Genomic DNA, 55,239 nt, shown 5'->3' with positions numbered 1-55,239 from the left:
GTCGCGGGGTCGGTGCGGCCGCCCGTGGCGGGGAAGGATGTGCGGTTCGCCGAGCCCTGTACGGCGGGTCGGGCGGCCGTGAGGGTCACGCCGTTCAGCTCTGCCGAGCCTGTGGACCAGGTCGCGTAACCGCCGGACACGCCACGGGGGGACGTGTCGTCGGCGTTCGCGGGGACCGCGGGGGTGAGTAGCGCGAGTAGGGCGCCGCTGGTGAGGACCGCGGCGCCGGGTCTCTTCAGCATCTTCAGTTCTCCTTGCGGTATGCGTTCCGCTGCTGTGTCGGTCGGCTGCGGCGCCGTCGTGGCTGGTCGCGCAGTTCCCCGCGCCCCTATCGGGGCGCTGCTGAACCGGAGTTAGCTAGTCCGCCGGCGTCGTCGCGCCACGTACCACGTCGCCGTGCCCGCCATGACCAGCCCGGCCGCGGTGATTCCGAGCGGCAGGGCGAGTGAGCCGGTGCTGGCGAGTGGGCCGTCGGCGGTCTCGGCGCCGCCGGTGCTGCTCCCGCCCGTCGTATTCGCGCCGGCCGTCGCGCTCGGTGTCGTCCCGGAAGCCCCCTCCGCTTCCGGCACGCCACCGCTCCCCCCGAAGGTCACCGGTATCCGCACGGTCTGTGACTGGTCCCCGCCCCGCGTGTGGTCGTTGCGGGTGATGACGGCGCAGGTCACGCCGGACTTGGTGCAGTCGGTGTTGGCGTCCTTGGCGCGGACCTTGAGCTGCACGCTGAAGGAGCCGTTGTGGCCGCTGCCCTTGTAGGGCTTGGCCAGGCCCTCGCCGTACGAGGGCGGGTTGGAGGAGATCCACACGGACGCCCCGGACTCGCCGGACATGTCGACGCCGCCGACGCAGGGCGTGGGTGTCTTTCCGGCTCCGTTGTCCACGCAGAAGGCGACGTAGATGCCCTTCTCCGTGTTGTAGCCGGTGCCGGAGACCGTGACCGTCTCGCCCGCCGCGGCGAGGCCGGCGGCCTTGGAGACGGTGAGTTTCTGGTCCTCGGGTCCGGTCGCCGAGTTGCCCGCCGCGGATGCCGGTACGGCGGCCGTGAGCACCAGGGCGACCGAGGCGGCGACCCCGGCGAATCCGACAACTCGTCTGTCATGCAAGCCACTTGTGGACATCAAGTCACACCCCCACCTCGGGTAATTAAGGTAAACCTAACCTAAGCTAATGCTCAACCGTGTGGGGGATACGAGACGTGAGAGGACCGGCGATGCAGCAGTCCGGAAGAAACCCGCGAGCGTGGGCCCTTGCCCCGCTCGCCCTGGCCGTCGCCCTGCTCACCGGCGCCTGCGCGGGGAACTCCGCCGATGTGGGCGGCGCTTCGGACGCGTCTCCGGTCTCCGCGAGCGAGCGGGCCGCCACGGCCGGGAAGCAGCTCGCGAAGAACACGCTCGTTCCGCTTGAAGGCGAGGTGCCCACGCCGGAGTTGCCGGTGACCGTCGAATCCTCCGACGGCCGCAAGGTGACCGTGAAAGACGCGTCGCGGATTCTGCCGCTCAACGGCGGTGTGGCGGAGATCGTGTTCACGCTGGGGCTGGGCGACAAGGTGGTCGGCCGTGACATCACCGCCACCTTCGAGGAAGCCAAGAAGCTGCCGCAGGTCACCAAGGCGCACGATGTGAGTGCGGAGAGCGTGCTGTCGCTCAGGCCGACGGTCGTCCTCGCCGACACCGACACCGGTCCGTCCGAGGCGATCGACCAGATCCGGGACGCGGGGGTCCCGGTGGTCGTCCTCGACCCGGCGACGAAACTGGCCGACGTCACGACCCGTACGACCCGCATCGCCGAGGCGCTCGGCGTCCCCGACGCGGGCAAGGCGCTCAACGACCGTATGAGCGACGAACTCGCCGCCGCCCGCGCCGCCGTCCCCGAGGGCAGCAGGCCCAAGGTCGCCTTCCTCTACATGCGCGGCACCGCGGCCGTCTATCTGATGGGCGGCAAGGGCTCCGGCGCCGACTCGCTGATCGAGGCGGCGGGCGCGGTCGACGCGGGCGTGGAGGCCGGTCTCGACAAGCCGTTCACGCCGCTCACCAGTGAGGCCCTGGTCTCCGCCCGGCCCGATGTGATCCTGATGATGGACAAGGGGCTGGAGTCGGTGGGCGGCGTCAAGGGACTGGAGGAGATCCCGGGGATCGCTCAGACCCCGGCGGGGGCGGCCCGGCGGATCGTGTCCTTGGAGGACGGCGTGCTGCTGAGCTTCGGGCCGCGCACCCCCCTCGTCATCGACATCCTGGTTGACCGGATTCAACGGGGATGAATCCGATCTCACACTGAGGGTGAACCGCTGGTGAAGGTTACGGATTGAACAACCCCTGGTGGCTTTGGGGCGATCGGGTGACGATGGAGGCATGACTCTGGCCCAGCGTGCCCTGGAGCGACTGGAATCCTGGCCCGACCTCACGGCGGTCCAGGCCAGTTGCGGTACCGGGCGCGCACTGCGCTCCCGGCGCTGCGAAATCGTGCACTTCCACTCCGACCACGAAGTGGACCTGCATCTCACCAGCGGTGCCATCAGGCGTTTCGCCGAGGACCTGGAGCGGTCCACGGCGATCCGTGTGGTGCCCGGTTCCCGGTGGGTGACGATTCACCTCGACTGCGAGACCGACGTCGACCTGCTGGCCAGCCTGGTGAGCGTCGCCCTCCAGGCGCACGAGAAGCCGCCCCAGCCCGGCACGCTCCCGCCCGCCGGCTGCAACTTCCACCGCGTCACGGTCCTGCCCAGACAGCACGAACGGGGCTGACGCCTCACGTCATCCGCCACGTCATCCCGTCGTAAGCGCCCGGTGCGAGGCTACGGCGATGGACGACACGACGGACACCACCGCACTCGCCCGCACCCTGCTCGACATCCCCGCGCACCGCACGGCCGCCATCGAGGTCCTCAGCGCGACCGACGGCACCGCCGAACTCACCTGCCCCACCCCGGAGTCCCTCACCAATGTGATCGGCTCCCTCCACTCCAGCGGCCTCATCGCCCTCGCCGACGCGGCGGGCCTGGCCGCGATCATCGCCGAGAGCACGGGCCCCGACGACATGACGGGCGTCGTCCCGCTGGGCACCCGCGCGAGCATGGAGTTCCTGGCCCCGGCGCGCGGGCGCCTGGTCGCCACCTGCCGTCTGACGCGGGAAGCGCGGGATGCCGTACGACCGCTGCTGGCGCGCGAGACCGACCGGGCGCGGCTCTCCACCCGCACGGAGATCACGGACGCGACGGGGGCCGTGGTGTGCCGGGGGACGTTCGACTGGAGTGTGCGGCGCGGGAAATGAGCGGTGTGCCGGTCAGCCGAGGCAGATCACCAGCAGGCACAGCTGCGACGACGAGGGCGAGGTCGGCGCGGGGGTGGAAGGTGTCTGCGACGGTGTCGAGGGCGCGACGGGGGCGGCGGTCGACGCGGAGGCGGACGGGGTGGGCGTCGGCGTCGGCGTGGTCGCCGGGGTGTCCGGGGTGCTCGGCAGCAGGGGCAGGCTCTGGCGCTGCTGCTGCGGGGTCGGCGGGGTGACGACCTTGTGCGACTGCGTGGTCCGCGGTGTGGTGGGGGACTGCTTGCCGGACTGCTGACCGGGGACCTTGGGGGACGCCGGGTCGGAGGCCGGTGCGGTGGGGGTCGGTGAGGCCGGGCTGGTGTCCTGCTCCGGCGTCTCCTCCTCCACCCCGGTCGTCTCCTGGCCCGTACCGCCCATGATCGTGTCGTCCGGGGTCGTGGCCGCCTGTGCCCGGTCGTTGTTGCCGCGCTCCATCGTGGCGAAGCTCAGGCCGCCGCCGACCAGGGCGACGGCGGTCGCGATCATGGCCCGGCGCTGGTGCTTCTTCAGCCGGGCGAGCTGCCGGCGCCGCGCGGCCCGGCCGCTGTGGGGTGCGGGGGCCGCTACGGGGGCGTGGCTGGGGGCCTGGACATCCGTGTCGTCGTCCATGACGGGCTGCCCGGTGCCGGCCCCGTCCATGGCGGGCCCGGTCTCCGGCTCGTCCGGGCGGCGGTACCAGCCGGCCATCGTCATCGGGGCTATGTCCGGGGCGTAGGCGCCGCACCCGGGACAGACCAGGGCGCCGTTGAGGTGCCGGCGACACGTGGTGCAGTAGTCCATCTCTGGTCTTCCTGGGTTGACGGCATCGATTGGCCAGCAACCTAACGAGGCTTTCGAAAGCCTGTGTGCAGCACCTGTGGTGCTCTTGCGCAGATTCCCTGACCTGTGACCGCATGCACCCCGCGTGTGACACGGGGTGCATGCGCTGTCCGTTGTGGGCGGTTACGAGAACAGGAGTCGCCAGGTCAGCGGGCCCGGGTAGCCGTCCGCGTCGCCGCGCAGTTCCTTGCGGGACTTCTGGAAGTCGCGGACGTTGAGACGGTCGGCCTCGCCCCAGGCCTGGCTGGGGCCGACCCGGTAGTGGTCGCCGAAGCCGCGCTTGACGAGCTGCTTGCCCAGCTGCAGGACGTACTTGTTGGAGGCGCCCTCACGGAAGTACTTGCGGCCGGGGTAAGCGGGCACCTTCGGCTTCGCGGGCTTGGACGGCTCGGTCTCCGACGGGGTGTCGTCGTCGAGGTCCAGGTCCGACTTGGCGTGCTTGAGGATGCGGGCGAAGTCGATCGCGCCGGGGTCGCCGTGGTCGTTCTCGGGAACGTGCATGTGCCCGCACACGCCCTTGAACTCGTTCCACTTCGCGCCGGACATCCGCTGGCCGCCGCCGTTGCCGTACGACTTCGGGTAGGCGGGCCACGCCTTCGGGCCGGTCAGTGGGACGCCGTGCTCCTCGTGCATCCAGGCGAGGAAGCGCGCGACGCCGAGCAGCGCCCACTCGGGGGCGTCGGGCCAGAAGATGTGCGACTGGCCGGCGTCCTGCCACTTCTTGTGCGCCTTGGGGTCGCAGGTGCCGACCAGCTCGACCTGGCACACGTTGAGGGTGTTCGTCTCGACGCCGCCGCGCAGGTTCTGCAGGGCTCTGGACGAGGTCTCCACGTCGAAGTGCTGGTACCACCTCAGCTTCTTGGCGGAGAGGTCGGGCACGGCCGTGAGGTTCGGGGCGGAGCCGCCACCGCCGTATCCGGGCAGGTTGCGGGTCTCGGTGGTGTGCAGGACGACGACGTTGACCTCCATCGCGTCGCCGCCGAAGTCGTCCTGGTACCAGTTCGCGCGGCTCGCCCCGGGGTACCGCTGCGGTCCTGTCTTGGTGCTCACTCCGGCCTCCTCCTGGTCACGATGACCAACTGCCCTGAAATCTAAGGGCATTGGTTGTGAGGGCGGAGGAGGCTCAAGCGTCTGTAGCAGGAGTGTTGCGTCAGTCCGTGCCGAGGGCCGTGCGCAGGGTGCTGATCGCCTGACGGATCGCGCCTTCCGCGGCGTTCGTCCCGCGCAGCGCGTTGAGCATCACGAAGTCGTGGATGATGCCTTGGTAGCGGACCGCGGTGACGGGGACGCCCGCCTCACGGAGCTTGTTGGCGTACGCCTCGCCCTCGTCGCGCAGCACGTCCGCCTCGCCGGTGATGACCAGGGCCGGGGGCAGGCCGGTGAGCTGCTCGGTGGAGGCGCGCAGCGGGGACGCGGTGATCTGGGCGCGCTCCGCCTCGTCGGTCGTGTACTGGTCCCAGAACCACTGCATGCCGTCCCGGCGCAGGAAGTAGCCGGTGGCGAACTGGTGGTAGGAGGGCGTGTCGAAGCTCGCGTCCGTCACCGGGTAGAACAGCACCTGCGCCACGAGCGGGACGTCGCCGCGCTGCTTCGCCATCAGGGTCAGCGCGGCGCTCATGTTGCCGCCGACCGAGTCACCGACGACGGCGATCCGGGCCGCGTCCAGGTTCTTGGCGGCGCCTTCGCGGACGATCCACTGGGCGACCGCGTAGTTCTGCTCGATGGCGACCGGGTAGCGGGCCTCGGGGGAGAGGTCGTACTCCGGGAAGACCACGGCGGCGTTCGCGCCCACCGCGAGCTCGCGGACCAGCCGGTCGTGGGTGTGGGCGTTGCCGAAGACCCAGCCGGCGCCGTGGATGTAGATGATCACCGGGAGGGTGCCCTGGGCGCCGGCCGGCTTGACGATGCGTGCCTGGACGCTGCCGGTGGGGCCGCCGGAGACGGTGATCCACTCCTCGTCGACCTCGGGCTTCTCGATCTCACCCGACTGCACCTCGTCGACGGCCTTGCGGCCCTCGGCGGGGTCGAGGTCGAAGAGGTACGGCGGGTTCGCGGTGGCCTCGGTGAAGGCCTGGGCGGCGGGTTCCAGGACGGGGCGGGGGACGGTGCTGCCGGTCATGGCGATCTCCTCGGATCGGGTGCCGTCGTGGATGGCGGCACACCATGAAGGTACTGCGCGATTAAGTCGCGCGCAACTCATTTGGGCCCTATTGAATCGGGTAGACCTGAACGTGTACGGTGAAAGAACAGTTTTGAGACATGGAGGAGGGCGACGTGAGCGCTGCGGCACCGGACGCGCGAGAGGGCTCGCTGCTCCTCGACGACCAGCTCTGTTTCGCACTGTATGCGGCATCTCGGGCGGTCACCACCCGCTATCGCCCGCTTCTGGACGCGCTGGGCCTGACCTATCCGCAGTACCTGGTCATGCTGGTGCTGTGGGAGCAGGACTCCATCTCCGTACGGGACTTGGGAGCCGCCCTCCAGCTGGAGTCCAGCACCCTCTCCCCGCTTCTGAAGCGCCTGGAGGCGAGCGGGCTGCTCCATCGCGAACGCCGCCCCGAGGACGAGCGCTCCGTCGCCATCCGCCTCACCGAAGCGGGCGCCGAACTCCGCGAACGGGCCGCCGCCGTGCCCCTCGCCATCGGCGACGCGATGGGGCTGACCCCGGAACAGGACGCGCAGGCCAAGCAGTTGCTGCGGCTGCTGACGGCGAACGTGACGGAGCGCTGACGGGATTCGTGCCGTACGCGCCCGCTCAGCGTTCCGCGGGCACGGCGACCGGTGTCGGCAGCGTGAGGGTGAATTCCGTGCGGCCGGGTTCGCTGTGTACGTCGATCCGGCCGCCATGGGCCTCGGTGATCGCGGCGGCGATGGCCAGGCCGAGGCCGGAGCCGCCCTGCGCGCCATGGGTCCGTGAGCGGGAGGCGTCGGCGCGGGTGAAGCGTTCGAAGACGGTCGGGAGGATGGCGGGCGGGATGCCGGGGCCGTCGTCGTGCACGCGGATGACGCTGTGGGTGTCCGTGGCCTCCAGGACGACGGTGACCGTCGTGCCCACAGGTGTGTGCACACGCGCGTTGGCCAACAGGTTGGCCAACACCTGTTGCAGCCGGGCCGGGTCGCCGACGACCGTGGCCTCGGACGGCTCGACCCGCAGCGCCAGCCGCCAGTCATGGCCGCCGCCCGTGGCCCGCGCGTCCCACACGGCCGCGCCGACCAGCGGCGCCAGGTTCACCTCCATGACCCCCAGCGGCCGTCCCTCGTCGAGCCGGGCGAGCAGCAGCAGATCCTCCACCAGCTCCGTCATCCGCGCCGACTGCGCGGACACCCGGCGCCAGGCGAGCGCGTGCTCGATCTCCCGCGCTTGTCCGCCGGCCATGTTCATCAGCTCGGCATAGCCCGCGATCGACGCGAGCGGCGTACGGAGTTCATGGCTGGCGTCCGCCAGGAAGCGCCGCATGCGTTCCTCGGTGCGCCGGCGTTCCGCGAGCGAGGACTCCACGTGCTCGATCATGCGGTTGAGGGCGGCGCCGACCTGGCCCGGCTCGGTGCCGGGGTCGGTGTCGGCGGCCGGGACCCGGGTCAGCGCGGACACCTCGCCGCGCTCCAGCGGTGCCCGGGAGACCTCGGCCGCGGTGGCGGCGACCTGGCCGAGGGGCCGCAGCCGGCGTCGTACGACCACCGCCGAGACACCACCCGCGGCCAGGAGGCTGACGACGGCGATGACCGCCTCGACCGCCACGAGACGGTTGATCATCTCGTCCACGGGGTGGGTGGGGAGCCCGGCGAGCACCGGGGTCCCGTCGCCGCCGATCGCGGTCACGCGGTAGGTGCCGAGGCCGGGGAGGGTGCGGGTGTGCAGGGAGCCGTCCGCGGTGATGCCGGCGAGGGCGGCGATCTGCGCGGCGGTGAGGGCCCGCGGGCGGCCGCTCTCGGTCACCACCTCGGCGGCGACGATCGTCCCGTCGGTGAAGCGGGCGGTCACCATCCCGGCGGCCTGTCCGCGTTCGGCGGCGTGGACGACGCGCTGGTCCAGGTCGCCCAGGAGGTACGCGCGTTGGACGAACACCGTGGCCAGGGGCATCACCGTGCAGACCACGGCCAGGGTGACGGAGATGAAAAGGACCAGCCGGGTCCGCAGGGTTCGGCTGCGTCTCATGGCAGATGGGTGAGCGCGGTAGGGACAGCCGACATGTACCGACCTTCCCGCACGGTTCTGTGCCGCGGCTGTGCCGGAGCTGAGTGAATGCCGTGCTCCACAACCGGGCCGCCCCAACAGGCAACCCGCACACCGCATTTACCTGTCTCACAGGTTGTTCACAGTCCTGTCGGGCCCGGGGGTACGAAGGCCGGCGGGGCGTGGACTGTCCAGTCCGATGCCATTGACCGTGGCACTCGCAGACGAGGAATCGATGACCAGTCAGCAACACCGCAAGCGTGTGAAACGCTCGGCACTCGCCGTCTCCGCGGCGCTCGCCGTCGTGGCCGGAGTCGCCGCGACCGCTCCCGGCGCCGGGGCGGCGCCGTCGAGCACACCCGGCAAGCCGAAGCTCAAGCTGATCGCCGCCTCGAACTCCGTGACACTCGAACGCTATGAGTGGGACGGGCAGGCAGGCGTCTTCCTGGATCTGGGGACGTACGTCACCGTCGACAACGCGCCGCTGGAGTTCAAGGTCAAGCGCAAGTCGTACAAGGACCCCGTCGTCGCCCAGCAGATCCTGCGCGACGGCACGAAGACCACGACCAAGACCCTCCCCGCCGGCCTGGTGAAGGACTTCTCCGGGCTGCCCGGCTTCCTGGAGGTGTCCGTCAAGAACACGGCCGGCCAGGAGGTGGCCAAGACCAAGGGCACCTACTGCCCGAACAACGCCTCCGGCCGTATCCGTCCCGACGGCGCGGCGACCAACCACTATCCGGAGAGCTGCCCGACCAACCCGTTCACGCTGGGCTCGGTGTGGGGCGTGGAGAAGGGCTGGGCGTCCAACTCCAGCACCTTCGACTACGACAAGCCGCTGGACCTGCCGGCCGGTCAGTACACGGCGAAGGTGCGGGTGGCGAAGAAGTACCGGGACCTGTTCGGCATCCCCGACAGCCGGCCGACGATCAAGGTGACGGTACGTCAGCAGCAGGGCGACGGGGGCGGCGCGGGACTGACCGCCCACTCCGGCCACTCCGGTCACGCCGGGCAGCAGGCCGCCGGCCAGGCGGGCCACCACGGCCCCGACGCTCCCACCCCGGGCGCCCTCTCGCACGCCCTCGAGGACCGCGGTCTCGCCCACCACTTGGGCGACGGACGCGGCCACACCGACGGCTCCCGTATCGCGCCCGCACTGAAGCCGGCCACCAAGCGGCCCACCGGCCGGGCGAGCGTCCCCGACGTGCCCAAGCCCGACCTGCGTTCCCTGCCCGCCTTCAACATCGCCATCAGCGACGGCGAGGACGGCGACGCACCCGGCAAGGACTACCTCGCCTTCAGCGCCAACGTCTGGAACGCGGGCCCCGCCCCGCTCGTCGTGGACGGCTTCCGCAGCCCCGGCAAGGAGCTGATGGACGCCTACCAGTACTTCTACGACGCCAACGGCAAGCAGGTCGGCTACACCCCCACCGGCACCATGGAGTGGGACCCGCGCGAGGGCCACGAGCACTGGCACTTCACCGACTTCGCCAGCTACCGCCTGCTCAGCGCGGACCAGACGAAGGAGGTCCGCAGCGGCAAGGAGGCGTTCTGCCTGGCCAACACGGACGCCGTCGACTACACGGTGAAGAACGCCAACTGGAAGCCGTACAACACCGATCTGTCGACCGCCTGCGGCCAGGAGAACTCCATCTCCGTCCGGGAGGTCCTCGACGTCGGATCCGGTGACACGTACACCCAGGACATTCCCGGTCAGTCCTTCGACATCACCGACGTGCCGAACGGCACGTACTACATCCAGGTCATCGCCAACCCGGCGAAGCGCCTCAAGGAGACCCACACCACCAACAACGTGGCCGTGCGCAAGGTCGTCCTGGGCGGTACCCCGGGCGCCCGCACGGTGAAGGTGCCGCCGCACCACCTGATCAACGCCGGCTAGTCAAAACGTTGGTCGCCGCACCGGTTCGTGTCAGCGAGCCGGTGCGGTGCCGTTCTGCGTGCGGAGACTGTTCTCATTCGCGTGCGGAGACTGTTCTCAGAGGTCGTTGACGTCGACCAGCCCGTCCTGGATGGCGCGGGCGACCAGGCTCGCCTTGGTCCGCGCGGGGCGGCCGACGTTGGCGTACTTGATCCGCACGCGGTCCAGGTACGAGTTGACCGTCCGGACGGAGAGGCCGAGACGCTGTGCGACCAGCTCCTTCGACTCCGACTGGAACCACTCGATGAGTACGTTCTCCTCGCGCAGGGAGAGCTGGGGGCGGTCGGCGCGGGTGTTCGTGCCCAGCGCGCCGGCCAGCGCGGGCGGCATGTAGGGCCGGTCGTCGGCCGCCGCCAGCGTCGCCTCGACCAGGTGGTCCCGGCCCTCGCTCTTGGTCAGAAAGGTCGCGGCTCCCAGGTCCAGGCAGCTGAGCGCCGTCTGCTCGTCGTCCCGCATCGAGTAGATGACCACCTGTCGCCCGGCGTCGACGAGTCGTCGCAGGCTGCCGAAGGCGGGGCCGCCCTCGCCCAGTTGCAGATCCAGGACGACGACATCGGCCGTGCTGCCCGGCTCGGTCCAGGCTTCCGCCACGGAGCCGCCGGCCGCGACCACGGTGATGGGCCGCCGCGACGCGGCGTACCACGCCTCCACGCCCGAGAGGATCGCGGGATGGTCGTCGACGACGACCACGCTGACCGGTGCGCTGTCACTCATGTCGGCTCAACTCCCCAGGCCGCCGGTCCGGTCTTTTCCAGTCGGCCTCCACCCACACACTCCTGCCGCGCGTCGTTCTGGCCACGCTCACCTTCGCGTCCGTGGCCTCCGGCGTGCCAGGGCCGTCGGTGCAGTCCTCGCCGATCACGCTCACGCGTACCGCGCGGGGTGTCCACACGACGGTGACCCGCGCGGTCGAGCGGGTACGGCCCAGGATCACCGCCACCGGGTCGACCAGCTCCCTGCGTACCTCCACAGGCACCTCACCCGGCCGGCCTCGTACGGCCAGGCTCACCGTCACCCCTTGGTGCTCGGCCACCTCGACGCACGCCCGCACCTCGTTCAGCAACGGGTCGAGGACGGCGTCGCCTTCCGCGAACAGGCGGCGCATACGGGCCGCCTCCACGCCGCACCGCAGCCTGACGTCCTCGTCGTGCGGGCTCAGCACGCCGTGGCCGAGGCCCACGAGCAGCGGCACTGTCGTCGCCATCAGGGTGCGGTAGCGCTCTTTGTGATCACGCTGCATGTCCTCGTGGATGCGTTCCCGGGTGCGCAGTTCTTCCTCCTGTGCGGCGGCGGTGCCCGCTGCCGGCGCCGTGCCGTGGAGCAGGTGCGTCAGCAGTACACCGACGGAGAGCTGGAAGCCGCAGACGGAGATCCCCATGGCGGCCGACTCCACGGCGGCCGGTGCCCCCGACAGGAACACAGCGGTCGCGTTGAGCCCGACATGCGCCCCGAGGAACGCCGCGAACACCCCGACCCGCAGGTCTGCCAGCAGGAACAGCGCGTGCCAGCCGACCAGTCCGAACACCCAGTCCTCGGGCCCTGCCAACCGCTCCGGCGGGAGCGTGAACGCGCCTGTCGCGGAAACCGTCAGCACCGCGCCCAGGCTCCACCAGCGCACCCGCGACGGGATCTGCCTGCCGCGCAGCAGATAGGCGGCCCCGTTCACCGCGACGGCGGCGAGGCAGACGAAGGCCGCTGTCTGTGCCCACGCGGGGCGGTACACGTCCTGGTAGGCCATGAGCTGGCGCAGCGAGACGGTGAACTGCGACACCAGGCTGATGAGCAGCGCGGCCAGTTGGGCCCCGTACAGCAGTTGCCCGCGGATGAGGCGGACGACAGCCGTGTGCTGTGCCTGGGCGCGGGGCGGACGCTGTATGCCCGTCATCTGCGCTCCGTCACCTGCCTGTGGCGCCTGCGCCCTGCCCTGCCAGCGCCACTGAACGAGGGTCCCGGTGTCCGGATGTGAGGTGACGGAAGCGGAGCCCGATACCGCGTGCATCCTGCCGATGATGGAACCGGAGATGCCCCGGCGCCGCGCGGGGACGGACTCCGGGTCGAAGCCCCGTCCCGCGTCGGACAGTTCGACGACGACGGTGCCGTCCTCCTCGGTCCATGCCCTGAGCTCCGCCTCCCGCACCCCGGCATGGCGTGCCACATTGGTGACGGCCTCCCGGACCCCGTTGAACATCGCGAGCCCTGGGCCGGACGGAATGACGAGCGGGCCGTCGATGTGCGTCTTGAGCTGCACCCTGGCCTGTCCCTCACCTTCGGGCACGCAGTCGAGAAGTGCCGCGAGGTCGACGTTCCCCGTCTCGAATCCGGGCACGGCGGACAGGGCCTCCAGATCCTGTCTGGCACGTGGAGGCAGCCACGACCAGTCCCGGCCGTCGCCCTGGGAGACCATCAGCAGCGTCGCGCTCGCCGTGTCGTGCAGGGTCGCCAGGTACTCGCGCTCGGCTGCTCTCCGTGCGGCGGCGACCTCGGCCTCCCGGCGCGACGCCGCCCTGGCCGCTGCCGCCCGGTCCGCCGCCCTGGCCCGCGCCCGGACCATCAGGTAGGCGCCCCTCGACAGGCCCACCTCGACAACCATGCGCACCAGGGGTATCAACTCCGGGCTGTGCGTGGGCGAGGAGAGGACGTCGCCCAGTGCGCAGACGGCGATACCCAACACGGCCAGAGCGGCCCCGGCCGCCGGTCGCGTCCCCCACTCGTGCTGAGAGGTGATGACGCTGATGTCGACGATCGCCTCCACCATCACATCCGCGCCGTCGCCGCCGAGCACCGGCTGAGACAGTCCCGTCAGCACCAGTACGGCCGCGTCCAACGTCCACAGCAGGGCGGCCGGGAGCGGGCGGCGCAGCGCGTAGAGCCGTACACCGCAGGCGAGGAGAGCGGGCACCAGCAGAGACATCGCCGGGACGATCTCCGCCCTGTCCGCCGAGACGACGCCCAGCGCACCGCACAGGCAGACCACGGTGGACCGCAGCCACACTCCGTACCGCTCGAGGGTCCCGATCACCAGGCGCTCGCCGGCCCTGGACCCGTCCATGGGATCAGCGGCTCCAGCCCTGTTCCCCGCGTGTCCCCCGAGCCGCATGGAGCAAGGGTAATTGACCTTGTGGGGCGAACGACCGTCACACTCGGCGACCGGGGCGGGCTACTGTCCCGGTCGTACGGGGGGCGTACGGGGGCTGACACCGGCCGTGGCGGCCGCGCACGACCTCGCTTTCCATCGATGAAAGGTCCGCCATGTCTGCCACCTCTCGCAACCGTGCGCTGACGGCTTCGGCCACAGCCCTCACCGTGGCCGCCTCGACGTTCGCGTTCGTCGCCGCGTCCGCTCCCGCCGCGCAGGCCGCGTCCTGTTCCAGCACCTACCTGAGCTACGGCTCCACCGGCACCTGCGTGAAGCTGCTCCAGAAGAACCTGGGTGGGCTCGCGGTGGACGGCGTGTACGGCTCGGGGACGCGCAGCCGCGTCCGGTCGTTCCAGGACGACGCCAACATCGGCGTCGACGGCAAGGTCGGACCCCAGACCTGGCGGAAGCTGGCGACCTACGGCAAGGCGCTGGGCTGGAAGGCCGGGATCACCGTGTACATGTGCAAGGCGAATTCGACGTCTTTCCGCTTCTCCGTGTGGAACAACTCGGGCGACAACGCCAACTGGAATCTCTACACGGCGCAGAGCTCTTGGCCCATTGAGGGAGATGCGCTCGCGGATGACCGGATCGAAGCCCAGGGCCACGTCTACGCCGACACCTACAACAGCGAGAAGCTCGTGGTCTGGGTCGGCAGGTACGGCAGCGACAACGCCCAGACCACCCGCAGCGTGCGCGACTTCTCGCGCAGCACCCTGCCCGCCTGCGGCTAGCCGCGGGGAGTACACCTGACGGATGACGGCCGCACGGCACCGCAGTACCGGTGCCGGCGGCCGTATTCACCTCTCCGGGCCCAAGGAGCCGCGGCAATACGTTCCTAGCGTGGGGGCACGTTCCTCGTACCCCCTCCGGGAGTTCTCCGTGGCCACGTTCCTCTACCGGCTGGGCCGGTTCTCGTTCCGGCGACGACGGCTCGTCCTGATGCTGTGGATAGCCGTGCTGGCGGCCGTCGGCATCGGGGCCGCCGGTGTCAGCGCCAGTACGTCCGACGCGTTCACCATCCCCGGCACCCAGTCCCAGAAGGCGCTGGACCTGCTGGAGAAGGAGTTTCCGCAGGCGTCGGCTGCCGGGGCCACGGCGAGGGTGGTGTTCGAGGCGCCGGACGGGCAGAAGCTGACGTCCGGGGTGCACAAGACCGAGGTGGAGTCGCTCGTCGGGGACCTCGGGAAGGCCGGGCAGGTGGCGAGCGTCGCCGACCCGTACACCAGCGGCACCGTCAGCAAGGACGGCACGGTCGCCTATGCGCAGGTGACGTACGAGGTCACGGAGGCCGAGGTCACCGACCGGGCCCGTGACGATCTGGAGGAGATCGCCGGGAAGGGCGAGCGGGCGGGTCTCGTGGTCAGCATGGGCGGCAACGCCGTCCAGGAGCAGCCCCACCAGAGCGCGGCCGAGCTGATCGGTATCGCGGTCGCCGCCGTCGTCATGGTCATCACCTTCGGCTCGCTGGTCGCGGCCGGACTGCCGCTGCTGACCGCGTTGTTCGGGGTCGTCGCGGCGATCCTGGGGATCACCGTCGCGAGCGCGTTCATCGACCTGAGCTCCAACACCAGCACGCTGGCGCTGATGCTGGGCCTGGCGGTCGCCATCGACTACGCCCTGTTCATCGTCTCCCGGTACCGGGGGGAGCTGCGGGACGGGCACAAGCCGGAGGAGGCTGCCGGGCGGGCGCTCGGCACGGCCGGTTCGGCGGTGGTGTTCGCGGGGCTGACCGTGGTCATCGCGCTGGCCGGGCTGAGCGTCATCGGCATCAAGGTCCTGTCCGACATCGGTCTCGGCGCCGCCTTCGCGGTCGTCGTCGCCGTGGTCATCGCGCTCACCCTGCTGCCCGCGATGCTCGGCTTCGCCGGTCCCCGCATCGCGACCGGGAAGCTCAAGTCGCGCCGGATGCGGGCGATCGAGAGCGGCGAGCGCGAGCCGATGGGGGTGCGCTGGTCGCGCTTCGTGCTGCGCAACCCGGTCAAGATCCTCGGCGCCTCGGTCGCCGGTCTGCTGCTGCTCGCCATCCCGGCCCTGTCGCTCCAACTCGGCATGCCCGGCGACGAGTCGGCCAGCCCCGGCAGCACCCAGCGCACCGCCTACGACACCGTCACCGACGGCTTCGGCCCCGGCTACAACGGCCCCCTGACCGTCGTGGTCGACGCGCGCGGCAGCGACGACCCCAAGGCCGCCGCGAATGACGCGGTCACCCTCCTCGACGGCCTGCCCGACGTCGCCTCGGTGAGCCCCGCGACGTTCAACCAGGCCGGCGACGTCGCCCTGATCCGCGCCGTCCCGGGCTCCTCCCCCGCCAGCGAGCAGACCGTCGACCTGGTCTCCGAGATCCGCGACCGGGGCCCACAGCTCCAGGACGACACGGGCGCCGAGCTGATGGTCACCGGCACCACCGCCCTCAACATCGACATCTCCGACAAGCTGAACGACGCCCTGATCCCGTACCTGTGCGTGGTCGTCGGTCTGGCGCTGGTCCTGCTGATGCTGGTGTTCCGCTCGATCCTCGTCCCCATCAAGGCCGCCGCCGGCTTCCTGCTCAGCGTCCTCGCCACCCTCGGCGTCGTCGTCGCGGTCTTCCAGTGGGGCTGGCTCGCGGACCTCTTCGGCGTCGAACAGACCGGCCCGATCGTGAGCGTCCTGCCGATCTTCCTGGTCGGCGTGGTGTTCGGCCTCGCGATGGACTACCAGGTCTTCCTGGTGACCCGGATGCGGGAGGAGTACGTCCACGGGGCCGAGGCGAGGGAGGCGGTCGTCGCCGGTTTCCGGCACGGGGCCCGGGTGGTCACGGCCGCCGCGGTCATCATGATCTCCGTGTTCGCCGGGTTCATCCTCAGCGACGAGGCGATGATCAAGTCGATCGGCCTGGGCCTCGCCGCCGCTGTCTTCCTCGACGCCTTCGTGGTCCGGATGACCATCGTCCCGGCGGTCATGGCCCTGCTCGGCCGCCGCGCCTGGTCGCTCCCCGGCCGGCTGGACCGCCTCCTGCCCGACGTGGACGTGGAGGGCGAGAAGCTGCGGCACCTGCTCGACCAGGCCCCGGAGAGCGACCGGGAGCCCGAGCCCGTGCCCACCGGCAGGGGCTGACCGGTCGGCCGTACGATCCGAAGCAGGCGTACGGCCCCCAGCCCCGGCCGTGACCACCCGCCCCGCCCGCCGGTCCCACTCCCCCCGGGGACCGGCGGGCGGCCCCTGTACCGAGAGGGCGTACGACGTGACCGGACCGACCGCCACCGGGCAGCCGGTGGCCTCCGTCCCGCCCGAGGCCTTGCTGGGCGGGGCCGAGCGGCGCTCGGACGTCGCGGTCATGCGTGCGCTCATGCGGGTGGCGGAGGCCGACCGGAACCGTCCTTGGGTCAGGCGCTGGGCGGGTCCGGTGTTCTGCGTGGTGTTCGGTATTCCCGCGCTCCAGGACGCGAGGGACGGCACCGGCATCGGGCCCGGTGTACCGACGTTGCTGGTCCTGATGGCCGCCTTCTGCGTCCCGCTGCTGTGGCGGCAGCAGCGGCCGATCCTGGTCTTCGCCCTCACCTCGGTGGTCTCCTCGGTGTCTCTCACCCTGGACGCCCCCACCGGGTCCGAGGTCGCGCGCGTGCTGGCGCTGCTCAATGTGGGCCGCAGCAGCCGGCCCGTTCAGCTGGCGGTCTGTCTGGCCGTCGCCGTCACGCAGACGTCCGTGGCCACCGTCCTGCGCGACGACGGCCGGGAGATCGGCCTGCAGACTCCTGTGGTGGCGATCATCCAGTCGGCCCTCGTGGCGGCAGTCGCCGCGGCGGGCCTGGTCGGCCGGGTGGTGAACGCGTACATCAGGGCCCTGCACGAACGCGCCCTGCGCCTGGAGGTCGAGCGGGACCAGCGCGCCCGGCTCGCCGCCGCCGCCGAACGCGCCCGCGTCGCCCGCGAGATGCACGACATCCTCGGCCACACCCTCGCCGTCATCGTCGGCCTCGCGAACGGCGCCGCCGGACTGACCGAGGCCAAACCCAAACGGGGCGCCGAGACGCTGCGCATCATCGCCGACAGCGGCCGGGGCGCCCTCGCCGAACTGCGCCGTCTCCTCGCGGTCATCGGCGACGACGAGAAGACCACCGCCGAAGGCACCCCCCTCGCCCCTCAGCCGGGCTTCAACGACCTCACCCCGCTGCTGGAGCGCGTCCGCGCCGCCGGCCCCGCCGTCACCCTGCGCACCGAGGGCCACCGCACCGACCTGCCGCCCAGCCTCCAGCTCGCCGTCTACCGCGTCGTCCAGGAGGCCCTCACCAACACCCTCAAGCACGCGGCGGCCGACACGACCGTCCAGGTCACGATCGCCGCCGACGACACCGCCGTGGACCTCACCGTCGAGGACACCGGACCGTCGCTGCACGCGCGCGTGAGCGACGAGGGCCGGGGCCTGGTCGGCATGCGGGAACGCGCCGCGCTGTACGGCGGCAGTGTCACCGCCGGGCCCAACGACCGCGGCGGCTGGACCGTCCACGCCCGCTTCGAGATCGCGACCACCCTGGCATCCACCTCCACGGAGAAGCGCCCCCTATGACCACCGTCCTCATCGTCGACGACCAGGCCCTGCAGCGGCTCGGCTTCAGCATGCTCCTGGAGCAGCACCCCGACCTGAGCGTGGTCGGCGAGGCCACGCACGGTGCCGAGGCGGTCCGGATGGCCGCCGAACTCCGCCCCGACGTCGTGCTGATGGACGTACGGATGCCCGGTATGGACGGCATCGAGGCCACCCGCCGTATCGTCCAGTCCGGCGGCCGCTCCCGGGTCCTCGTCCTGACCACGTTCGACCTCGACGAGTACGCCTACTCGGCGCTGCGCGCCGGCGCCAGCGGCTTCCTCCTGAAGGACGCCCTGCCCGACGAACTGATCGCCGGCATCCGGGCGGTGGCCGTCGGGGACGCCGTGATCGCGCCCGGTCTGACCCGCAAGCTGATCGACGCCTTCACCGACCGTCTGCCGGGCCGGACCCCCGACCAGGAACGCCGCCTCGCCGCCCTCACCGAACGTGAACGCGAGGTCCTCACCGCGATGGCCACCGGCTGGAGCAACACCGAGATCGCCGAACGCCTCTCGCTCGCCGAGTCCACGGTCAAGTCCCATGTGAGCCGGGTGCTGGCGAAGATCGGGGCACGGGACCGGGTGCAGGCGGTGATCTTCGCCTATGACGCGGGGCTGGTACGGCCCGCGTGAGCGCGGGCGGTCAGCGGAAGGCGGCGGCGTTGCGCTCCGCCCAGCCGGCGTACGTGCCCGGCGCCCGCCCGAGGACCAGTTCGGTGTCCGGGCTGATCCGCAGCTCCGCCGGGTTGGGCTCGCCGAGGATGTCGAGGGTCGTGTCGACGACGGGCTCGGGCATGAACCGCAGCATCTGCGCGCGGGCCTCATCACGGGACTGCTCGATGAACCGCACCGGTTCGCCGAGCGCGGCCCCGATCGCCGCGGCCTGCTGCCTGGGCGTGACGGCAGCGGGCCCGGTCAACTCGTAGACCCGCCCGGCATGTTGACCGCCCGCCCGTAGCGCGAGGGCCGCGACCGCCGCGATGTCGTCCGGGTCGACGACGGGCAGCCCGACGTCGCCGAACGGCGCGGTGACGGTCCGCGTCGTCCGCACCGACTCGGCCCAGGCGTAGGTGTTGGAGGCGAAGCCGCCGGGCCGCAGGACGGCCCACTCCAGCCCGGACTGCCGTACGGCGTCCTCGATGGACCGGGCCACCTCCCCGTGGGAGGCGGAATCCGCCCGGGTCGCCACGCCCTGGGACGACAGCAGCACGATCCGCCGTACGCCGCCCGCCTTGGCGACATCGACGAGGTGCGCGGGGTCGAGCCGATGGGCGCTCGGACCCCCGTTCTGCAGGAACAGCGCGTCGGCGCCGTCGAGAACGGGCCGCAGACTCTCCGCGTCGATGAGGTCCGCCGCCCGGCGCAGCACCCCCTGCGGCAGTTCCGCCTCCCCGACGGAGCGCGAGGTCGCGGTCACCGGCTCACCGGCGCCCACCAGAATCCGTACGAGCGACCGCCCCACATTGCCGGTCGCCCCCGTCACCACGATCATGGTCAACTCCCTTTGTGAACTGCGCATTTGCGCCAACGGGAGGACGCTAACACCGTGGGTATAGTAGGTACCTAGAGGAAAGTGACTACCTCAGAGGGATGTGCCCATGGCCGCCGAAGCGAAGACCCGGACGTCGACCTCCGACCCCGAACTCGCCTGCCCCATCAGCCCGGTCGTGGACATCGTCTTCAGCCGCTGGACCACACCGATCCTCTGGGCCCTCCACACCTACGGCCGGCAGCGCTTCGTCGAACTGGAGCGGCGGATCGCGAAGATCACGCCGAAGGTGCTGACCCAGCGGCTGCGGCAACTGGAGCGCGACGGCCTGGTCGTCCGCACGTACCACCCGGAGGTCCCGCCCCGCGTCGAGTACGAGATCAGCGCCCTCGGCCGCAGCCTCGCCCCCCTCTTCGCCCACCTCGCGGAGTGGGCGTCGGACAACCTGGGGAAGGTCGAAGAGTCCCGGCACGCCTACGACGCCGAGCGGTAGTCGGCCGTCGCGGTGCGGGGTTTGCTTCTGTGATGCAAATTCCTGGGTGCGGGTTCCATTTCCCCGGTGTGACATGGCGCACCCGCTGCGGACCGCTGGCTGGATTGCGCCGGTGAATCGACCTCCTGTATCAATTGGGGGCGCCAAACGGATCTTGAGATTCAGGTCCGGGGCGTTTGCGGTTTCCTGACCCGGAACCGCTTTCCGGTATCTCACGGGGAGACAATCGAATGAACAAGTCCATACGCATGCGCCTGATGTCAGGGGCAGCCGCCGCGGTCGCGGCCGGTGCCCTGGTGCTGACGGCCACGCCGGCCCACGCCACCTCGGCCTCCACTTCGGTCGGCCTCCCGGGCGGCAACAAGGTCACGATCAACGCCTGGCACTGCGGCTTCTACGTCACCGCCTGCGACTGGAAGGCGTCGACCAAGATGTCCGGAACCAACCCCCGCAAGGCCAAGTGGATCCAGAACCGCACGGAGTTGGCGGCTCACGGCTTCAGCGTCTCCATCACCATCTCCAAGAACCCCGAGGCCACGCTCACCATGAAGAGCCGGTCCCTGGGGGAGGTGCGCTGGAGGAACACCAGCGCCAACATCTCCGACACCTACGGCCAGATGAAGCCGGGCGGTACCACCACCTACGTCTCGACCAAGAGCTGCGGCTCGGCGCAGGTGACCAGCGCGATCAAGGTCAGCGAGAAGTGCGCCTACGCGGGCGCTGCCTGATCTTCCCGTAGGCAGGGGTGCCACACCGTCAGGGCCCGGCGGTGTGGCACTTTTCGCTGCGGTCGGCAGGGCTGCTCGGTGACATTTTGAGGGACGACGCACGGGGGCGTTCGGTGAAATTCGGTTCGGTGGCGCGCGGCGGAAAACCGGCGTCCCGGTTGGCCGGGGCGGTCCTGTGTGCCGCTCTCGTCACTTCATGTACAACCACCTCTGATTCTTCCGGTGATTCCCGGCAGCGTGAATCCGCCGCTGCCCGGCAATTCGACCTTTTGGTCAGCAAACAGAACGGCTACTACTACCACCCGTTCCTGCGGAATCAGCCCGCCGGCCCGCAGGCGCAGTCCTATGCCCTGAGGACCCTTTTCGAGCTGGGCGGCGAACCGAAGACGAGTGCGGCTTCGGCGCAGGTCGGCTCGCTGCGCCGCCAAGCCCTGCAGACCTCTCCGCTCTGGGGCCGCGACTGGCTGATCCCGCTGCGGCGGGCCGGTGCCGGTGCCGCGCTGGGAGCGAGCGACGCGGCGGCCGTGCAGAGGCTCCGGGCCGAGGGCGGCTGGTACGTCGACTCCGCCCTCGGTGACGACAGCGAGGCGGCACACCTCGGTGCCACCTGGGCGGCCCTCGAAGTGCTCGACGCGCTCGGGCGCCTGGACGACCTCCCGGCGGCGGACCGGTCCGCGACCGTCGCCTGGCTGCGCTCGCTGGACAGGCCCGGGAAGAAGCCCCGGGCATTCGACGAGAGCAGCGCCCTGGCCCGTTCGCTGTATCTGCTGAAGGAGCCCGTCCCGGCCGGCCTCACCGGGATCCCCGCGCCGCGTACGGACGACTTCGCCGACCTCACGCCGGACGCCAGGGCGACCCGGCTCGACGACACCTACAGCTACACGCTGATCCAACAGGCCGCGGGCAAGCGGCCCGCCGTGGACCGCCGGGTCTGGGAGCCGGTGCTCAGGGACGGTGCCGCGACGCTTCCGTACGAGCAGCTCTACGAACTGGTCCACATACTCAAGGCGGCCGGCTCGCCCAAAACGGTGTTCACGCCGGTGCTCAAGCGGCTCGACGGCGAACGGCTCGACGACGGGACGGTACGCGATCCCGACGCCTACATCGGCAACCCGGACGCCTCCCTCTTCGTACAACGCCTGCGGGCACTGGCCGACTGGTCGCGGGAGGATTCCCGGCTGCTGGCGGCCCTCGACCGCGAGGAGAAGTCCGCCGACGCCGGCCAGGCGGCCGGCGAGCGGCTGAGCCGGGCCGCCCTGCGGAAGGTCACCGCGGGCGGCGGCACTGGCGAGCAGGCACGGCAGTTGTGCGCCGACCCGCGGGTACTGCCCGCCACCGTGACCGAGCAGAACGCCACCCAGTGGCAGCGCACCACCCTCAACTGCGCCGACGCCGGGGTCTCCACGGCCGTACCGGAGATCGGTACCTGGAGCACGGACACCCCGGAGCGGGTCGTCGCGGCGGCCACGGTCGCCGTCGGTCTCGCCGACAGCGGACGGCGCGACGGCATTCCCTCCTGGATCACCGCCGACGCCCTGGAGCAGTGGGCGCGCGACCCGGGCCGGTTCACCTCCGTCTACCACTACGCCCTGGTCGTACGGGCCTACTCCCTGACCGGCGGCGCGCTGGACGCACCGCTGCGCGAGGCCCTGGGACGCGGCATCACGCCGTACCGGGGCTGTCCCGGGCTGCCCGACCTGTTCCAGGTCGGCGGCGGGGACCTGGCCTGCGATCTCAAGACGACCTGGGCCGTGTGGACCCTGGACCGACAACTGCACGGCGCCCTGGGCCGGCTGCCGGCCACAAGGAACGGAAAGTGAGCGAGAGTTCGGTGAACGCACTGCTGCGGGCCGAGGGTGTGGGCAAGTCCTACACCCTGCGCGGAAGGAGGGTCGACGTCCTGCGCGGAGTCGACCTCGCCGTGTCAGGAGGCGAGGTCACGGCCCTGGTCGGGCACTCGGGCTCCGGGAAGACCACGCTCCTGCACATCCTCGGGCTGCTGACCCCGCCGGACAGCGGCCGGGTGTTCGTGGCGGACACGGACGTGACGGGGCTCGGCGACGCTGCGCTGGCGGATCTGCGCCGCAGCCGGCTCGGGTTCGTGTTCCAGTCGTACAACCTGCTGCCGCAGCACTCGGCACTGCGCAATGTCGTCCTGCCGTACGTCGGCCGCCGCGCCGAGGGCGAGGCACGCGCGCGGACGTTGCTGGAGCGGGTCGGGCTCGCGGAACGTGCCGAGCATCTGCCGGGCGAACTCTCCGGAGGCGAGCAGCAGCGGGTGGCGCTGGCGCGGGCGCTGATCAACGATCCGCCCGCCGTGCTGGCTGACGAGCCCACCGGAAACCTCGACTCCGAGAGCGAGGACGTGCTGCTCGGGCTCTTCCGTGAACTGGCCGACGAGGGCCGGGCGGTGCTCCTGGTCACGCACAACCCGGCGGTGTCGGACTTCGCCGATGTGGTGCACCGCCTGGAGGGCGGCGCCTTCACGCAGGACGCGGCCAGGAAGCCGGCGGGCGAGCGGGCCAGGGCCGACACGCGGACGGAGAACGCCGGATGAACGTCTTCAGCCTGGCGCTGGCCAATGTCCGCGCCCTGCGCCGCCGTCTGATCGGTCTCGTCGCACTGGTCTCGGTCGCCGCCGCCGTCTGTCTGGGCGCGCTGGGCATCGCCGACAGCGCCCAGGGCGTCACCGACTCGGGGGTCAAGGAGAGCAGCGCCAATCGCAGCATCACCGTCGACCGCCCCGACTCCCGCCCGGACACACCGCAGTTGACGGACCGTACGGCCGCGCGGCTGGCGAAGCTGCCGCACGTCGAGTCGGTGCAGCACCGCGCGCAGGTGTCGTTCGGGGTGCTGACCGAGGCGGGCGACACCGTCCTGCTGTACGCGACGACCCACCGTCCGGCCCTCTCGCCGCCGGTCACCAAGTCCGTCCGCAAGGACCTCTTCCCGCTGAAGCCGGGCGAGATCGTGGCCCCGGCCGCGTCCCAGGGCGTGGACCTGAGCAGGCTCGTGGGTCGGCAGATCGACATCGAGACCACGCGCTTCGTACGGCAGGGCGAGGGGACCGGAGTCAGCGGCCACGCCCGCCTCGTCGGGGTCTACGACCCGACCTGGCAGCTGGACAACCCGGACGCCGCGTACGCCGCCGACTCCACCGTGGTCAAGTGGGCGGCCCAGCGCTCCGGTGAACCGGAGAAGACCTACCTCTCCACCATCGGCTACGACCAGCTCACCGTGGTCGCGAAGACAAGCGCGGACGTGCCGGACGTGACGAAGTCCGTGCAGCGGCTGGGCTATCCGGCGGTCACCCTGCAGCAGCAGCTCCATGCCCTGCCCGGCGTCCTGGAGATGATCAAGGCGGTCGGCCAGGTACTGCTCGGTGTGCTCGGTGTGCTCGCGTTCGTCGGTGCCGTCACCGTGACCGGTGCGCTGTCGCGGCAGCGGGCGCAGGAGATCGGCATCCTCAAGGCGGTCGGATTCCGTACGCGGTCGGTGCTGATGATGCTGGTCACCGAGATGGCGCTGGTCGGAGCCGTGGCCGCACTGCTCGGCGCGGTGCTCGGCGCCGCGCTCGGTTCAGGTGCCGCGGCACTGCTGCGCGACAGCGCGGAGCTGGCCCCGTACGTCAAGGGCTGGGTGCTGCTGCCGTCGGCGAGCACGCTGCTGCTTCTTCTCGGCCTGACGGTGCTGGTGGTGGCGATCGGTTCGCTGGCCCCGGCGCGCAGGGCCGCGAGGATGTCCCCCACAGATGCAATGAAGGACTGGTGAGCCACCCCCCATGCCACGTTTCACGACACGGCGCTCTCTGTTTCTGTCCGCACTCGCCGCCACGGCCGTGCTGACCACCGCCTGCTCCGGCCCCGGCGGCGTGGATCTGGGCACGGACTGGAAGGGCTCGAAGACCTTTGTGCTCGCCAGGGTCGACGGCCTGGTCACGGTCGTCGGGATCAACCCGGACAAGGCACGGGCCCAGAGCCTCGCGGTCGTCCCCCAGCAGTCCGACGACGACGACTCCGTCAGCCCGCAGATCGTCGAACTCGCCGACGGCCGCCGGCTGCTCACCGTGCCCCGCAAGGGAGACAAGCCGGACCGGCGCTACGAGATCTCCCGCAAGGACCAGGTCCTCGACGGCCTCACCGCCGACGAGCGCCTGCGGCGGCTGCTGCCCGGCAGGACACTGGTCGCCGAGGTGGCGGGGCTGCCGGACGCCAAGTCCGCGCAGCACCCCACCGCGTCCAGCGTGCTGGTCAAGGACCCCGCGAACTGGACCACGAAGCGTGAACTGAAGATCCCCGGCACGATCGAGCTGGCGGCCTCGGACCCGGCGTCGGACCGCATCTGCCTGGCCGGCGGCAACAAGGTCTCGGGCGCCGACCTGACCACCGGCAAGGTGACACCGGTCGCCGTGCCGAGCGGGCTGGACGTCGTCAACCTCGCCTGCCCGTCCGGCCACCCGGTGATCGTGGGCTCGACGTCCACCGGATCCACCAGCTCCGCCGACTCCCCGAAGGCCACGCTGACCCGTACCGCCGCATCGACGACGGTGACGGTGGCGGGTGGCCGCGTCGACGCGGTGACGGCCACCGGATCGTCACTCCTGATCGCGGCGGCGTCGGGCGACGACACCGAGATCCTGGAACTCGATGCCACCACCGGCAAGGAACTCCACCGCGCGCGCGTGAAGGGCGTGGCGGCCTCCCTGGACATCACCGCCACCTCGGCGGGCTGGTTGCTCTACACCGAGAAGTCGGTGACCCGGGTGGACCCGGCCACGGGCCGCACGAAGACCTTCGACCTGCCGGGAACGCTGCTGGACAGCTGAGCGGGGCAGCCGACCGGCCGGCTCCGTCACCAGGCCACCGGCATTTCGTACACCCCGTAGATGAACCCGTCGTGCTTGAAGGGGATGTCGTCGATGTCCGCGGCCAGGCGCAGGGTGGGGATACGGCGGTAGAGCGTGCCGTAGACGACCTGGAGTTCCATGCGGGCGAGGGACTGGCCGAGGCACTGGTGGATGCCGTAGCCGAAGGTGACATGGCGGCGGGCGTCGCGGTCGAGGTCGAGGCGGTCGGGGTCGTCGCCGAAGACGGCGGCGTCCCGGTTGGCGGTCTCGTTGACGACGACGATGCCCTCGCCGGCGCGGATGAGCTGCCCGCCGATCTCGAGGTCCTCCAGCGCCACGCGCCGCGTGCCGCCGTGCGTGATGGTCAGATAGCGCAGCAGCTCCTCCACCGCGCCGGCGACGAACTTCGGGTCGTCGCTCTCGCGCAGGCGGTCCAGCTGGGCGGGGTGTTCCAGCAGGGCGAGCGTGCCCAGCGCGATCATGTTCGCGGTGGTCTCGTGCCCGGCGAACAGCATCAGCACGCCCATCTGCACCGCTTCCTCGCGGGACAGCTCACCGGCCCTGATCCGCCCGGTCAGCCCGGAGAGCAGGTCCTCGCCGGGGGCGTCGAGCTTCTCGCCGACCAGCCCGTCCAGGTACATGTAGAGCCGGATCGCGGCCTCCCGCCGCTCCTCGGCGCTGGAGTCGCGGTTGATGATGACCTTGCTGTCGCGCTGGAAGAAGTCATGGCTTTCGTACGGCACTCCGAGCAGCTCGCAGATCACCAGCGAGGGCACGGGCAGCGCGAACGCCTCGACCAGGTCGGTCGGGTTCGGGCCCGCCAGCATCGCGTCGATCCGCTCGTCCACGATGCGCTGCGCGACCGGCCGCATCGTCTCGATCCGCTTGACGGAGAAGGCGCCGGTGACCATCCGCCGCAGCCGGGCGTGTTCGGGGTCGTCCATGAGGATGAAGCTGAGCGCGGACGCCGTCGCCTCCGCCTGCGCCTCCGACGGCGACAGCCTCGGCATGCCGGGCGTGGTCGGGACGACGCTGACCCTGGGGTCGCTCAGCACGGCCCGGTGCTCGGCGTATCCGGTGACCAGCCACGGGGTGCTGCCGTCCCACAGCCGCACCCGCACGACGGGGCCTTCCTCGCGCCGGGCCGCCATGGCGGGCGCGGGGTCGAAGGGGCAGCCCGGCGCCCTGCTGGTCCCGTACTCCGGAATCGCGTCGATCGTCGACTTGTCCATCGGGGGTCACTCCAACTCATCGGCACATCACGGCACTTGGCCATGGTGATCCGGTGGCGGCGTACGCGGAAGGAGGGAAGTGGCCGGAATGCGCGACAGGCCCGGAGCGGTGCGATCCGGGCCTGTCGGTCTCGCGTGGTCTCAGGAGCAGAGCTCCCCGTCGATCACCTTGTTCCGCGCGTGCTCCGTGGTCAGGTCGGCCGTTCCGTCGCCGGTGGTCGCGAGGACGACGACCCGGCGGCCGTCGGCGGTGGCGCCGTCGCGGGTGGTGTAGCCGGGGAGGTCGCCGCCGTGGCCGTAGTACGAGCCGCCGCAGGACAGCGGGACCTCCATCAGGCCGAGGCCGTAGCGCGCGCCGGCCCAGACCTCGTCCATTTCCGCGGCGCGCACGGTCGTCTTCATCGCCTTCATCTCGGCCGGGCGGAGCAGGTGACCGCCGAGCAGCGCCTGGTAGAAGCGGGTGAGATCGGCCGAGGTGCTGATCATGCCGCCTGCCGCGCTCCCCGCGGACGGGTTGAGCTCGGTGACGTCGATCGTCGGGCCGGAGTCGTCGAAGTCGGAGTAGCCGTGCAGATGGCGGCCGGGGATGTGGGTCTGGGTGGTCGGGGCGAGGGTGTGGCGCAGGTGCATCGGCTTGATGATGCGGCGGGTGACCTCCTGCTGCCAGCTGTGCCCGGTGGCCTTCTCGATGATCATTCCGGCGAGGATGTAACCCGTGTTGGAGTACGACCACTTGGTGCCCGGCGCGAAGTCCGGCCGGTGCTTCATCGCGATCGCGACCAGCTGCTCGTCGGTCCAGGTCGTGTACCGGCCGGCCTCGAAGCCGTCCACGCTGGTGAACGCCGGGAAGTCCGCCGTGTAGTTGAACAGCCCGCTGGTGTGCTGGAGCAGCTGCCGCACGGTGATCCTGCTGCCGTCGTTGCCGTTGCCGGAGACCACGCCCGGCAGCCAGTCCTCGACGGTGTCGTCCAGCGACAGCCGCCCCTCGCCCGCCAGTTGCAGCACCACCGTGGCGACGAACGTCTTGCTCGCGCTGGCGATCCGGAACCGGTCGCCGGGGCGCACGGCCTCGCCGGTGGCCTTGTCGCTGACGCCCGCGGTGGCCGTGCGCTGTATGCCGTGCGGGCCCGTCGAGCGGGCGAGGGCGCCGACGGTCCCCCCGGTCTCCATCACGGCGTTCACCCGGTCCCGCAGCGAGTCGTGCGAGGACTGCGGGGACGTGGCCGTGGCGGATGCCACGGGGATCGTCAGGACGGACGCGGCGATCGCGGCGACCAGGGCGGTGGCGGTGCGCTTCATGCGGGTGCTCCTCGCGGGTTGGTGTCCGCACCGCTCGCTGCGATGCGGACACCAACCTAGGAAGCCGACGGCTTCCGGACGATCCGGCCAACTGGCCTCTGTGCGGTGGGGGTTGCTGCCGTGACGACGTACAGCCTGCTGTACCTCAGCCCTTTCGCTGTACGTCCTCCAGGTACCGCAGCACAGCCGCGACCCGCCGGTCCACCTGGTCCTGCGGCGACAGATCCAGCTTGGCGAAGATGCTCCGGATGTGCTTGTGCACGGCACCGTCGGTGACGACCAGCCGTTCGGCGATGGCGCTGTTGCCGAGCCCCTCCGCCATCAGCGCCAGCACGTCCCGCTCCCGGGGGCTGAGCCGCTCCAGGCGGGTGTCCTCGCGGCTGCGCGTGAACAGCTGGGCGACCACCTCGGGGTCGATGGCGGTGCCGCCCTCCGCCACGCGCCGCAGCGCGTCGAGGAACTCCTCGACCCGGCCGACCCGTTCCTTCAGCAGATAGCCGAGCCCGTCCACTCCGCCGCCCAGCAGATCGCTGGCGAAGCTCTGCTCGACGTAGGCCGACAGGACGAGCACGGCGAGATCGGGCCTGCGCCGCCGCGCCTCGACCGCCGCGACGATCCCCTCGTCGGTGTGCGTCGGCGGCATCCGTACGTCGAGGATGGCGACGTCGGGCTTGTGCTCGTCGATGGCGTCCAGGATGCCGTCGGGGGTTCCGGCGGTGGCGACGACGTCCAGGCCCTCGGCGCGCAGCAGGAGGGCCAGGCCCTCGCGCAGCAACGGGTCGTCCTCGGCGATCACGATCCGCATGAACGCTCCCGCTTCGTCATGTTCCGCATGGCAGTTCCACTTCCAGTGTTGTCGGCCCGCCGGGCGGGCTGGTCACGGCGAGGGTGCCGTCGAGGGCCGCGATCCGGCGGCGGATGCCGGTCAGTCCGGAGCCGCCCTCCTCGTCCGCGCCGCCCCGGCCGTCGTCGGTGATGGTCAGCCGCAGCAGGCCGCCGCGGCTTCGTACGGTGACGGTGGCGTTGTCGGCCTGGCTGTGCTTGGCGATGTTGGTCAGGGCCTCGGCGACCACGAAGTAGGCGGTCGCCTCGACGGACGCGGCGCACCGCGCGGGCGCGTCCACGTCGATCCGGCAGGGCACCGCGCAGGACGCGGCGAGTCCGCTGAGCGCGCCTTCGAGTCCGCGGTCGGCCAGCACCGGCGGCAGGATGCCCCGGGCGACATCGCGGAGTTCGGCGAGGGCCTGTTCGGCGGCGCCCTGGGCGCGTTCGAGGAGTTCCTCGGCGCCGGCCGGGTCGCGGGCCACCATGCGGCGGGCGGCGCCGAGCAGCACGGTGACGGTGACGATCCGGTTCTGCGTGCCGTCGTGCAACGAGCGCTCGATACGGCGCAGTTCGGTGGCGTGGGCGTCCAGCGCGGCGGCCCGGGTGGCGGTGAGCTCGGCGACGCGCAGGGACAGGTCGACGTCGGGCCCGGCGGACAGCAGCCGCCGTCCGGGCGCCGCCTGCAGCCGTGCCATGCCCGGCGTGAGCCCCACGATGATCGCGATCCAGCCAAGACCGAGCAGCGAGACGGAGAGGGCGTCCGCCCAGGTCTGCGCGGGGTCGAACCCCAGCGACGTGCTGTTGGTCTCCTCGGGCATCAGCCGCCAGTACGCCGGGAACAGCGCGTCGCGCACGGCCAGCAGCGGCAGCAGCACGCCGATGAAGCCGAGCAGGAACCCCAGCGTGGCGTGGCGCAGCAGCCAGCGCAGCTCCCGCCGGGTGGTCGCGTCGACGAGGGCGAGCCGCAGCCGGGTCGGCGCCGGATCGGGGCCGATGACCTCGGGTCCCCAGCGGCCGAGCCGTTCGCGTTCGCGGTCGGCCAGCGAGTGCAGGGCGCGCAGCACCTGGGGCGCGATGAGCAGGCCGACGCCGAGCGGAACGGTGACGGTGGCGAACAGCAGGCACAGCAGCACGGCCAGTGCGATCACGGCGGTACCGAGCCCGCCGGCGAGCTGTTCGAGCGCGGCGACGGCACCACTGGCGGCGCGGACGGCGGTCTCCCGGATGCCGGGGCGCGCGGGGGCGGCCTTCTTGCCGTCTGTGGTGGCGGCGGTTTCGGCGTGCACGTCAACGACCCTAGGGGGTCGGCCGGTTCGCCGTCATGCGGAGGAGCACAGAGGTACAGCAGGCTGTACCCCGAACCGGGCGGCCTGCGGGCTCGGAGGCAGGGGGTCACGATCCGTAGCTTCGGTGACGTCAGCGAATCACCGAAGAAACCGAGGAGCAGGCCATGACCACCACCGACCACTACCGCCTCACCACCGACACGGACAGCGCCCGGCCGAGCGCCCTGACCCTCTCCGACCTCGCCAGGGCGACCCTGTGGATAGTGCTGGTGATCAGCGTCGTCGGCAACATGGCCGCCTCCTACAGCGGCGCCGCGACCCACATCCACCTCGCCTGCGGCGCGGTCACCGCGCTCTCAGTGACCGCGCTCGTCGTGCAGCGGCTGCGGGGCCGGCGATGAGAGCGCCCGCCGCGGGAACTCCCCGCACGGTCACGGGCCACGCGCCCGCCATCGCGCTGGCGCACGTCAGCAAGACGTACCCCGGTGGCGTACGAGCCCTGGACGACGTGTCGTTGACAGTCACACGCGGCACCTTCCTCGCCGTGATGGGGCCGTCCGGATCCGGCAAGAGCACGCTGATGCACTGCGCCGCCGGGCTGGACTCCCCGACCGAGGGCAGCATCGCCATCGACGGCCACGAGATCAGCGGCCTGAACGAGACCCGCCGCACCGAACTGCGCCGCGAGCGCATCGGCTTCGTGTTCCAGTCCTACAACCTCGTCCCCTCCCTCTCCATCGCCGACAACATCACCCTGCCGCTGCGCCTGGCGGGCCGCGCCCCCGACAAGGACTGGCTGATGGCGCTGGTGGCGCGCGTCGGACTGGCCGACCGGCTCGGCCACCGGCCCGCCGAACTCTCCGGCGGCCAGCAGCAACGCGCCGCCATCGTCCGGGCGCTGGTCGCCAAGCCCGCCGTGGTGTTCGCCGACGAACCGACCGGCGCGCTGGATCTGCGCACCGCCCACCAGGTGCTGAACCTGCTGCGCGAACTCGTCGACGAACTCCGCCAGACCGTCGTGATGGTCACCCACGACCCGGCCGCCGCCGCCCAGGCGCACCAGGCCCTGGTCATGGCCGACGGCCGCGTGACGGAAACCCTGCACAAGCCGACCGCGCCCGAACTGGCCGCCCGTCTCGTCGCGTTGGGAGAGGCGTAACCCATGTTGCATCTCGCGGTACGCATGGCCGGCCACCGCATCACCGCACTTCTCGCGGTGGCCTGCGCGGTCCTCGGCGGCGCGGCACTCATCACCGGCACCGGCGTCCTCGCCGAGTCCGGCCTGCGCTCCCAGCTCCCCACCGGCCGCCTCGCCGGAGCGGACGTCGTGGTCTCCGCCGACCAGACGTACCACCCGCCCGGCGACCTGCCGATCGCGCTCCCGGAGCGCGGGGCGGTCCCGGCCCGGCTGGTCGACGAGCTGTCCCGACTGCCGGGCGTCACCGAGGCGGTCGGCGACATCGGCTTCCCCGCGGCCGTCGTCGACGCGCGCGGTCAGGTCGTACCGTCCGAGGAACCGCAGACGGCCGGACACGGCTGGTCGTCCAAGGAGTTGTACGAGGACGCGAAGGTCGACGGCACCGCGCCCGCCGGCTCGCGCCAGGTGGCCCTCGACAGCGAGACGGCGCAGGCCGCCGGAGTCCAGGTCGGCGACGAGGTACGGATCGCCGCGGTGGGCCGCGCCGCCGCCGACTACCGTCTCGCCGCGGTCGTCGACGCCCCCGGCGCCGGAATCCTCTTCGCCGATACGACGGCCCGCGGCCTGTCCGGCGGCAGTACCGTCGACCTGGTCGCCCTGCGCACCGAACCCGGTGCCGAGGACGAGGTCGCCGCCGCTGCCCGCGCCGAAGTGCAGGGGACCGGCCTGACCGTGTCCACCGGTGGCGACCGGGGAGACATCGAGTCCCCCGGCGCCGGGGCGGCCCGCTCCCTGCTGATCCTGCTCGCCGGTTCACTGGCCGGCATCGTCCTGCTGATCATCGGCTTCGTCATGGCGAGCGCGCTGGCCGTGGCGGTCGGCGGGCAGCGCCGGGACCTGGCCCTGATGCGGGCCGTGGGCGCGACTCCGAAGCAGATACGGCGACTTGCCGCGACGCAGGCCACGCTCATCGCGGGCGTGGCGATGGTGCCGGGCGTGGCGCTGGGCTATCTGCTGGCCGGGCAGTTCCGCGATCTCCTCGTCGACCGAGGGGTCCTGCCTCAGACCCTGCCGCTCACCCTGAGCCCGATCCCCGCAGCCGCGACGGTCCTGCTCCTCGCCGCCGCCGTCCAGCTGTCCGCCCGGGGCGCCGCCTGGCGCACCTCGCGCATGCCGGCCACCGAGGCGGTCGCCGAGTCCCGCAGCGAACCCCGCAACCCGTCGAAGCTGCGCACCCGCGCCGGCCTTCTCCTGATCGTCGCCGCGACCGCCCTCTCGGTCGTTCCGCTGCTGAGCCGCACGGTCCTCGGCTCCACGGCCACCTCCATCGCCGGGATCATCGGCGCGATCGGGCTGGCGCTGGCGGGCCCCGCCCTGGTCCGTGGCCTCGGCACCGTGGCAGCACGCCGGCTGCGCCCCGGCGTCTCGGCGCCGACCTGGCTGGCCGTGTCGAACATTCGCGGGTACGCCATGCGGCTCGCGGGCGTCGTCAGCGCCCTCGCGATGGCGGTCGTGTTCGTGCTGACGTACACCTTCACGCAGACGACGGTCATGGCGGCCACTGCGGACGACGTCCGCACCGGCACCCTCGCCCAGCAGCGCCTCACCGCACCCGGCCTGGGCGGACTGCCCGCCGACGCGCTGACGGCCGTACGCGACACGGATGGCGTACGAGCCGCTGCCCCCGTCAGTTCCACGACTGTGGTGTGGCCCTACAAGTTGCTGGGTGAGGACGAGGTCGAGTCCGGTACGGCGATGATCCTGACGCCGGACGCGAGGTCGGTGCTCGATCTCGGCGTCCGGGAGGGCAGCCTGGACCGGCTCACCGGTGCCACCGTCGCCGTCAGCAGTGAGGTCGCGCGGACGCGGGGGGCGGAGCTGGGCAGGACGGTGCATCTGGTGCTCGGTGACGGCGTCCCGGTCCTGGCGCGGGTCGTCGCCGTCTACGACCGCGGGCTGGGCTTCGGGCCGGTCGCCCTGTCCCACGATCTCGCGAAGGGGCACACGACCGCCGGGCTCGACCAGAGCGTCCTCGTCCGCACCGACGGCAGTGAGGCGGCCGAGCGCGAACTCGCCGAGGTGGTGGCGTCGCGGCCCGGGCTGGTGCTGGAGCCGACCGACACCGGAGCCGGTGAGGGGCTCAGCGAGGCGCCGCCGGAGGTGTGGATCAACCTGGCCGTCATCGTCGTACTCCTCGGCTACCTGCTGCTGAGCATCGCCAACAAGCTCGTCGCCACGACGGCCCAGCGCCGTAACGAGATCGCCACCCTCCGCCTGAACGGCACCACGCCCCGCCAGATCCTGGCGATGATGCGCCGCGAGGCCGCGGTGATCGGCGCGGCGTCCCTCACCACGGGCGTACTGCTGTCCGTGATCCCCCTGGCCCTGCTCGGCATCGGCTTCCTGAACCGCCCCTGGCCCGCCGGTCCGGCGTGGCTGCTGCCCGCCCTCGCGGTCCTGGTCGTCTGCACGGCCTTCCTCACGGTCGAACTGCCCACCCGGCAGGCACTGCGAACGGCACCGGCGGACGCGCTCTCGGTGCGGGAGTGACAGGTCACCTGGCGGCGGGTGCCTTGATGGGTCGGCTTGATAGGTCGGCCCATCCGCGATGAGCTGGTGGTCACTGTCATCTCATCCGATGGCTCAGGCCCGATACCCCGGAGGGCACACCATGAGGATCCATCTGACCAGCGTCTTCGTCGACGACCAGGAGAAGGGGCTGCGCTTCTACACCGATGTGCTCGGTTTCCGGACGAAGCACGACGTCCCCATGGGCGAGGACCGCTGGCTCACCCTGGTCTCCCCCGAGGACCCCGACGGCACCGAACTCCTCCTCGAGCCCTCCCGCCACCCCGTGGTGAAGGCGTACAAGGAAGGGCTGGCCGCGGAGGGCATCCCGGCCGTCTCGTTCGCCGTCGACGACGTGCCGGCGGAGTTCGAGCGGCTGCGCGGGCTCGGTGTGCGGTTCGCCCAGGAGGCGCTGGACATGGGGCCGGCCGTCACCGCCATCCTCGACGACACCTGCGGCAATCTGATCCAGATCGTGCACACCAAGTAGGCGCCTGGCCCAGTACCCGGACAGGGCGGCGTACGCCGGTGAGGTGCCGGTGTACGCCGCCCTGGGGTGGGACGCGTTGCGGGAGGGCCCGCGTCGTCATGGTGTTACTTCGGGTCCTGGTTGAACTTCGAGGTCGACCAGCGGTGGCCGAGTACGGCGAGGCCCAGGCACCAGGCGATGGCGATCCAGCCGTTGTGGCCGATCTCGGTGCCCAGGAGGAGGCCGCGGAGAGTTTCGATGACAGGGGTGAAGGGCTGATATTCGGCGATGGGCTGGAACCAGCCGGGCATGGACTCGGCGGGGACGAAGGCGGAGGAGATCAGCGGCAGCAGCACCAGGGGCTGGGCGCTGTTGGCGGCGGCCTCGGCATTCGGGCTGACCAGGCCCATGCCGACAGCGATCCAGGTGAGTGCCAGCGCGAAGAGCACGAGCAGTCCGAACGCCGCGAGCCATTCCAGGGCGGTGGCGTCAGTGGACCGGAAGCCGATGGCGACGCCGACGGCGCCGACGAGGACGACGCTGCCGATGGATTGCAGGAGGCTGCCGACGACGTGGCCGAACAGCACCGACCCGCGGTGGATGGCCATGGTGCGGAAGCGGGCGATGATGCCTTCGGTCATGTCGTTGGCGACCGATACGGCGGTGCCGACGACGGTGGAGCCGATCGTCATGATCAGGACGCCGGGGATGACGTAGGCGATGTAGTCGGAGCGGTCGGCGCCGCCGCCGAGGCCGGCGCTGAACGCCTCGCCGAAGATGTAGACGAACAGCAGGAGCAGCATGATCGGCGTGAGCAGCAGGTTCAGGGTGAGCGACGGGTAGCGGCGGGCGTGCAGCAGGTTGCGCCGCAGCATCGTGGAGGAGTCGCGCACGGCGAGGGAGAGGTTGCTCATCGGACAGCCTCCTTGGGCTGGTCGGTGACGGTGGCGCCGCTGCCGGTGAGGGCGAAGAAGACGTCGTCGAGGTCGGGGGTGTGGACGGTGAGTTCGTCGGCCTCGATGCCGGCCAGGTCGAGCCGGTCGAGGAGGGAGCGCAGCTCGCGCTGGCTGCCGTCGCTGGGGATGTGCAGGGACAGTGCCTCGTCGTCCCGGGTGACCTCGCCCAGCGTGGTGGCGGCGGACTGGTAGGCGGCCGGGTCGGTGAAGCGCAGGCGGACGTGTCCGCCGGGGATGAGGCGCTTGAGCTCGTCGGCGCTTCCCTCGGCGGCGATCTTGCCGTCGTTCAGCACCGCGATGCGGTCGGCGAGTTCGTCGGCCTCCTCCAGGTACTGGGTGGTGAGGAAGACCGTGACCCCGTCGGAGACCAGCCCGCGGATGATCTGCCACATGTTGTGGCGGGAGCGGGGGTCGAGGCCGGTGGTCGGCTCGTCCAGGAAGATGATCCGCGGACTGCCGACCAGCGTCATGGCGATGTCGAGCCGCCGCTTCATACCGCCGGAGTAGGTGGAGGCGGGCTTCTTCGCCGCCTCGACCAGGTCGAACCGCTCCAGCAGCTCGGCGGCGACCCGCCGCCCCTCGGATCTGGACAGGTGGTGCAGGTCCGCCATGAGGAGCATGTTCTCCTCACCCGTGATCAGCCCGTCCACGGCCGAGAACTGCCCCGTGACACCGATCGCGCCGCGCACGGCCTGTGGGTCCGCGGCGAGATCGTGGCCCCCGACGCTGATGACACCGGCGTCGGCGCTGATCAGGGTGGAAAGGATCTTGACGGCGGTGGTCTTGCCGGCCCCGTTCGGGCCGAGCAGGGAGAAGACCGATCCTTCCGCCACGTTCAGGTCGATGCCGTCGAGGACGGTCTTGTCGCCGTAGGACTTGCGCAGCCCGTTCGCCGCGATGGCCAGGTTGGTCATGACGTTGCTCCTTTACAGGCTGCGGGCGGTGATGTCGCCGTAGGCGGTGGTGGCGTGGATGGTCAGGCCGGCGGCGGCGCCGTCGGTGTTCTTGAGCGCGTTGCTGACGCGGCCGTAGCCGGTGCCGGCGTCGAGGGAGGCGGAGACTCCCTGAGCGGCGCCGATGGTGATGTCGCCCTGCTGGGTGCTCAGGGTGACGGTGCCGCTCGCGGCCTCGTCGATGCGGATGTCGCCCCGCTGGGTGCGGATCTCGCCGGGGCCGGTGAGGCGGCCCACGGTGATGTCCCCGTCGGCGGCGGCGAGGCGGGCGCTTGCCGCCTCGTCGAGCTTGACCGAGCGGTAGCCGTCCGCGACGACGACATCGCCGAGCCGTCCGACGCCCCGGAACTCGGCGGCGGCCGTCTTCGCCTCGACGTGGGAACCGGCGGGCAGCTGGACGGTCACCTCGACGGCTCCGGAGGGGCCGAGGTACTTGTTCTTCGCGGGTGGCGCCGAGATCCGCAGCAACCCGTCGCCGTAGGTGACCTCGATCTCCTCCGCCGCCTTCACATCGCGGCTCTTGGCGGCGTTCGCGGGCAGCACCTCGACGGTCGTGTCGGCGCGGTCCGCGGCGATGAGCTGGATGCGTCCGGCCGGGATGTCGAAGTGGGCGGAGATCGGGGCGGCGGTGTCGAACTTCTGGATCGTGTGGTGGGCCTTGTACATGGTGTGCTCCTTGGCAGTCGCTGTTTCCGATGACAGAAACGCTACGTTGCATTCAATGATCTGGCAATCAAGTTGTTGCGCGTGATCGGCATCAATGCAGGTGAGAGCCCAGAAATCGTTGCAACGGTCCTGAACGTAACGCAACAAGCTCATCTCTGCTTGTTGCAATGAAATGGAAGTGAACGCTATGGTGGAGGCCACGGACCACGAAGGAGGCAGCGATGCCGGGAGGCAGACTCACCCAGCAGGAACGCCAGCAGATCGCGCTGGGACTGGCCGACGGCCTCGCCTACGCGGAGATCGCCAGGCGCCTGGAGCGCCCGACCTCGACCATCACCCGCGAGGTCATGCGCAACGGCGGCCCCACCGGCTACCGCGCCGACCTCGCCCACCGCGCCACCGAACACCGCGCCCACCGCCGCAAGCAGGCCGCACCCGCGAGTCCCGTGGCGCCCCCGCAGGCCTACGGACGCGACCCGGAGGCGGTGCGCGAGTACGAGGAGGTGTTCACCACCGTCCTTATGGCGTCGGGCACGCCCAAGATGATGGCCCGGGTGATGTCCTGCCTCTGCATCAGCGACTCGGGCAGCCTCACCGCGTCCGAACTGGCCCAGCGCCTCCAAGTCAGCCCGGCGTCCATCTCCAAAGCGGTCGCGTTCCTCGAAAGCCAGGGCCTGGTCCGCCGGGAACGCGACGACCGCCGCCGCGAGCGCTATGTCGTCGACGACGACATCTGGTACCAGTCGATGATGGCCAGCGCCCGGGCCCTCGAGCAGACCGTCCAGACCGCACGGCAGGGCGTCAGCGTCCTCGGCCCCGGCACCCCGGCCGGCGTCCGGTTCGAGAACATCGCCCGCTACCTCGACTTCATAGCCGAGAGCACCGCCCGCGCGGCGGAGCAGGCCCGCGACATCCTGCGGACGAAACCCGAGACGACGGCGGGCGGCACTGACTGAGCCACGTTCAGGTTGCCGTCTCCCTGTCCCACGCCCCCGACAGCCGCCGCGTCACGGCCGAACTCAGCGTCCGTACGCCGGAGGTCGAGCCCGGGTCGATGCCGGTGAGTTCGCGTACGCGGCGGAGGCGGTAGTCGAGGGTGCGGGGGTGGACGTTGAGGGCGGTCGCGGTGGCGCCGCGGTTCATGTCGTGGCGGTAGTACGCGTCGAGGGTGACGAGGAGATCGGGGCCGGAGGCGAGGCGCTGGGCCACCGTGTGGAGCCAGGCGTCGACGAACGGCACGTCCGCGACGGCGAGTTCGACGAAGACGTCCGGCATGGTGTGGGCCCGCAACCGGGCCGATGCCGGTCGCAGCGGGGCCGCCTTGCTGATCCGCCGGGCCCGGTCGAGGGCGTCGGCGAGTTCGGACCGGGGTGCGGTGGCGGTGCCGGCGGCGCAGGGGCGGCCGAGGGCCTCGGCGAAGTCACGTACGAGATCAGTCGCGGGCGCGGGGGACTGCCGTAACTCATCGTCCGCACACGGAGTTACGGTGATCAGCTCACCACCCCGCGTTCCGCCTTCCGGGCACCACACGACCGGTACCCGGTGCGTCTTCACCAGCGCCTCGATCTCGTTGTCCAGGTCACGGTCACCGGCGGGGCGGTCCGGCACCCGGATCACCGTCACCGCGCAGAATTCGGGGACGTCCAGGCCGAGGGCGGGGGCGAGGTCGGTGGCCATGGGGTCGCCGGTCAGCAGTGACCTGGCCAGCAGGGCGACCTGTTCGACGTACGGCAGTCGGCGGCGCAGCACCGTCACGAATCCCTGTCGGTAGGCGACGATGCCGCGGTCGCCCTGCGGGGCGAACCAGGTCATCACCTGCATGAGTTCCTCGACATCGCCGCCGCGTTGGCTCTCGGTCGCCTCGTGGATGTCGCGCAGCATGAGCGCGGTGTGCACGCGCAGCACCCGCTGCCGTGAATCCGAGGACATTCCGGCAGCGGCCCGAACCTCGCCGATGGTCGCGATGTAGCGGAGGTCGTCGGCGGTCAGCTCGCTGTTGCCCGGGGACAGTTCGATCGTCCGGCGCCGGAGCCACACCGAGTACTCCATCGTATCGCCCCTGGCCCGGGGGTCCGTATCCAGAAATCGGAACTCCGGAATCTCGCGTGCGTACGTCTCGACCTCCCGGCGGGCGTTGGTCGACGCCTGCCGGGCCAGTTCAGCGAAGAGGCTCCCCATGGACGGGAGCCTGCCAGCGCAGGTGAGCGGCTCGACAGACGAAATCCGGACGGGATTTATCACTTCGCGTGAATCGAAGACCGTGGTATCGACCCGGCATTTGTCACGGTGTGCAAAGTTCGCTGATCAAGGGGGTGTTGTGGGCAGATCCGGTTGTGGAGCTGCTGTGAAGGCGGCTAAATGGGAGCCGCCATGACGTCGAAATTCGCACTCGCAGAGGCGCTGCGCGCGCAATTTCATTCGATGGCATTCGATCAAACGGGAGGGAAACAGCCATGAAATCAGGAACCAGAAAGAGACTCGCGGCGGCGATCGCGGTCGTGTCCGTCTCCTCGGCGCTCATGCTGGGCCTGCCGGGCAGCGGCTCGGCCGCCGCCACCCCCAGCCTGGTGGCCTTCGGGATCACCGGTGACGGTACCCAGATGGCCATGTTCACCACCGACAAGCCGAACGTGAACAACTGGGTCAGGGACATCGTCGGGCTGAGTGGCGACACGACTCTGATCGGCATCGACTTCCGGGTGCAGAACGGCCTGATGTACGGCGTCGGCAACCAGGGCGGCATCTACACGATCAAGACCCCGCCGGCCACCACGGACGTCGTGATCACCAAAGTCTCCCAGCTCCAGTACACGCTGCACGGCACCAACTTCGGCGTCGACTTCAACCCGGCCGCCGACCGGCTGCGTGTGATCAGCGACACCGGCCAGAACCTGCGGCACAACCTCAACGACAACACGACCATCCAGGACGTGAACCTCACCACCCCGCCGATCGAGGGCACGACCAAGGGCGTCTCCGCCGCCGCCTACACGAACAACGACCTCAACGGGGCCACCGCGACCACGCTGTTCGATGTCAACACGACCACCGACCAGGTCGTCATCCAGTCCCCGGCCAACAACGGCACGCTGGCAGCGACCGGCAGCCTCGGCATCGACGCGCAGATCAACGCGGGCATGGACATCTTCAGCACCCTGTCGGGCGGCAAGACGGTCAGCAACGCCGCCTTCGCCGCTCTCTCCGTCCCCGGTGCCAACAGGCCTTCCCTCTACAGCATCAACATCTTCACCGGCGAGGCCACGCTCGTGGCCGACGCCGCCACGTCCAAGTTCGCCGTCAACCTCACGGACCTGGCCATCTCCCTCACGGGAAGCTGAGCCCGTACGTCAGCGTCCCGCCGGGCAGTTGCCCGGCGGGACGCCCCTGCACGACCGACTGCGCCCGCTGATCACGGCGCCTGTGCGCTGACGGACGCCGCCCCCGTGACCGTCCAGACGGCCATGCCCCACAGGGAGAGCGCGGAGATGAGGCCCACCACAAGGCGAACGGCCGTGTCCGGGCCGTTCGTGAGCCACACCGCCAGGCCCGACGCCCCGGCCGCGCTCAACAGGGCCGCCGGTATGCGCAGTGGGGGCTGCGGTGCCGTGGAGAGGGTGGGCCGTCGGGTCCGCGGTGGGGTAGGTGACGGCGAGTGCGGTGAGGCGTTCGGCCAGGGCGCGGTTCAACGCGGGCTGAGTGGCGATCATCCCGCTCAGCAGGGAGCGCAGGTCACGGCCCTCGGGTGTGAAGGTGGTCATCAGGGCCGTCTGGGCGCGGCTGGCGCACAGGGCGTCGACGGCCCGCCGGACATCAGCTGTCCCACGGGCCGCTCTGCGTGATGACGGGTCAAGGAGTGACCTGAGTGCCCCCGAAGGTCACGACCAGGCGGCCGTCCGAGGTGAAGGACCAGCCGAGGGCGCCGTCGTAGGAGGAGCAGCGGGAGCCGTTCGTGCCGGACCAGAACTGGTTGGAGCTGTCGGCGTTACCGATGATCCGGTCGTTCGTGCCGCTGCTGAAGCGGCATGAGGTGTTGTTCCGGAACACCGAAGTGCCCGCGTCGAAGTTGAAGTTGCGTTCGGTATTGTCGACGCTGACGTTGTTGGAGATCGTCATCGAGCCCGGGTTGCTGTTGTACGTGAACCCGTGCTTGCCGTTGTCGACGGCGAAGCTGCGCCGCACGATGTGGTTGACCGGCACGTCCTCGCCGCCGAGCTTGTAGCCGTTGCGGTCGCCGTTGCCGGCCTGGGAGCCGTCGCTGAGGGTGCCGTTCTCGTAGGAGAGGGAGTCCTCGATGGTCACCGGGCCGATGGGGTCCTCGTCGGCGTAGGTGTAGAGGTCCCAGCCGTCGTCGATGTTGTTGTGCGCGACGGCGTTGCGGAAGACGTTCCCGGTCCCCGAGGTCAGCTTCGCGGCGAAGCCGTCCGCGTCCTCGCCGTCCGAGTCGGCGTTGTCGTGCGACTCGGCGCTGAGGATCAGGTTGTTGGACGGCCACTGGGCGGTCGGCGTGGTGGAGGTCATCCGGCCGAGCTGCAGTCCCGTGTCGCGGTTGAAGCGGGTCACCGTGCGCTCGATGACGTTGTTGCTGCCGCCGACGAAGATGCCGTTGTCCCCGGCCCGTTCGACGATCAGACCCTTGATGTGCCAGTACGACGCGTTGAGCTGGAGCCCGCGGTTCGACGAACTCTCGGTCTGCGCCGAGAAGTTGAGCACCGGCGTCTCGCCCGGGTAGGCGGACAGGGTGGTGCGGGCACTCGCGGAGCCGTTGCTGCCGGCCGGGATGGTGACCGTCGAGGCCTGGTTGTACGTCCCACCGCGCAGGTAGATGGTTCCGCCCGCGGAGATCCGGCTGATCGCCGAGGTGAGCGTCGTGGGCGCGGCCTGCGTTCCGGCCGCGCCGTCGGTGCCGTTCGGGGCGACGTAGAGCGCGCTGCCAACAGGCGGAGTGGTGCCGTCCGTCACGACCTCGACGTAGTCGATGTTCGGCAGGCCGGCCGCGGTGGTCGGGGCCAGCCGGATGGTGTTGCTGCCCGCGTTCACCGGCACGGTCAGCGTCTTGGTGACCCAGGTCGACCAGGCGCCCGTGCCCTCGAACGACGGCGTCTGCACCGTGGACCCGTTGACGACCAGTCCGGCCGGGCGTGCGGCGGTGGTGCCGTTGGCGAAGCGGATGTGCAGGGTCGCCGTGCCCGATGCGGGTGCGGTCACGGTGAACTGGGCAGAGCCGCTCGTGGAGTTGGTGCCGTTGCAGAACCCGCTGCCCGAGTAGCCGGCCCAGTCGGAGTCGACGGTGCCGGTGCAGACCGCCGGGGAACTCTCGGCTTCGTAGCGGGTGGTCGCCGCCTGTGCCGCGGGGGTGGCGGACAGCGCGACGAGTGTCCCGGCCAGCAGGCCGACGGACGCGATGACTGGTCTCACTGGTCTCAGTCGCATCGTTCGTCTCCAAGTCGGTTGGATTCGCGTGCGGTGGGTTTGGTTCACATCCAGATGAGGGAAAGCGCTTTCTCGGAAGCTAGAGGCATGATGTGAGCGCGTCAATGACTTGTACATGATTGCTGTTCACTAACATGAACTGCCGTGCAGGGGCGGCGTTCTCACGGCTTTGCCATCTCTTTACAACCCGACCCGCCCCCGCCTCGTCTCTCCGCTCGACCCGTCACACAGTCCGCCGCATACCGGGCGGGCCGACGAAAGAGAGCGAAACGATGCGTCGAACTGTCCTCAGCGTCCTGGCACTTGCGTGCACCGCCGTACTGGCGGCCACCGGGCCCGCGTTCGCCGACGGGGCGACGACCCCGGCCCCCAAGGCGACCACCGCCCCGAGTCCCGTACCGGACGAGGACGGAAGCCCGAGTCCCGCGCCGGCCGAACCGACGACTGTCGCGCCGACGGAGGACACCCCCAGCCCCGAGCCGACCCTCGCCCCGAGTGATCAGGTCTCCGTCGTCCCCAGCGGCGCCCCCGACACCGGAGTGACGTCGCAGGACTCGGGGCCCGGCGCCGGAATGATCGGCGGCGGTGCTGCCGCGGCGCTGGGGCTGAGTGGCGCGGCGGTCTTCGTCGTACGGCGTCGGCGGGCGACCGGGGCATGACGGAGCTGCTCTCCAGGCGTGGGCCGCTCTCCAGGCGTACGTTCGCGACCGCAGCGGCGGGTGCGCTGACGGCCTCGTTCCTCGCGGGGTGCGGCGGCGGCCACGAGGGCGTGCGGACCGAGCAGGACACGGGAAGCACACCGCGGTCGACGACACCGCGGTCAACGCCCGGTCCCGCCAAGGCGGTCGGCCATTCCGTGCCCGTCCGGCTGCGCATCCCCGGCATCGAGGTCGACACCCCGGTCATCCGGCTGGGGCTGGCGTCGGACGGCACCGTGGAAGTACCGCCGGTCACCGCGCACGACCGGGCGGGCTGGTACGGGCACTCGCCGACGCCGGGTGAGGTCGGCCCGTCGGTGATCCTCGGCCATGTCACGGTCGGTGAGTACGGCGACGGAGTCTTCCGGCATCTCGACCAGCTGCGCCGCGGCGACCGGATCGAGGTGCGCCTGGGGAACGGTACGGAGACGGAGTTCGCCGTCACTGCCGTACGGACGGTCGCCAAGGCGGAGTTCCCGACGGACGACGTCTACGGTGACGTAGGCCGCCCGGAGTTGCGACTGATCACCTGCGGTGGGCCCAAGAGCGGCGACGAGTACCGCGACAACGTGATCGTCTTCGCCGCGCTGAGCAAGAGCTGAGGACTAGTTGAGGACGCGTTGATGTGCTGAGCGCGTGCTGAGCGTGCGCTGAGAACGAGTTGAGCCGCCCCCCACAACCCGCACCACCCTGGAGAGCGTTGAAACGGTCCCGCGACACGGCAGCGTCCGAGCTGTTCGCCGCCCTCTACCCGCGCCTGGCCGGCTGGTGCCGCCGTCTCGTCGACGACGACGAGACGGCGCACGAGATCGCGTCGGAGGCGTTCACCCGGCTGTGGGCCCGCTGGACGAAGGTGGAGGAGCCCCGCGGTTTCCTCTACGTCACGGCCGCGAACCTGGTCCGGGACCACTGGCGCAAGCTGGAGCGCGAGCGCAGGGCCGTGCGCCGGGCCACCCATGAAGTCGCGGTGCGCCCGCACGCCGAACCGGCGGACCCGTCCGTACGGCTGCTCGTGCAGTCCCTGCCGGAACGACTGCGCGTGCCGATCCTGCTGCACTACTACGCTGACATGCCGATCCGGGAGGTGTCCGTGCTGACCGGACGTAAGGAAGGAACCGTCAAGGCCGACCTCCACGCGGCCCGCGAACTGCTCCGCGTCCAACTGAGGAGAAGCCTTGACCACACGCTTTGACGAGGACCCGGAGTTCGCGCCGGACGACCCCCTGGCGGTGATCCTCCGTCCCGCCTCCGAGCACCTCGCTCCGCCCCCCGGCCACTACGAGACGATCCGCCGCACCGCGTCCCGCCGCCGACTGCTCCGCGCCGCCGCCGGAGCGGCCCTGACCTGCGCCGTCGCCACGCTGATCGCCCTGCCGGTCCACCTTTCCACCCCCACCTCTCCTGCCGCCCCCTCGGCTCCGCTCGCACCACCGCCCCCGAGCGGTCGTACGACACCCCCCGCACCGTCGGCGCCCTCCACCACCCCCTCGCCGTCCGACGCGAGCGACAGCCCCACCCGGAACCCCGGCACCGACGTGCCCCTCGCGCCGCCGAGCAACACAACGGTGCCCACACCCGCCTGGCCGTCCGCGGAGGCGCCCGCGACGGAGGCCGCCCCGTCCGAGGGAAGTCCCTGACACGGCGACACGGCCGACATGCGCTGGGGCTGGTTTGCGATGAGTGGCGGGTAATTCCCGCATAAGTTGTGCCTGTTCCGTTCGCACCACTTATCCGCTCTTCCCGTGCACCGAGGCCCCCACATGCCCAGTTCCCGCAAGCCCAGAACGATGCGCCCGTCGCTGCGCCGCGCGCTCGTGATCGTGGCGACCGTCCCCCTCGCCGCGACGATGCTCACCGCTCCGTCAGCCGCCGCCGACCCGGCAGCCGCGCAGCGTTCCACCGCCGAACTCGACCGCGACGAACGGAAGATGGCGCGCAACCTCGACATCCGGGTCCGGGACCGGCGGCTGGGCGGCCGGGTCAGCGGTGTCGTCATCGACGCCGCGTCCGACAGGAGGATCTGGGGTCACCACGCGGCGACCGCGCTGATGCCCGCGTCCAACGTCAAACTCGCCACCGCCGTCGGGGCGTTGACCGTCCTCGGCCCCGACCACCGGTTCACCACCAAGGTCGTCCACGGCAGCGGCACGCTCACCCTCGTCGGCGGCGGCGACCACACCCTGACCACCGGGAACCTCGACGGGCTGGCCAAGGACGCGGTCGCGGGTCTGAAGAGGGCCGGTGTGACGTCGGTGCGGGTCCGCGTCGACGGGCGTCTCTTTCCCAGGCCCACCCGTGCCACCGGCTGGAAGCGCGGCTACTACCCCGGCGAGGTCACGCCGGTACGGGCGCTGGCCGTGGCCGGGCACGACGTCATGGACACCTCGCTCGACGCGGGGCAGGTCTTCGCGCGGCTCCTGGCCCAGCGGGGCGTCACCGTCACCGGTGGCGTCAACCGCGGTGCGGCCGGGGCCCGTGACGTCACCGTCGGGCAGCACCGGTCGGCCAAGCTGTCCAGGATCGTGCGGCGGATGCTCAAGGTGAGCGACAACGACATCGCCGAGTCGCTGCTGAGGATGACCGCGCTCGGCGCCGGACGCCCGGCCACCTTCGAGGGCGGGACGGCGGCCGTACGGACGGTGCTCAGTGGGACGTACGGCGTGTCACTGGCCAACTTCCGGATGTACGACGGCAGTGGGCTGTCCCGGGCCACCCGGATCCCCGCGCAGACCCTGGCCGAGATCCTCGACCTGACCGTCGACCCGCGCCACTCCCGGACGCTGAAGCATGTCGCGGACGGACTGCCGGTCGCCGGGCAGAGGGGCGCCACTCTCGGGCCGGAGTGGGGCCGCTTCGACACCGCGGCCTCGAGGTGCGCCGTCGGAAAGGTCAGGGCCAAGACCGGCACCCTCACCGGGGCCATCGCGCTGAGCGGCATGACGAAGGCTCAGGACGGTCGCTGGAAGGTCTTCTCCTTCGTGGAGAACGGCTCCCCCGCCAACCCGACCGCCACCAAGGACGCCCTCGACGGCCTCGCCGCCACGGTCAACGGCTGTTGGGCCTGAGCGGGGGACCCGCGAACCCACGACCGGCGCCGGACAGTCCTGGCGCCGGTCGGTGGCCACGGTCGCTCAGAGGCCGAACTCCTGGGGGGACAGGCCGAGTACCCCGCACGCCTCGCGCAGGACCTGCTCCTCGGCCGGGGCGATGTAGCCGTCCGCGCCCGCCACCACGAAGCCGGTCTGTACGACGGCCCTGGCCTCGGTCGGCTTCTTCGCGGCCTTGGCGATCTCCTGCATGGCCTCCGCCTTGGCGTGCTGGAAGTTGACCGCGAGCTGGTCGACATGCTTGTTGAACCGCTGCCGCAGCTGGTCGGGCGGGAAGTTCTGCAGCACGTCGTTGCTGACGATCAGCGACTCCACGTGCTGCCGCTCGGCCGGGTCGACCGTCCCGTCGGCGGCGGCGACCAGGGCGCACATGGCCATGCTGGCGTCCCGGTAGGCGCCGCTCTTCAACTCCGTCTTCAGTGACGTGAGCTGGGTCTTGAGCGTGCTCACCAGCTGCGCCTTCGATCCCCCGCCGGACCGCGCACCCGGAGTCCCGTGACCGCCGGGGCCCCGCGACCCCTGCTGCAGCCCCTTGGCCTGGTCCTTGATCCGATCCCACATCGCCATACGTGCCACCTCGGCTTGAGCCCACATCGTTCGGTCGCCCGCACCATTCCCGGGCTTCCTCCTGGCAACGCCTCCCCACGGCCCGAAGTTCCTCCGACACCAGTGGGGCACAAGTGTCTCCTGGTGCAGACCTGCTGCTCTGTGACCCCTGGGAATGTGGCTGATCTGCGGCTGTCGAACGCAGTATCGATCCAGCATATGGGCCTCATATCAGCCACACAGAAGGTGACTGACTGTCCATGTGCCTCGCCGACTGCCCGCCGGGCAATTGCCTGATGGGTGGACGGATGACCGTTTGGGTTGAACTCTGTTCAATCGTGAACGGTTTCTCTCCGTTACCTGCCAGTGTTCAGGCCAAGTTGCGCTCCATAGCGCACAGTTGGCGCGGAATGCAATCTACCGTTTTTCGGCCAACCCTCCATGCTGATCTTGGCTGGGATGGATCGATAAGTAGACAATCTTCTGGGCGGTCGGCCCTTGGGCGAGGAACCACTGCCCGACGAATGACCCCCGGCTCCGCACGGAGCCGGAGGCAGCGTGCTGGAGGGGTTGTGGAACGCTACTTTTTCACCAGCGGGTGGCACGATGACCTGCGACGAACGGTGCGCGAGTTCGCCGAACGAGAAGTTCGCCCCCGGATAGCGGAGATGGAGACTTCGCGAGCGGTGGCACACGACCTGTCCCGGCTCATCGCCCGGCAGGGCTGGATCGGCGTGACCATCGACAAGGTGTACGGCGGTATGGGCGCCGGACATCTGGCCAAGACCATCATCATCGAGGAGCTCGCCCGCGTCAGCGGAGCGATGGGGGCCATGGTGCAGGCCTCCCAGCTGGGCGTCGCCAAGATCATTCACTTCGGCGACGAACTGCAGAAGCGCACCTGGCTGCCGCGTATCGCCGCGGGCGACTGCCTGCCGACGATCGCGGTGACCGAACTGGCGTCGGGCGGCCATGTCCTCGGGATGAGCAGCACCGCCGTCCGTGACGGCGACGACTACATCCTCAACGGACACAAGGTCTTCGTCGGCAACAGCCACGTCGGCGACCTGCACGGAGTGGTCGTACGCACCGGCGAGGGAGCGCAGGGCCTGTCGGCCTTCCTCGTCGAGTCGGACCGCCCCGGCTTCTCGCTCGCCGCACACCAGCCGGCGATGGGCCTGCACGGCTTCAGCTTCGGCAAGCTGATCTTCGACAACCTCCGCATCCCCGCGGCCAACCGGCTCGGCGCGGAGGGCCAGGGCCTGGCCGTCGCCTACTCGTCCAGCATCCTCTACGGACGCCCCAACCTCACCGCCGTATCCCTCGGCATCCACCAGGCCGTCCTGGAGGAGACCACCGCCCTGTGCATCGAGCGGGAGCGCTACGGCGCACCCCTCGGCGCCCTCAACAGCATCAAGCTCAAGCTGGGCCGCATGAAGTCCCGGCTGATGACCGCCCGGCTGGCCGCGTATCACGCCGTGCACCTGCTCGACCAGGGGCTGCCCTGCGACGCGGAGCTGATGAACGCGAAGTTCCTCAACCACGAGTCCGCCGTCGAGTCGGCCAAGGACGCGATGGAGATCCACGGCGCGGCAGGCCTCTTCACGGACCGCCCGATCGAGCGCTACCAACGCGACGCCCACCACATCTACGCCCCCGCCGGCACCTCCGACATCCAGCTCCTGAGACTGGGCGAGGTAGCCCTCGGCACATCCAAGGGCCAGTGGTCAGAACGCTTGTCCCACCTGGTCCGGACGGTAGGGCCGCACTTCAGAGAGGACCAACTGGAGCCGGCAGCGGGCTGAAGCGGCCCCCCGCGCCCCGTTAGGGGCGCGGGGAACTGCGCGACCAGCCACAACGGACCCGCAGACGAAGCGAATCCGGCCGTCCAACGGCGAGACTCGTTCAGATGCCGCCCCGCTCCTCCATCACATGGATCCGCTCGACCAACTGCTGCGCCAGCGACTTGATCGTCGCCAGCCCTTCCCGCCCCCACGGATGCGTATCCGTGTCGACCACGCAGATCGTCCCCAACGCCATCCCGGTCTTCCAGTCGATCAGCGGCGCCCCCATGTAAGAGCGGATGCCGATCTCATCCACGACCCGGTTGCCCGCGAACCGCGGATAGTCGCAGACGTCCTCGAGGACGAGCGCCTTCTTGCGGACCACGACATGCGGGCAGTACCCCTGGTCCCGCGTCATCGTGCGGCCCACCTGCTGCTCCTGCGGCGCCGCCTCCAACTGCACACCGGGCTTCCCGGCGGCGTAGAGACCGGCGAAGTACTGGCGGTTCTCGTCGATGAAGTTGACCATCGAGAACGGCGCACCGGTGACCTGCGCCAGATTGCGCGCGAACTCGTCGAACTCCGGGATGGGGGTGTCCCCGATGCCGAGCTCGCGCAGCCGGGCCACCCGGGCCGGCGCGTCCCGGTCCTCGGGGGTCAGCAGCAGGTGGCTGGTCGGGTCGAACTGGGTCGGCGGGGTGTAGGGAACCGGGGCTGACATGCAGGCTCCATTCGGCCGCGCTGAGGGTGCCTCAGCGCAGCGGGTTGAGTTCCGCGGGCGGAGTGCCGGGAGTCGAGGCGAGCAGATGCTGAACGAGTGCGATCAGTACGCGGGTTGCGGAGTTGCACTGCCGTGCGTCACACATCACGACGGGTATCTCGGGCTTGAGGGCGAGGGCCGCGCGGACTTCCTCGGCCTCGTAGCGATAGCCGTTGTCGAACTCGTTGACGGCGACGATGAAGCCGATGCCGCGCCGTTCGAAGAAGTCGACCGCGGCGAAGCAGTGGTCCAGTCTTCGGGTGTCCGCGAGGACCACCGCGCCCAGGGCCCCGTTGGACAGCTCGTCCCACATGAACCAGAACCGCTCCTGTCCGGGCGTACCGAACAGATACAGCACATGGTCCTGGTCCAGGGCCAGCCGGCCGAAGTCCATCGCCACGGTGGTGGTCGTCTTGTCCTCGACGCCCACCAGGCTGTCCGTGCGCGCGCTGACCTGGGTCAGCAGTTCCTCCGTGCTGAGCGGCTCGATCTCGCTGACCGCGCCGACGAAAGTGGTTTTGCCGACCCCGAAGCCTCCCGCGACGAGGATCTTCAGGGCGGTGGGAAAGGGATCAGATCCGCTTTCGAAGGCCATGCAGCACCGCCTCCAAGGTGTTTCGGTCGGTCGGGGAGGCTGCCTCGACGGGACGCGGCGACCGCATGGCGAGCGCCTGGTGCGTCACGAGGTCGGACAGCAGGACTTTGGTGATGACGGCCGGCAGCCGCAGATGGGCGGCCACCTCGGCGACCGACACGGGCGCGTCGCACAGGGCGAGCACCTGGTCGTAGTCGGGTCCGAGGTAGGCCGGCGGCCGGACGCCGGTGGCGATCACGAGGGTGAGCAGGTCGAAATGGGCCGAGGGCCGGGTGCGGCCGTTGCTGACGGTGTACGGCCGTACCAAGCGGCCGGCCTCGTCATCGAGCCACGACTCGTCATCGGCGTCCGACACGTTCAACGCCCCGCGTCCGGCGAACCGCCGGGCACCTGCTGTCGGGCCGGGGTGGACAGATACGGGCGCACGCTCTTGACCAGCATGGCCATCTCGTAGCCGAGTACGGCCGCGTCGGCGTCCCGCTCGGCCAGCACGGCCAGACAGGCGCCCGAGCCGGCCGCGCAGACGAACAGCAGCGCGGTGTCCAGCTCCACCACCACCTGCCGTACGTCCGCTCCCTGGGCGAACTGCACCCCCGCGCTGCGGGCGAGGGAGTGCAGGCCGGATGCCAGGGCGGCCAGGTGTTCCGCCTCGGTCGATGTCTCGAACCCGTCAAAGGCCTTCGCCAGTCCGTCGGAGGACAGCAGCAGGGCGCTGCGGGTGTAGGGGACCCTCTGGACGAGTCCGGCCAGAAGCCAGTCCAGATTCTTCTGCTGGCCGGCGTACATGTCGCTCACGGTGGCGTTCTTCTCCTTGTCCGAAAACGGAGCCAGTGGTCATCGGGAGCCGTCGGGGTGCGGCTCGTCGGGTTCGTTGTCGGCCAGGTCGATCCCGCGCCGGAACATGGCCATCAGCCCCGGGTCGTGCTCCACCTCCTGGTCGTCGGACCGGCGTGGGGCGGGGCCGTTGCGGAGTTCCGGCACCAGGTGCTCCTGTGCGTGGCGCTGCGGCAGCGGCGGCCGTCCGTCCCGGCCGTCCGAGCCGAGGGAGGGACCGCGGTCGTACGCCTGAGGAGCTGCGGCACCTCGTGGCTGCTGCGGCGGGGTGTATGGCGGCGGCGTGCCCGTTCCCCGGGCCTGCTGCTGCGCCATGGGGTGGGGTGCGGCAGGCGCGGCGGACTGTGCGTGTGCCTGTCCCTGTGCGTGTGCCTGGGCCGGCGGCAGCGGCTGGCGCAGGGCGGGCGGCGGCGTCACGGGCCGGGCGGAGGGTGCCCGGCCGGACTGCTGCTGTGCGCCGGCGATCTGCTGCTGGTGCGGGATCTGCTGTGGCGCGATCTGCTGCTGGTGCGGGATCTGCTGTGGCGCGATCTGCTGCTGGTGCGGGGTCCGCTGCTGGGCGATCTGCTGCTGGTGGGGCGGGACCGGGCGCTGCGCCGGGGCCTGGGCCACCTGCGGCGGTCTCTGCGTCTCGTGGGCCGCGCGCGCGGGCGCGTTCTCGGGCTCGTCGCCGAGCAGACCGGGCGGGATGATCAGGATCGCCTGGATACCGCCGTAGATGTTGCTCTGCAGCCGGACCGCGATGCCGTGGCGGCGGGCCAGCGCGGAGACCACGTACAGGCCGATGCGGCCGTCGGCGAGCAGCTTGCTGAGGTCGATGTGGTCGGGCTCGGCCAGCAGGGCGTTGATCCGCGCCTGCTCCTGCAGCGGCATCCCCAGACCGCGGTCCTCGACCTCGATGGCGAGCCCCGACGTCACCCGCTGGGCGCGCAGCAGGACTTGGGCGTGCGGCTCGGAGAACATCGTGGCGTTCTCGACGAGTTCGGCCAGCAGGTGGATGACGTCGGCGACGGCGTGGCCGCGCACGGTGCCCTCGATCGGCGGCACCAGCTTGACCCGGGAGTAGTGCTCGACCTCGGCGATCGACGAACGCAGCACCTCGGTCAGGGTCACCGGGCGGGTCCACTGGCGGCGGGAGACGGAGCCGCCGAGCACGGCGACGTTCTCCGCGTGGCGGCGGATGCGGGTGGCCAGGTGGTCGACGTGGAAGAGGCCCTTGAGCAGTTCCGGGTCCTCGACCTCGTTCTCCAGCTGGTCGAGCATGTTGATCGCGCGGTGCACGAGGGACTGCAGCCGCCGGGCGAGGTTGACGAAGACCTCGACGCGCTCCTCGCTGTCCTGCGCGCTGGAGCGGGGCAGCTGTGCCGACTGGGCCAGGGCCGTGCAGGCCTGCCAGGTGCCGACGCGGATCTCGTACGCGAGCCGGTCGACCGGGTCGGCGGGCGGCGGGCCGGCCTGCGCGAACGGAGCCTGCTGCTCCAACGGCTCGCCCCGCTCCAGGCGTTGCAGCGTGCCCCGCAGTGCGGCCTGGCCTTCGGCGACGGCGCGGCGCAGCGGCGCGTACTCCCGTGACACGTTCCGGGCCTCGGCTCGCCCGGCGCGTACCGCACCGGCCAGCACTCCGCAGCCGAGCACGGCGCCGGCGGTCAGTACGGACCAGGTGGTGCCGTCCGCGGTGCCGTCCTGGGTGAGCAGTACGAAGACGATCAGCGCGGCGGAGAGGACCGCCATTAGGGCCGCGGGAAGAACGGCGAGACGCACCGTCCTCGAAAGTGTGGCCGAATCACTCGGCGTGTCCTGAGCCGGCGGCTTGGCATGCCTGTTCCGCGCCGAGCCCATGGCACCCGCCCGGTCGGGCTCCGAGCGCACTGCATAGGTCGGGGATTCGGGCATCGGAGTCCTCTCGATCAACCAGCTCGGACACACGGCGCGCAGCGCGAAGTAACCGTCAACTCAGGGTCAGTATTGGACAGTTAATAGGACAGCCACACTACGCCACCCTCCTCACACTGGCGTAATCGCATCACCACGGAAACGGAATCTTGGCCCGCCGAAACGATTCGGCGACGCTCTCGGCAACAATCCGGACACACCGCGTTGACGCGAGGGGTCTTGACGATGGCGAGAAAGGGACGCTGCGGCGTCGGGCGGCGTAAGCGGAATGCGGGGCGGGTGCCTGGGGGGGCCGAGCTTCCGGATCGGGCGCTGGTCTCCGTGCGAGAATGGATGCGCTCTTCATACGGCCCCGGCCTTCGCCCCGCCCTGATTCCTCGAGGTTCCCGTGACCAAGCCCGTCGTCCGCGAGCCGTTGCGTCGCAATTCGCGGGCCAACCGGGCGCGCATCCTGGCCACGGCCCGCCGGGAGCTGGGGCGGAACCCCGACGTCACGCTGGAGGAGCTGGCGCGCGCGGCGGGTGTCGTACGGCGCACTCTGTTCGGGCACTTCCCGGGGCGGGAGGCGTTGCTGGAGGCGCTGGCCGAGGAGGCCTCCGAGGCGCTGCGGAGCGCGCTGTCGGGTGCGCCGCTCACGGCGCCGGAACCGGCCGAGCGCGCGTTCGCCCACCTCGTGTTCTCGATGTGGCCCGTGGGAGACCGCTACCGCCTGCTGCTCTCGCTGGCCCAGCGCGACCTGGGCGCGGAACGCGTGGCAGAAGTTCTGGCACCGGCCCGTGAGCAGGCCACCGGCATCCTGGAGCGGGGCCAGCGGGACGGCGTCTTCCACACGCACCTGCCGGCCGCCGTGCTGAGCGCCGGGCTGGAGGCGATGACCGTCGCCCTGCTCGAGTCGGTCAACACCGGCGACCTGGAGGACGACGGCACCCGCACCGCCACCGCCTCACTCATCGCAGCCGGCGTGCCGCAGGAGCGGGCGCATGCCGTGGTGGAGGCGGTTGCGGCGTCGCGGGGTGTGGGCACGGGGTCCGGGGACGACGACTGAGCGGTCGTATGCGGCATCGGTCGCCGCACGTGCCATTCGCGGCGTGGTTGTCAGAGCAGGCGGCTACTCTCCCCGGCCATGACCACAGCAACCAACCGGTGTGCGATGTCCGATGCCTCCGTCATCGTGGCGCGAGACGCGGACGGCATGGTCGCCGTCCTGACCGCCGAATTCCCCCGGCACGGCGGTGAGTACGTGTTCCTGCCCGGAGGGCGCCGGGAGCGGGGTGAGGCACCGGAGGAGTGCGCGCGGCGGGAGCTGCGTGAGGAAGCCGGTGTCACCGCCCGGATGTGGCGGCCCCTCGGCTCGTACGCGATCATCCTGAACTCCACCGCCCGCATCCACCTCTACCTGGCCGAAGAGCTCACCTTGGGCCCGCAGCAACTCACGCCCGGCGAAGCGGACTTCAAGCTCATGTGGTGGCCGATGACGGACGCGATCCGGGCCGCCACCGAGGGACGTTTCCTGCTTCAGGGCGGCCCACTGGCGCTGCTGCCGGCCCAGCAGGTGACCGTGGCCTGACGCGCCCACGGACGAGATCATGTCGGGTAGAGGCCGGCCCGGAAGGTGAAGGAGACGAGTTGCGCTCGATCACGTGCGCCGACCTTCGTCATGGCCCGCACCGCATGCGTCTTCACGGTGAACGGCGACACGGACATCTGGGCCGCGATCTCGTCGTTGCCGAGACCGCTCGCGACGAGTACGACCACGTCCCGCTCCCTGGGTGTCAGGGCGTCGAAGCGTCGCAGCAGTTCCTGGTCGATCACCGGGGGCGGACTGTCGGTCATGTGGCCGATGAGCGCGGCTGTCGCGGCGGCCGAGAGCGCGCCGCCACCACCGACGACCTCGGTGATTCCGGCGACGAGTTCGGCGGGGCTCACGGTCTTGCTCAGGAAACCGTTGGCGCCCGCGCGAAGGGCGGCGAGAACGATGTCGTCCTGGTCGAACGTGGTCAGCACGATCACCCGCAGCATTTCGGGTGGGTGCTCCAGGCGGATCCGGCGGGTGGCTTCGACACCGTCGATGCCGGGCATCCGGATGTCCATCAGGACCAGGTCGACGGGGTGGTCCCGGAGGAAGGGGGCGACCTGGAGTCCGTCGGAGAGATCACCCGCGACAACGAGACTCGGGTCGAGCCGGAGCATCGCCTTGATGCCGGCCCTGATCTCGTCCTGGTCGTCGACGATCAGAATCCGCGTCGTCATACGGCGGCTCCCAGTGGGCTGAACTCCGCATGGACCCGGAATCGCCCGTCGTCACTGTCGATCGTCAGCCGCCCGCTGGAGGACTCGACGCGTTCCCGCATCCCCACGAGTCCGAGTCCGCTCCCCGAGCCGGAGCCGGAGCCGTGCCGTGAGTGACCGACGCGGTTCTCCACGGTGACGCAGATTCTGCCGTCGCGCTCGCGCACATCCACCGTTGCCGCCCCCTCTCCATGCCGGTACGCATTCGTGAGCGCTTCCTGAACGACCCGGTAGACCGTCACGCCGACGCTGGGCTCCACGAAACCTGCGGGGATGTCGATGGAGGGCCGGACATCGAGGCCGATGCTCTCGAAAGAAGCGACCAGGCCTTCCAGTCCGCTGAGTGCCGGGGTCGGCCGCAGCGCCTCGTCGTCGGAGATGTCGTCTCCGAGGCGGAGGAGCGCGAGGATCCGTTGCGTTT

General features: G+C 70.7%; 56 protein-coding genes (2 of these 56 only partly in view). 29 read left to right on the top strand and 27 right to left on the bottom strand.

All coding sequences use genetic code 11. The features are described 5' to 3' along the window. Window positions 1-242, bottom strand: the 5' portion of a protein-coding gene (locus OG828_RS24455; RefSeq protein ID WP_328502338.1) for an HtaA domain-containing protein. The gene continues 694 nt to the left of window position 1, outside the view; only the first 242 of its 936 coding nucleotides appear in the window; it begins with the start codon at window positions 240-242; its stop codon lies off the left edge, out of view. Between the two features lie 111 nt (window positions 243-353). Next, on the bottom strand, window positions 354-1,100 hold the full coding sequence (locus OG828_RS24450) for a hypothetical protein (protein ID WP_328502337.1): 747 nt from the start codon (window positions 1,098-1,100) through the stop codon (window positions 354-356). 107 nt (window positions 1,101-1,207) lie between these two features. Between OG828_RS24450 and OG828_RS24445 the strand changes: the two genes are divergently transcribed. From OG828_RS24445 to OG828_RS24435, 3 genes are all read left to right on the top strand, one after another. Continuing rightward, complete coding sequence (locus OG828_RS24445) at window positions 1,208-2,254, top strand: heme/hemin ABC transporter substrate-binding protein (RefSeq protein ID WP_328502336.1); 1,047 nt, start codon at window positions 1,208-1,210, stop codon at window positions 2,252-2,254. A 91-nt stretch (window positions 2,255-2,345) separates the two neighbouring features. Next, on the top strand, window positions 2,346-2,738 hold the full coding sequence (locus OG828_RS24440; protein WP_328360672.1) for a luciferase domain-containing protein: 393 nt from the start codon (window positions 2,346-2,348) through the stop codon (window positions 2,736-2,738). A gap of 58 nt (window positions 2,739-2,796) precedes the next feature. Further along, on the top strand, window positions 2,797-3,264 hold the full coding sequence (locus OG828_RS24435) for a DUF4442 domain-containing protein (protein WP_328502335.1): 468 nt from the start codon (window positions 2,797-2,799) through the stop codon (window positions 3,262-3,264). Window positions 3,265-3,276: 12 nt separating this feature from the next. Here the strand turns inward: OG828_RS24435 and OG828_RS24430 are convergent, their stop codons facing one another. The 3 genes from OG828_RS24430 to OG828_RS24420 all read right to left on the bottom strand — a co-directional run bounded on the left by OG828_RS24430 (window position 3,277) and on the right by OG828_RS24420 (window position 6,238). Continuing rightward, window positions 3,277-4,080, bottom strand: coding sequence for an SCO2400 family protein (locus tag OG828_RS24430; RefSeq protein WP_328502334.1), 804 nt, complete (start codon window positions 4,078-4,080; stop codon window positions 3,277-3,279). Between the two features lie 162 nt (window positions 4,081-4,242). Further along, window positions 4,243-5,169, bottom strand: a complete 927-nt coding sequence (locus OG828_RS24425) for a peptidoglycan-binding protein (protein ID WP_328439585.1) — start codon at window positions 5,167-5,169, stop codon at window positions 4,243-4,245. Window positions 5,170-5,269: 100 nt separating this feature from the next. After that, window positions 5,270-6,238, bottom strand: a complete 969-nt coding sequence (locus tag OG828_RS24420) for an alpha/beta hydrolase (protein WP_328502333.1) — start codon at window positions 6,236-6,238, stop codon at window positions 5,270-5,272. Between the two features lie 155 nt (window positions 6,239-6,393). Between OG828_RS24420 and OG828_RS24415 the strand changes: the two genes are divergently transcribed. After that, window positions 6,394-6,849 (top strand): MarR family winged helix-turn-helix transcriptional regulator, encoded by a 456-nt coding sequence (locus tag OG828_RS24415; protein WP_307840868.1) that lies wholly within the window; start codon window positions 6,394-6,396, stop codon window positions 6,847-6,849. A gap of 25 nt (window positions 6,850-6,874) precedes the next feature. On the opposite strand, the gene OG828_RS24410 is transcribed toward OG828_RS24415, so the two are convergent. Beyond that, window positions 6,875-8,275, bottom strand: a complete 1,401-nt coding sequence (locus tag OG828_RS24410; protein WP_328502332.1) for a sensor histidine kinase — start codon at window positions 8,273-8,275, stop codon at window positions 6,875-6,877. 253 nt (window positions 8,276-8,528) lie between these two features. Here OG828_RS24410 and OG828_RS24405 point away from each other — a divergent pair, with 253 nt between their 5' ends. Further along, window positions 8,529-10,190, top strand: a complete 1,662-nt coding sequence (locus OG828_RS24405; RefSeq protein ID WP_328439582.1) for a lysyl oxidase family protein — start codon at window positions 8,529-8,531, stop codon at window positions 10,188-10,190. A 96-nt stretch (window positions 10,191-10,286) separates the two neighbouring features. Here the strand turns inward: OG828_RS24405 and OG828_RS24400 are convergent, their stop codons facing one another. Then, window positions 10,287-10,943: a response regulator transcription factor gene (locus OG828_RS24400; RefSeq protein ID WP_328439581.1), complete on the bottom strand. Its 657-nt coding sequence runs from the start codon at window positions 10,941-10,943 to the stop codon at window positions 10,287-10,289. Then, window positions 10,936-13,278 carry a sensor histidine kinase gene (locus OG828_RS24395; RefSeq protein WP_328502331.1) on the bottom strand — a complete coding sequence of 781 codons (2,343 nt, stop codon included), beginning with the start codon at window positions 13,276-13,278 and terminating at the stop codon, window positions 10,936-10,938. Before OG828_RS24395 ends, OG828_RS24400 begins: the two co-directional genes overlap by 8 nt. 200 nt (window positions 13,279-13,478) lie before the next feature. Between OG828_RS24395 and OG828_RS24390 the strand changes: the two genes are divergently transcribed. From OG828_RS24390 to OG828_RS24375, 4 genes are all read left to right on the top strand, one after another. Continuing rightward, window positions 13,479-14,099: a peptidoglycan-binding domain-containing protein gene (locus OG828_RS24390; protein ID WP_328439579.1), complete on the top strand. Its 621-nt coding sequence runs from the start codon at window positions 13,479-13,481 to the stop codon at window positions 14,097-14,099. Window positions 14,100-14,247: 148 nt separating this feature from the next. Then, window positions 14,248-16,464, top strand: coding sequence for an MMPL family transporter (locus tag OG828_RS24385; protein WP_328504934.1), 2,217 nt, complete (start codon window positions 14,248-14,250; stop codon window positions 16,462-16,464). A 127-nt stretch (window positions 16,465-16,591) separates the two neighbouring features. Beyond that, on the top strand, window positions 16,592-17,914 hold the full coding sequence (locus OG828_RS24380) for a sensor histidine kinase (RefSeq protein ID WP_328502330.1): 1,323 nt from the start codon (window positions 16,592-16,594) through the stop codon (window positions 17,912-17,914). After that, window positions 17,911-18,567: a response regulator transcription factor gene (locus tag OG828_RS24375; protein ID WP_328360647.1), complete on the top strand. Its 657-nt coding sequence runs from the start codon at window positions 17,911-17,913 to the stop codon at window positions 18,565-18,567. The genes OG828_RS24380 and OG828_RS24375 overlap by 4 nt, the downstream gene beginning before the upstream one ends. Window positions 18,568-18,577: 10 nt before the next feature. On the opposite strand, the gene OG828_RS24370 is transcribed toward OG828_RS24375, so the two are convergent. Then, entirely contained in the window at window positions 18,578-19,426 is an 849-nt protein-coding gene (locus OG828_RS24370) for an SDR family oxidoreductase (RefSeq protein ID WP_328502329.1), read from the bottom strand. A gap of 106 nt (window positions 19,427-19,532) precedes the next feature. Between OG828_RS24370 and OG828_RS24365 the strand changes: the two genes are divergently transcribed. From OG828_RS24365 to OG828_RS24340, 6 genes are all read left to right on the top strand, one after another. Next, complete coding sequence (locus OG828_RS24365) at window positions 19,533-19,916, top strand: winged helix-turn-helix transcriptional regulator (RefSeq protein ID WP_328502328.1); 384 nt, start codon at window positions 19,533-19,535, stop codon at window positions 19,914-19,916. Between the two features lie 230 nt (window positions 19,917-20,146). Further along, the gene (locus OG828_RS24360; protein ID WP_246885198.1) at window positions 20,147-20,644 is read left to right on the top strand and encodes a hypothetical protein; all 498 of its coding nucleotides are present in this window, start codon (window positions 20,147-20,149) and stop codon (window positions 20,642-20,644) included. A 269-nt stretch (window positions 20,645-20,913) separates the two neighbouring features. After that, window positions 20,914-22,464 (top strand): hypothetical protein, encoded by a 1,551-nt coding sequence (locus OG828_RS24355; RefSeq protein ID WP_328502327.1) that lies wholly within the window; start codon window positions 20,914-20,916, stop codon window positions 22,462-22,464. After that, the gene (locus tag OG828_RS24350; RefSeq protein ID WP_443060177.1) at window positions 22,461-23,201 is read left to right on the top strand and encodes an ABC transporter ATP-binding protein; all 741 of its coding nucleotides are present in this window, start codon (window positions 22,461-22,463) and stop codon (window positions 23,199-23,201) included. The genes OG828_RS24355 and OG828_RS24350 overlap by 4 nt, the downstream gene beginning before the upstream one ends. Then, window positions 23,198-24,415 carry an ABC transporter permease gene (locus OG828_RS24345; protein WP_328502326.1) on the top strand — a complete coding sequence of 406 codons (1,218 nt, stop codon included), beginning with the start codon at window positions 23,198-23,200 and terminating at the stop codon, window positions 24,413-24,415. The genes OG828_RS24350 and OG828_RS24345 overlap by 4 nt, the downstream gene beginning before the upstream one ends. 10 nt (window positions 24,416-24,425) lie before the next feature. Further along, a complete protein-coding gene (locus OG828_RS24340; RefSeq protein WP_328502325.1) occupies window positions 24,426-25,469 on the top strand; it encodes a hypothetical protein in 1,044 nt (347 codons plus the stop codon). Window positions 25,470-25,495: 26 nt separating this feature from the next. On the opposite strand, the gene OG828_RS24335 is transcribed toward OG828_RS24340, so the two are convergent. The 4 genes from OG828_RS24335 to OG828_RS24320 form a co-directional block, all read right to left on the bottom strand. Next, window positions 25,496-26,722 (bottom strand): cytochrome P450, encoded by a 1,227-nt coding sequence (locus OG828_RS24335; RefSeq protein WP_328502324.1) that lies wholly within the window; start codon window positions 26,720-26,722, stop codon window positions 25,496-25,498. 141 nt (window positions 26,723-26,863) lie between these two features. Further along, window positions 26,864-28,021 carry a serine hydrolase domain-containing protein gene (locus OG828_RS24330; RefSeq protein ID WP_328502323.1) on the bottom strand — a complete coding sequence of 386 codons (1,158 nt, stop codon included), beginning with the start codon at window positions 28,019-28,021 and terminating at the stop codon, window positions 26,864-26,866. Window positions 28,022-28,166: 145 nt separating this feature from the next. Next, entirely contained in the window at window positions 28,167-28,826 is a 660-nt protein-coding gene (locus OG828_RS24325) for a response regulator transcription factor (RefSeq protein ID WP_328360614.1), read from the bottom strand. A gap of 16 nt (window positions 28,827-28,842) precedes the next feature. Continuing rightward, entirely contained in the window at window positions 28,843-30,072 is a 1,230-nt protein-coding gene (locus OG828_RS24320) for a sensor histidine kinase (protein ID WP_328504933.1), read from the bottom strand. Window positions 30,073-30,296: 224 nt separating this feature from the next. Between OG828_RS24320 and OG828_RS24315 the strand changes: the two genes are divergently transcribed. The 4 genes from OG828_RS24315 (at window position 30,297) to OG828_RS24300 (ending at window position 34,328) form a co-directional block, all read left to right on the top strand. Next, entirely contained in the window at window positions 30,297-30,533 is a 237-nt protein-coding gene (locus OG828_RS24315; RefSeq protein ID WP_328502322.1) for a hypothetical protein, read from the top strand. Continuing rightward, a complete protein-coding gene (locus OG828_RS24310) occupies window positions 30,530-31,291 on the top strand; it encodes an ABC transporter ATP-binding protein (protein WP_328360609.1) in 762 nt (253 codons plus the stop codon). Before OG828_RS24315 ends, OG828_RS24310 begins: the two co-directional genes overlap by 4 nt. Before the next feature lie 3 nt (window positions 31,292-31,294). Beyond that, complete coding sequence (locus OG828_RS24305; protein ID WP_328502321.1) at window positions 31,295-33,820, top strand: FtsX-like permease family protein; 2,526 nt, start codon at window positions 31,295-31,297, stop codon at window positions 33,818-33,820. A gap of 121 nt (window positions 33,821-33,941) precedes the next feature. Next, window positions 33,942-34,328, top strand: coding sequence for a VOC family protein (locus OG828_RS24300; protein WP_328502320.1), 387 nt, complete (start codon window positions 33,942-33,944; stop codon window positions 34,326-34,328). 104 nt (window positions 34,329-34,432) lie between these two features. Here the strand turns inward: OG828_RS24300 and OG828_RS24295 are convergent, their stop codons facing one another. From OG828_RS24295 to OG828_RS24285, 3 genes are read right to left on the bottom strand one after another with little or no spacing between them, the layout of a single operon-like run. Continuing rightward, on the bottom strand, window positions 34,433-35,221 hold the full coding sequence (locus OG828_RS24295; RefSeq protein ID WP_328439570.1) for an ABC transporter permease: 789 nt from the start codon (window positions 35,219-35,221) through the stop codon (window positions 34,433-34,435). Beyond that, on the bottom strand, window positions 35,218-36,177 hold the full coding sequence (locus OG828_RS24290; RefSeq protein ID WP_328502319.1) for an ATP-binding cassette domain-containing protein: 960 nt from the start codon (window positions 36,175-36,177) through the stop codon (window positions 35,218-35,220). Before OG828_RS24290 ends, OG828_RS24295 begins: the two co-directional genes overlap by 4 nt. 12 nt (window positions 36,178-36,189) lie before the next feature. Beyond that, window positions 36,190-36,861, bottom strand: coding sequence for a DUF4097 family beta strand repeat-containing protein (locus OG828_RS24285; RefSeq protein WP_328504932.1), 672 nt, complete (start codon window positions 36,859-36,861; stop codon window positions 36,190-36,192). Window positions 36,862-37,103: 242 nt separating this feature from the next. Between OG828_RS24285 and OG828_RS24280 the strand changes: the two genes are divergently transcribed. Next, window positions 37,104-37,838, top strand: a complete 735-nt coding sequence (locus OG828_RS24280; RefSeq protein WP_328360594.1) for a GbsR/MarR family transcriptional regulator — start codon at window positions 37,104-37,106, stop codon at window positions 37,836-37,838. Window positions 37,839-37,845: 7 nt separating this feature from the next. Here the strand turns inward: OG828_RS24280 and OG828_RS24275 are convergent, their stop codons facing one another. After that, window positions 37,846-39,060, bottom strand: a complete 1,215-nt coding sequence (locus OG828_RS24275) for a PucR family transcriptional regulator (protein ID WP_328502318.1) — start codon at window positions 39,058-39,060, stop codon at window positions 37,846-37,848. 275 nt (window positions 39,061-39,335) lie between these two features. Here OG828_RS24275 and OG828_RS24270 point away from each other — a divergent pair, with 275 nt between their 5' ends. Then, complete coding sequence (locus OG828_RS24270; protein WP_328502317.1) at window positions 39,336-40,220, top strand: DUF4394 domain-containing protein; 885 nt, start codon at window positions 39,336-39,338, stop codon at window positions 40,218-40,220. A 71-nt stretch (window positions 40,221-40,291) separates the two neighbouring features. Here the strand turns inward: OG828_RS24270 and OG828_RS24265 are convergent, their stop codons facing one another. Together OG828_RS24265 and OG828_RS24260 are read right to left on the bottom strand one after the other, a co-directional pair. Further along, the gene (locus OG828_RS24265) at window positions 40,292-40,450 is read right to left on the bottom strand and encodes a hypothetical protein (RefSeq protein WP_328502316.1); all 159 of its coding nucleotides are present in this window, start codon (window positions 40,448-40,450) and stop codon (window positions 40,292-40,294) included. Between the two features lie 278 nt (window positions 40,451-40,728). Then, window positions 40,729-42,312 carry a carbohydrate-binding protein gene (locus OG828_RS24260; protein ID WP_328502315.1) on the bottom strand — a complete coding sequence of 528 codons (1,584 nt, stop codon included), beginning with the start codon at window positions 42,310-42,312 and terminating at the stop codon, window positions 40,729-40,731. Window positions 42,313-42,584: 272 nt separating this feature from the next. On the opposite strand from OG828_RS24260, the gene OG828_RS24255 reads away from it, so the two are divergent. From OG828_RS24255 to dacB, 5 genes are all read left to right on the top strand, one after another. Beyond that, a complete protein-coding gene (locus OG828_RS24255) occupies window positions 42,585-42,971 on the top strand; it encodes a sortase-dependent protein (RefSeq protein ID WP_328502314.1) in 387 nt (128 codons plus the stop codon). Next, window positions 42,968-43,612 carry a class F sortase gene (locus OG828_RS24250; RefSeq protein WP_328502313.1) on the top strand — a complete coding sequence of 215 codons (645 nt, stop codon included), beginning with the start codon at window positions 42,968-42,970 and terminating at the stop codon, window positions 43,610-43,612. The genes OG828_RS24255 and OG828_RS24250 overlap by 4 nt, the downstream gene beginning before the upstream one ends. 98 nt (window positions 43,613-43,710) lie before the next feature. Further along, on the top strand, window positions 43,711-44,202 hold the full coding sequence (locus tag OG828_RS24245; protein WP_210573067.1) for an RNA polymerase sigma factor: 492 nt from the start codon (window positions 43,711-43,713) through the stop codon (window positions 44,200-44,202). Continuing rightward, window positions 44,186-44,647, top strand: a complete 462-nt coding sequence (locus tag OG828_RS24240) for a hypothetical protein (RefSeq protein WP_328502312.1) — start codon at window positions 44,186-44,188, stop codon at window positions 44,645-44,647. The genes OG828_RS24245 and OG828_RS24240 overlap by 17 nt, the downstream gene beginning before the upstream one ends. A 123-nt stretch (window positions 44,648-44,770) precedes the next feature. After that, window positions 44,771-46,075 carry a D-alanyl-D-alanine carboxypeptidase/D-alanyl-D-alanine endopeptidase gene (gene dacB / locus OG828_RS24235; protein WP_328502311.1) on the top strand — a complete coding sequence of 435 codons (1,305 nt, stop codon included), beginning with the start codon at window positions 44,771-44,773 and terminating at the stop codon, window positions 46,073-46,075. Between the two features lie 66 nt (window positions 46,076-46,141). Here the strand turns inward: dacB and OG828_RS24230 are convergent, their stop codons facing one another. Further along, window positions 46,142-46,684 carry a tellurite resistance TerB family protein gene (locus OG828_RS24230; RefSeq protein ID WP_328360563.1) on the bottom strand — a complete coding sequence of 181 codons (543 nt, stop codon included), beginning with the start codon at window positions 46,682-46,684 and terminating at the stop codon, window positions 46,142-46,144. Window positions 46,685-47,187: 503 nt separating this feature from the next. Here OG828_RS24230 and OG828_RS24225 point away from each other — a divergent pair. After that, window positions 47,188-48,468 carry an acyl-CoA dehydrogenase family protein gene (locus OG828_RS24225; protein WP_328360560.1) on the top strand — a complete coding sequence of 427 codons (1,281 nt, stop codon included), beginning with the start codon at window positions 47,188-47,190 and terminating at the stop codon, window positions 48,466-48,468. 100 nt (window positions 48,469-48,568) lie between these two features. Here OG828_RS24225 and OG828_RS24220 read toward each other — a convergent pair whose 3' ends face one another. Genes OG828_RS24220 through OG828_RS24200 form a run of 5 tightly spaced genes read right to left on the bottom strand, consistent with a single transcriptional unit; the run spans window position 48,569 to window position 52,397 of the window. Continuing rightward, the gene (locus OG828_RS24220) at window positions 48,569-49,168 is read right to left on the bottom strand and encodes a GAF domain-containing protein (protein WP_328360557.1); all 600 of its coding nucleotides are present in this window, start codon (window positions 49,166-49,168) and stop codon (window positions 48,569-48,571) included. 31 nt (window positions 49,169-49,199) lie between these two features. Then, window positions 49,200-49,802, bottom strand: a complete 603-nt coding sequence (locus OG828_RS24215; RefSeq protein ID WP_328360554.1) for a GTP-binding protein — start codon at window positions 49,800-49,802, stop codon at window positions 49,200-49,202. Next, the gene (locus OG828_RS24210; RefSeq protein ID WP_328360551.1) at window positions 49,780-50,163 is read right to left on the bottom strand and encodes a DUF742 domain-containing protein; all 384 of its coding nucleotides are present in this window, start codon (window positions 50,161-50,163) and stop codon (window positions 49,780-49,782) included. Before OG828_RS24210 ends, OG828_RS24215 begins: the two co-directional genes overlap by 23 nt. Continuing rightward, on the bottom strand, window positions 50,160-50,588 hold the full coding sequence (locus tag OG828_RS24205) for a roadblock/LC7 domain-containing protein (RefSeq protein ID WP_210573774.1): 429 nt from the start codon (window positions 50,586-50,588) through the stop codon (window positions 50,160-50,162). The genes OG828_RS24210 and OG828_RS24205 overlap by 4 nt, the downstream gene beginning before the upstream one ends. Before the next feature lie 48 nt (window positions 50,589-50,636). Then, the gene (locus OG828_RS24200) at window positions 50,637-52,397 is read right to left on the bottom strand and encodes a sensor histidine kinase (RefSeq protein ID WP_328502310.1); all 1,761 of its coding nucleotides are present in this window, start codon (window positions 52,395-52,397) and stop codon (window positions 50,637-50,639) included. 520 nt (window positions 52,398-52,917) lie between these two features. Between OG828_RS24200 and OG828_RS24195 the strand changes: the two genes are divergently transcribed. Both OG828_RS24195 and OG828_RS24190 read left to right on the top strand, forming a co-directional pair. Then, on the top strand, window positions 52,918-53,574 hold the full coding sequence (locus OG828_RS24195; RefSeq protein ID WP_328360545.1) for a TetR/AcrR family transcriptional regulator: 657 nt from the start codon (window positions 52,918-52,920) through the stop codon (window positions 53,572-53,574). Window positions 53,575-53,652: 78 nt separating this feature from the next. Continuing rightward, the gene (locus OG828_RS24190) at window positions 53,653-54,096 is read left to right on the top strand and encodes an NUDIX hydrolase (protein ID WP_328502309.1); all 444 of its coding nucleotides are present in this window, start codon (window positions 53,653-53,655) and stop codon (window positions 54,094-54,096) included. A gap of 17 nt (window positions 54,097-54,113) precedes the next feature. Here OG828_RS24190 and OG828_RS24185 read toward each other — a convergent pair whose 3' ends face one another. Together OG828_RS24185 and OG828_RS24180 are read right to left on the bottom strand one after the other, a co-directional pair. Further along, window positions 54,114-54,779, bottom strand: a complete 666-nt coding sequence (locus OG828_RS24185) for a response regulator transcription factor (RefSeq protein WP_328439556.1) — start codon at window positions 54,777-54,779, stop codon at window positions 54,114-54,116. After that, a protein-coding gene (locus tag OG828_RS24180; protein ID WP_328502308.1) for a sensor histidine kinase crosses the window boundary here: on the bottom strand, window positions 54,776-55,239 show its end. It continues 724 nt past the right edge of the window; the window shows 464 of its 1,188 coding nt (coding positions 725-1,188); the start codon falls outside the window, past its right edge — the gene reads right to left on this strand; its stop codon occupies window positions 54,776-54,778. The genes OG828_RS24185 and OG828_RS24180 overlap by 4 nt, the downstream gene beginning before the upstream one ends.

Source organism: Streptomyces sp. NBC_00457, from assembly GCF_036014015.1.
In the GTDB taxonomy this organism is placed as follows: domain Bacteria; phylum Actinomycetota; class Actinomycetes; order Streptomycetales; family Streptomycetaceae; genus Streptomyces.
The sequence above is the reverse complement of the archived record's forward strand: the minus strand, read 5'-3'. Positions and strand labels throughout refer to the sequence as shown.

Excerpts from the sequence above, each read along its gene's own strand:
- OG828_RS24445 (WP_328502336.1), top strand. The coding sequence starts at position 1,208 with ATGCAGCAGTCCGGAAGAAACCCGCGAGCGTGGGCCCTTGCCCCGCTC.
- OG828_RS24440 (WP_328360672.1), top strand. The coding sequence starts at position 2,346 with ATGACTCTGGCCCAGCGTGCCCTGGAGCGACTGGAATCCTGGCCCGAC.
- OG828_RS24435 (WP_328502335.1), top strand. The coding sequence starts at position 2,797 with ATGGACGACACGACGGACACCACCGCACTCGCCCGCACCCTGCTCGAC.
- OG828_RS24430 (WP_328502334.1), bottom strand. The coding sequence starts at position 4,080 with ATGGACTACTGCACCACGTGTCGCCGGCACCTCAACGGCGCCCTGGTC.
- OG828_RS24420 (WP_328502333.1), bottom strand. The coding sequence starts at position 6,238 with ATGACCGGCAGCACCGTCCCCCGCCCCGTCCTGGAACCCGCCGCCCAG.
- OG828_RS24410 (WP_328502332.1), bottom strand. The coding sequence starts at position 8,275 with ATGAGACGCAGCCGAACCCTGCGGACCCGGCTGGTCCTTTTCATCTCC.
- OG828_RS24405 (WP_328439582.1), top strand. The coding sequence starts at position 8,529 with ATGACCAGTCAGCAACACCGCAAGCGTGTGAAACGCTCGGCACTCGCC.
- OG828_RS24400 (WP_328439581.1), bottom strand. The coding sequence starts at position 10,943 with ATGAGTGACAGCGCACCGGTCAGCGTGGTCGTCGTCGACGACCATCCC.
- OG828_RS24395 (WP_328502331.1), bottom strand. The coding sequence starts at position 13,278 with ATGGACGGGTCCAGGGCCGGCGAGCGCCTGGTGATCGGGACCCTCGAG.
- OG828_RS24390 (WP_328439579.1), top strand. The coding sequence starts at position 13,479 with ATGTCTGCCACCTCTCGCAACCGTGCGCTGACGGCTTCGGCCACAGCC.
- OG828_RS24375 (WP_328360647.1), top strand. The coding sequence starts at position 17,911 with ATGACCACCGTCCTCATCGTCGACGACCAGGCCCTGCAGCGGCTCGGC.
- OG828_RS24370 (WP_328502329.1), bottom strand. The coding sequence starts at position 19,426 with ATGATCGTGGTGACGGGGGCGACCGGCAATGTGGGGCGGTCGCTCGTA.
- OG828_RS24365 (WP_328502328.1), top strand. The coding sequence starts at position 19,533 with ATGGCCGCCGAAGCGAAGACCCGGACGTCGACCTCCGACCCCGAACTC.
- OG828_RS24360 (WP_246885198.1), top strand. The coding sequence starts at position 20,147 with ATGAACAAGTCCATACGCATGCGCCTGATGTCAGGGGCAGCCGCCGCG.
- OG828_RS24345 (WP_328502326.1), top strand. The coding sequence starts at position 23,198 with ATGAACGTCTTCAGCCTGGCGCTGGCCAATGTCCGCGCCCTGCGCCGC.
- OG828_RS24340 (WP_328502325.1), top strand. The coding sequence starts at position 24,426 with ATGCCACGTTTCACGACACGGCGCTCTCTGTTTCTGTCCGCACTCGCC.
- OG828_RS24335 (WP_328502324.1), bottom strand. The coding sequence starts at position 26,722 with ATGGACAAGTCGACGATCGACGCGATTCCGGAGTACGGGACCAGCAGG.
- OG828_RS24330 (WP_328502323.1), bottom strand. The coding sequence starts at position 28,021 with ATGAAGCGCACCGCCACCGCCCTGGTCGCCGCGATCGCCGCGTCCGTC.
- OG828_RS24325 (WP_328360614.1), bottom strand. The coding sequence starts at position 28,826 with ATGCGGATCGTGATCGCCGAGGACGACCCGTTGCTGCGCGAGGGCCTG.
- OG828_RS24315 (WP_328502322.1), top strand. The coding sequence starts at position 30,297 with ATGACCACCACCGACCACTACCGCCTCACCACCGACACGGACAGCGCC.
- OG828_RS24310 (WP_328360609.1), top strand. The coding sequence starts at position 30,530 with ATGAGAGCGCCCGCCGCGGGAACTCCCCGCACGGTCACGGGCCACGCG.
- OG828_RS24305 (WP_328502321.1), top strand. The coding sequence starts at position 31,295 with ATGTTGCATCTCGCGGTACGCATGGCCGGCCACCGCATCACCGCACTT.
- OG828_RS24300 (WP_328502320.1), top strand. The coding sequence starts at position 33,942 with ATGAGGATCCATCTGACCAGCGTCTTCGTCGACGACCAGGAGAAGGGG.
- OG828_RS24295 (WP_328439570.1), bottom strand. The coding sequence starts at position 35,221 with ATGAGCAACCTCTCCCTCGCCGTGCGCGACTCCTCCACGATGCTGCGG.
- OG828_RS24290 (WP_328502319.1), bottom strand. The coding sequence starts at position 36,177 with ATGACCAACCTGGCCATCGCGGCGAACGGGCTGCGCAAGTCCTACGGC.
- OG828_RS24280 (WP_328360594.1), top strand. The coding sequence starts at position 37,104 with ATGCCGGGAGGCAGACTCACCCAGCAGGAACGCCAGCAGATCGCGCTG.
- OG828_RS24275 (WP_328502318.1), bottom strand. The coding sequence starts at position 39,060 with ATGGGGAGCCTCTTCGCTGAACTGGCCCGGCAGGCGTCGACCAACGCC.
- OG828_RS24270 (WP_328502317.1), top strand. The coding sequence starts at position 39,336 with ATGAAATCAGGAACCAGAAAGAGACTCGCGGCGGCGATCGCGGTCGTG.
- OG828_RS24260 (WP_328502315.1), bottom strand. The coding sequence starts at position 42,312 with ATGCGACTGAGACCAGTGAGACCAGTCATCGCGTCCGTCGGCCTGCTG.
- OG828_RS24255 (WP_328502314.1), top strand. The coding sequence starts at position 42,585 with ATGCGTCGAACTGTCCTCAGCGTCCTGGCACTTGCGTGCACCGCCGTA.
- OG828_RS24250 (WP_328502313.1), top strand. The coding sequence starts at position 42,968 with ATGACGGAGCTGCTCTCCAGGCGTGGGCCGCTCTCCAGGCGTACGTTC.
- dacB (WP_328502311.1), top strand. The coding sequence starts at position 44,771 with ATGCCCAGTTCCCGCAAGCCCAGAACGATGCGCCCGTCGCTGCGCCGC.
- OG828_RS24230 (WP_328360563.1), bottom strand. The coding sequence starts at position 46,684 with ATGGCGATGTGGGATCGGATCAAGGACCAGGCCAAGGGGCTGCAGCAG.
- OG828_RS24225 (WP_328360560.1), top strand. The coding sequence starts at position 47,188 with ATGACCCCCGGCTCCGCACGGAGCCGGAGGCAGCGTGCTGGAGGGGTT.
- OG828_RS24220 (WP_328360557.1), bottom strand. The coding sequence starts at position 49,168 with ATGTCAGCCCCGGTTCCCTACACCCCGCCGACCCAGTTCGACCCGACC.
- OG828_RS24215 (WP_328360554.1), bottom strand. The coding sequence starts at position 49,802 with ATGGCCTTCGAAAGCGGATCTGATCCCTTTCCCACCGCCCTGAAGATC.
- OG828_RS24205 (WP_210573774.1), bottom strand. The coding sequence starts at position 50,588 with ATGTACGCCGGCCAGCAGAAGAATCTGGACTGGCTTCTGGCCGGACTC.
- OG828_RS24190 (WP_328502309.1), top strand. The coding sequence starts at position 53,653 with ATGACCACAGCAACCAACCGGTGTGCGATGTCCGATGCCTCCGTCATC.
- OG828_RS24185 (WP_328439556.1), bottom strand. The coding sequence starts at position 54,779 with ATGACGACGCGGATTCTGATCGTCGACGACCAGGACGAGATCAGGGCC.